50 protein-coding genes, 2 tRNA genes and 1 pseudogene (1 of these 53 only partly in view) are annotated in these 52338 nt (G+C 67.9%); 31 read left to right on the top strand and 22 right to left on the bottom strand.

All coding sequences use genetic code 11. The annotated features are described in order from the left end of the window. Positions 1–179: 179 nt before the first annotated feature. A complete protein-coding gene (locus ARTB_RS14135) occupies positions 180–725 on the top strand; it encodes an acyl-CoA thioesterase (protein ID WP_028276979.1) in 546 nt (181 codons plus the stop codon). A 78-nt stretch (positions 726–803) separates the two neighbouring features. Beyond that, on the top strand, positions 804–1217 hold the full coding sequence (gene trxA, locus ARTB_RS14130) for a thioredoxin (protein WP_018773584.1): 414 nt from the start codon (positions 804–806) through the stop codon (positions 1215–1217). 107 nt (positions 1218–1324) lie between these two features. Here trxA and ARTB_RS14125 read toward each other — a convergent pair whose 3' ends face one another. After that, positions 1325–1603 carry a putative quinol monooxygenase gene (locus tag ARTB_RS14125; RefSeq protein WP_243181142.1) on the bottom strand — a complete coding sequence of 93 codons (279 nt, stop codon included), beginning with the start codon at positions 1601–1603 and terminating at the stop codon, positions 1325–1327. 111 nt (positions 1604–1714) lie between these two features. Here ARTB_RS14125 and ARTB_RS14120 point away from each other — a divergent pair, with 111 nt between their 5' ends. Beyond that, positions 1715–3403 carry an AMP-binding protein gene (locus tag ARTB_RS14120; protein ID WP_243181141.1) on the top strand — a complete coding sequence of 563 codons (1689 nt, stop codon included), beginning with the start codon at positions 1715–1717 and terminating at the stop codon, positions 3401–3403. A gap of 22 nt (positions 3404–3425) precedes the next feature. Here ARTB_RS14120 and ARTB_RS14115 read toward each other — a convergent pair whose 3' ends face one another. Continuing rightward, complete coding sequence (locus ARTB_RS14115) at positions 3426–4406, bottom strand: DNA-3-methyladenine glycosylase family protein (protein WP_243181140.1); 981 nt, start codon at positions 4404–4406, stop codon at positions 3426–3428. A 165-nt stretch (positions 4407–4571) separates the two neighbouring features. Between ARTB_RS14115 and ARTB_RS14110 the strand changes: the two genes are divergently transcribed. Continuing rightward, a complete protein-coding gene (locus ARTB_RS14110; protein ID WP_243181139.1) occupies positions 4572–5000 on the top strand; it encodes a VOC family protein in 429 nt (142 codons plus the stop codon). A 34-nt stretch (positions 5001–5034) separates the two neighbouring features. Here the strand turns inward: ARTB_RS14110 and ARTB_RS14105 are convergent, their stop codons facing one another. Next, the gene (locus ARTB_RS14105) at positions 5035–6228 is read right to left on the bottom strand and encodes an SLC13 family permease (protein WP_243181138.1); all 1194 of its coding nucleotides are present in this window, start codon (positions 6226–6228) and stop codon (positions 5035–5037) included. Between the two features lie 92 nt (positions 6229–6320). Between ARTB_RS14105 and ARTB_RS14100 the strand changes: the two genes are divergently transcribed. The 6 genes from ARTB_RS14100 (at position 6321) to ARTB_RS14075 (ending at position 13203) form a co-directional block, all read left to right on the top strand. Next, on the top strand, positions 6321–7706 hold the full coding sequence (locus ARTB_RS14100) for a cystathionine beta-synthase (protein ID WP_243181137.1): 1386 nt from the start codon (positions 6321–6323) through the stop codon (positions 7704–7706). A 17-nt stretch (positions 7707–7723) separates the two neighbouring features. Further along, positions 7724–8932, top strand: a complete 1209-nt coding sequence (locus ARTB_RS14095; RefSeq protein ID WP_243181136.1) for a cystathionine gamma-synthase — start codon at positions 7724–7726, stop codon at positions 8930–8932. A gap of 95 nt (positions 8933–9027) precedes the next feature. Further along, positions 9028–9549: a winged helix-turn-helix transcriptional regulator gene (locus ARTB_RS14090; protein ID WP_243181135.1), complete on the top strand. Its 522-nt coding sequence runs from the start codon at positions 9028–9030 to the stop codon at positions 9547–9549. After that, positions 9546–10907, top strand: coding sequence for an MFS transporter (locus ARTB_RS14085; protein ID WP_243181134.1), 1362 nt, complete (start codon positions 9546–9548; stop codon positions 10905–10907). Before ARTB_RS14090 ends, ARTB_RS14085 begins: the two co-directional genes overlap by 4 nt. Positions 10908–11015: 108 nt before the next feature. Continuing rightward, positions 11016–12374, top strand: coding sequence for a glycosyltransferase 87 family protein (locus ARTB_RS14080; RefSeq protein WP_243181133.1), 1359 nt, complete (start codon positions 11016–11018; stop codon positions 12372–12374). Between the two features lie 67 nt (positions 12375–12441). Further along, positions 12442–13203 (top strand): SDR family oxidoreductase, encoded by a 762-nt coding sequence (locus ARTB_RS14075; protein WP_243181132.1) that lies wholly within the window; start codon positions 12442–12444, stop codon positions 13201–13203. Positions 13204–13293: 90 nt separating this feature from the next. On the opposite strand, the gene ARTB_RS14070 is transcribed toward ARTB_RS14075, so the two are convergent. The 5 genes from ARTB_RS14070 to ARTB_RS14050 form a co-directional block, all read right to left on the bottom strand. Next, entirely contained in the window at positions 13294–13776 is a 483-nt protein-coding gene (locus ARTB_RS14070) for a hypothetical protein (protein ID WP_243181131.1), read from the bottom strand. A 292-nt stretch (positions 13777–14068) separates the two neighbouring features. Continuing rightward, the gene (locus ARTB_RS14065) at positions 14069–15277 is read right to left on the bottom strand and encodes an acyl-CoA dehydrogenase family protein (RefSeq protein ID WP_243181130.1); all 1209 of its coding nucleotides are present in this window, start codon (positions 15275–15277) and stop codon (positions 14069–14071) included. A gap of 9 nt (positions 15278–15286) precedes the next feature. Next, positions 15287–16822, bottom strand: coding sequence for an APC family permease (locus ARTB_RS14060; RefSeq protein WP_243181129.1), 1536 nt, complete (start codon positions 16820–16822; stop codon positions 15287–15289). Continuing rightward, positions 16819–18030 carry a glutathionylspermidine synthase family protein gene (locus ARTB_RS14055; RefSeq protein WP_243181128.1) on the bottom strand — a complete coding sequence of 404 codons (1212 nt, stop codon included), beginning with the start codon at positions 18028–18030 and terminating at the stop codon, positions 16819–16821. The genes ARTB_RS14060 and ARTB_RS14055 overlap by 4 nt, the downstream gene beginning before the upstream one ends. Positions 18031–18032: 2 nt before the next feature. Then, positions 18033–18629, bottom strand: a complete 597-nt coding sequence (locus ARTB_RS14050) for a Tat pathway signal protein (RefSeq protein WP_243181127.1) — start codon at positions 18627–18629, stop codon at positions 18033–18035. Positions 18630–18816: 187 nt separating this feature from the next. Here ARTB_RS14050 and ARTB_RS14045 point away from each other — a divergent pair, with 187 nt between their 5' ends. From ARTB_RS14045 to ARTB_RS14020, 6 genes are all read left to right on the top strand, one after another. Then, complete coding sequence (locus tag ARTB_RS14045) at positions 18817–19470, top strand: MOSC domain-containing protein (RefSeq protein ID WP_243181126.1); 654 nt, start codon at positions 18817–18819, stop codon at positions 19468–19470. Between the two features lie 390 nt (positions 19471–19860). Then, positions 19861–21999, top strand: coding sequence for a DEAD/DEAH box helicase (locus ARTB_RS14040; protein WP_243181125.1), 2139 nt, complete (start codon positions 19861–19863; stop codon positions 21997–21999). A gap of 234 nt (positions 22000–22233) precedes the next feature. After that, a tRNA-Thr gene (locus ARTB_RS14035) sits at positions 22234–22305 on the top strand. Between the two features lie 62 nt (positions 22306–22367). Further along, positions 22368–22441, top strand: a tRNA-Met gene (locus ARTB_RS14030). A gap of 357 nt (positions 22442–22798) precedes the next feature. Continuing rightward, positions 22799–22996 (top strand): hypothetical protein, encoded by a 198-nt coding sequence (locus tag ARTB_RS14025; protein ID WP_243181124.1) that lies wholly within the window; start codon positions 22799–22801, stop codon positions 22994–22996. Further along, entirely contained in the window at positions 22993–24105 is a 1113-nt protein-coding gene (locus tag ARTB_RS14020) for an LPO_1073/Vpar_1526 family protein (RefSeq protein ID WP_243181123.1), read from the top strand. Before ARTB_RS14025 ends, ARTB_RS14020 begins: the two co-directional genes overlap by 4 nt. A 124-nt stretch (positions 24106–24229) precedes the next feature. On the opposite strand, the gene ARTB_RS14015 is transcribed toward ARTB_RS14020, so the two are convergent. Continuing rightward, positions 24230–24787 carry a recombinase family protein gene (locus tag ARTB_RS14015; protein ID WP_243181122.1) on the bottom strand — a complete coding sequence of 186 codons (558 nt, stop codon included), beginning with the start codon at positions 24785–24787 and terminating at the stop codon, positions 24230–24232. 195 nt (positions 24788–24982) lie between these two features. On the opposite strand from ARTB_RS14015, the gene ARTB_RS14010 reads away from it, so the two are divergent. Beyond that, positions 24983–25228, top strand: coding sequence for a hypothetical protein (locus tag ARTB_RS14010; protein WP_243181121.1), 246 nt, complete (start codon positions 24983–24985; stop codon positions 25226–25228). 1084 nt (positions 25229–26312) lie between these two features. Further along, entirely contained in the window at positions 26313–26585 is a 273-nt protein-coding gene (locus ARTB_RS14005; protein ID WP_243181120.1) for a hypothetical protein, read from the top strand. A 548-nt stretch (positions 26586–27133) separates the two neighbouring features. Here the strand turns inward: ARTB_RS14005 and ARTB_RS14000 are convergent. After that, entirely contained in the window at positions 27134–27355 is a 222-nt protein-coding gene (locus ARTB_RS14000; protein ID WP_243181119.1) for a hypothetical protein, read from the bottom strand. A 570-nt stretch (positions 27356–27925) separates the two neighbouring features. Here ARTB_RS14000 and yidC point away from each other — a divergent pair. The 3 genes and pseudogenes from yidC to ARTB_RS13985 all read left to right on the top strand — a co-directional run. Continuing rightward, a pseudogene (yidC, locus tag ARTB_RS13995) lies at positions 27926–28694 on the top strand (membrane protein insertase YidC); the annotation flags it as partial. Positions 28695–28714: 20 nt separating this feature from the next. Then, a complete protein-coding gene (locus ARTB_RS13990) occupies positions 28715–29374 on the top strand; it encodes an NAD(P)H-binding protein (protein ID WP_028276505.1) in 660 nt (219 codons plus the stop codon). 84 nt (positions 29375–29458) lie between these two features. Continuing rightward, the gene (locus ARTB_RS13985) at positions 29459–31030 is read left to right on the top strand and encodes a Na+/H+ antiporter (protein WP_028276506.1); all 1572 of its coding nucleotides are present in this window, start codon (positions 29459–29461) and stop codon (positions 31028–31030) included. A 15-nt stretch (positions 31031–31045) separates the two neighbouring features. On the opposite strand, the gene ARTB_RS13980 is transcribed toward ARTB_RS13985, so the two are convergent. Next, the gene (locus tag ARTB_RS13980; RefSeq protein WP_243181118.1) at positions 31046–32224 is read right to left on the bottom strand and encodes an ROK family transcriptional regulator; all 1179 of its coding nucleotides are present in this window, start codon (positions 32222–32224) and stop codon (positions 31046–31048) included. A 103-nt stretch (positions 32225–32327) separates the two neighbouring features. On the opposite strand from ARTB_RS13980, the gene ARTB_RS13975 reads away from it, so the two are divergent. From ARTB_RS13975 to ARTB_RS13955, 5 genes are all read left to right on the top strand, one after another. Then, a complete protein-coding gene (locus tag ARTB_RS13975) occupies positions 32328–34034 on the top strand; it encodes a glycoside hydrolase family 13 protein (protein WP_243181117.1) in 1707 nt (568 codons plus the stop codon). Then, positions 34031–35023 carry an aldo/keto reductase gene (locus ARTB_RS13970; RefSeq protein ID WP_308197244.1) on the top strand — a complete coding sequence of 331 codons (993 nt, stop codon included), beginning with the start codon at positions 34031–34033 and terminating at the stop codon, positions 35021–35023. The genes ARTB_RS13975 and ARTB_RS13970 overlap by 4 nt, the downstream gene beginning before the upstream one ends. Positions 35024–35184: 161 nt before the next feature. Further along, positions 35185–36048 (top strand): HpcH/HpaI aldolase/citrate lyase family protein, encoded by an 864-nt coding sequence (locus ARTB_RS13965; RefSeq protein ID WP_028276509.1) that lies wholly within the window; start codon positions 35185–35187, stop codon positions 36046–36048. A 25-nt stretch (positions 36049–36073) separates the two neighbouring features. Then, complete coding sequence (locus ARTB_RS13960; protein WP_243181116.1) at positions 36074–37018, top strand: DUF2797 domain-containing protein; 945 nt, start codon at positions 36074–36076, stop codon at positions 37016–37018. 129 nt (positions 37019–37147) lie between these two features. Continuing rightward, complete coding sequence (locus ARTB_RS13955) at positions 37148–37372, top strand: DUF3188 domain-containing protein (protein WP_028276510.1); 225 nt, start codon at positions 37148–37150, stop codon at positions 37370–37372. Here ARTB_RS13955 and ARTB_RS13950 read toward each other — a convergent pair. Continuing rightward, positions 37362–39059, bottom strand: a complete 1698-nt coding sequence (locus ARTB_RS13950; RefSeq protein ID WP_243181115.1) for a SulP family inorganic anion transporter — start codon at positions 39057–39059, stop codon at positions 37362–37364. The genes ARTB_RS13955 and ARTB_RS13950 overlap by 11 nt on opposite strands. Beyond that, positions 39056–39469 carry an ArsR/SmtB family transcription factor gene (locus tag ARTB_RS13945; RefSeq protein ID WP_243181114.1) on the bottom strand — a complete coding sequence of 138 codons (414 nt, stop codon included), beginning with the start codon at positions 39467–39469 and terminating at the stop codon, positions 39056–39058. The genes ARTB_RS13950 and ARTB_RS13945 overlap by 4 nt, the downstream gene beginning before the upstream one ends. A 218-nt stretch (positions 39470–39687) precedes the next feature. Between ARTB_RS13945 and ARTB_RS13940 the strand changes: the two genes are divergently transcribed. Genes ARTB_RS13940 through ARTB_RS13925 form a run of 4 tightly spaced genes read left to right on the top strand, consistent with a single transcriptional unit; the run spans position 39688 to position 43083 of the window. After that, positions 39688–40179 carry an FAS1-like dehydratase domain-containing protein gene (locus ARTB_RS13940; protein ID WP_243181113.1) on the top strand — a complete coding sequence of 164 codons (492 nt, stop codon included), beginning with the start codon at positions 39688–39690 and terminating at the stop codon, positions 40177–40179. A 2-nt stretch (positions 40180–40181) separates the two neighbouring features. Continuing rightward, on the top strand, positions 40182–40619 hold the full coding sequence (locus ARTB_RS13935; RefSeq protein ID WP_243181112.1) for a MaoC family dehydratase: 438 nt from the start codon (positions 40182–40184) through the stop codon (positions 40617–40619). Between the two features lie 14 nt (positions 40620–40633). Beyond that, on the top strand, positions 40634–41959 hold the full coding sequence (locus ARTB_RS13930; RefSeq protein ID WP_243181111.1) for an MFS transporter: 1326 nt from the start codon (positions 40634–40636) through the stop codon (positions 41957–41959). A gap of 56 nt (positions 41960–42015) precedes the next feature. After that, a complete protein-coding gene (locus ARTB_RS13925) occupies positions 42016–43083 on the top strand; it encodes a UDP-N-acetylmuramate dehydrogenase (RefSeq protein ID WP_243181110.1) in 1068 nt (355 codons plus the stop codon). Between the two features lie 76 nt (positions 43084–43159). Here the strand turns inward: ARTB_RS13925 and ARTB_RS13920 are convergent, their stop codons facing one another. Further along, positions 43160–43708, bottom strand: coding sequence for a hypothetical protein (locus ARTB_RS13920; RefSeq protein WP_243181109.1), 549 nt, complete (start codon positions 43706–43708; stop codon positions 43160–43162). A gap of 89 nt (positions 43709–43797) precedes the next feature. Between ARTB_RS13920 and ARTB_RS13915 the strand changes: the two genes are divergently transcribed. Further along, positions 43798–44904 (top strand): winged helix DNA-binding domain-containing protein, encoded by a 1107-nt coding sequence (locus ARTB_RS13915; protein WP_243181108.1) that lies wholly within the window; start codon positions 43798–43800, stop codon positions 44902–44904. Positions 44905–44985: 81 nt separating this feature from the next. Here the strand turns inward: ARTB_RS13915 and asd are convergent, their stop codons facing one another. The 8 genes from asd to ARTB_RS13875 form a co-directional block, all read right to left on the bottom strand. Then, positions 44986–46128, bottom strand: coding sequence for an aspartate-semialdehyde dehydrogenase (gene asd / locus ARTB_RS13910; RefSeq protein ID WP_043435910.1), 1143 nt, complete (start codon positions 46126–46128; stop codon positions 44986–44988). A 45-nt stretch (positions 46129–46173) separates the two neighbouring features. Further along, the gene (locus ARTB_RS13905) at positions 46174–46401 is read right to left on the bottom strand and encodes an NF038396 family protein (RefSeq protein ID WP_028276519.1); all 228 of its coding nucleotides are present in this window, start codon (positions 46399–46401) and stop codon (positions 46174–46176) included. Beyond that, positions 46401–46994, bottom strand: a complete 594-nt coding sequence (locus ARTB_RS13900) for a dihydrofolate reductase (RefSeq protein WP_243181107.1) — start codon at positions 46992–46994, stop codon at positions 46401–46403. The genes ARTB_RS13905 and ARTB_RS13900 overlap by 1 nt, the downstream gene beginning before the upstream one ends. After that, positions 46991–47794 (bottom strand): thymidylate synthase, encoded by an 804-nt coding sequence (locus ARTB_RS13895; RefSeq protein WP_243181106.1) that lies wholly within the window; start codon positions 47792–47794, stop codon positions 46991–46993. Before ARTB_RS13895 ends, ARTB_RS13900 begins: the two co-directional genes overlap by 4 nt. A 33-nt stretch (positions 47795–47827) precedes the next feature. Further along, entirely contained in the window at positions 47828–48229 is a 402-nt protein-coding gene (locus ARTB_RS13890) for a GntR family transcriptional regulator (RefSeq protein ID WP_243181105.1), read from the bottom strand. Beyond that, positions 48226–49872 (bottom strand): hypothetical protein, encoded by a 1647-nt coding sequence (locus tag ARTB_RS13885; protein WP_243181104.1) that lies wholly within the window; start codon positions 49870–49872, stop codon positions 48226–48228. The genes ARTB_RS13890 and ARTB_RS13885 overlap by 4 nt, the downstream gene beginning before the upstream one ends. 78 nt (positions 49873–49950) lie before the next feature. Further along, complete coding sequence (locus ARTB_RS13880; RefSeq protein WP_243181103.1) at positions 49951–50928, bottom strand: NUDIX hydrolase; 978 nt, start codon at positions 50926–50928, stop codon at positions 49951–49953. Positions 50929–50939: 11 nt separating this feature from the next. Beyond that, positions 50940–52338 carry the 3' portion of an RNA degradosome polyphosphate kinase gene (locus ARTB_RS13875; protein WP_028276525.1) on the bottom strand. Its footprint extends 866 nt past the window's final position, so only the last 1399 of its 2265 coding nucleotides appear in the window; its start codon lies off the right edge, out of view; the stop codon is at positions 50940–50942.

Raw genomic sequence — 52338 nt, 5'->3', positions numbered from 1 at the left:
CTTGGAATCACGCCGGGCCAGCCAACCAAACCGCCACCCCACAGACACGTCAGAACGCCCGGCCAAACATGCGGCGCGCACTGTCATGCCCGGAGCATGCACTTGACACGACCTATAGCCAGCTAGGTTCCGGCACCCACCCCTTGGCACACTTGTTACCCGCGGGTAACATATGACTCATGCATCTCCTGTTCCGGACTCTCCTGCTGCTGTTCACGTCCTCACGCCGCTCACCGCTGAGCATCTGGGACAACTCCTCGCTGCCGCTGCGGGTCCTGCCCACGGACATCGACATCGCCCTCCACGTCAACAACGGCATGTACTTCTCACTCATGGACCTCGGGCGCTTCGATCTCATGGCCCGCAGCGGCACCTGGAAGAAGATGCGCCGCCGGGGCTGGACCCCGGTCGCGGCGGGGGAGACCATCGCGTTCCGCCGTTCGCTGCAGCTCTGGCAGCAGTACACGATCGAATCCCGGATCATCGGCCTGGACTCGAAAGCCATCTACTTCGAGCAGCGGATGGTGGTGGACGGCGAAGTGTACGCGCGGGCCTATATCGCCACCCGGCTTCTGAGCAAGGGCAAGCCCGTCAGCCAGGAGGAGATCATCCGCGAGTTCGGCGCCCCGCCGGCGGATCTGGAGCTGCCCGGGTGGATCCACGAATGGCGCGAAACCAACGCCCTGCCCGGCGCCAGGCGTCCGGCCCCGCACGCCTGGGCGTGACCTGCCTACAGCCCCGCCCGGATGTGCCAACAGCGAAATGCCGGGGACAATCCGCGCCCGCTCCCGTACCGTTGACTCATGGCTACCGTAGACATCACAGGTGAACAGTTCGCATCGACAGTCGAGGATAACGACATTGTCCTCGTCGATTTCTGGGCCGAATGGTGCGGCCCGTGCAAGCAGTTCGGCCCCACGTACTCGGCGATCTCAGAGAAGCACCCGGATGTCGTCTTCTCCAAGGTCGACACCGAAGCCGAGCAGCAGCTCGCCGCCGAGGCCGGCATCACGTCGATTCCCACGCTGATGGCCTTCCGCGAAAAGGTCCTGGTGTTCTCGCAGCCTGGCGCACTGAACGCGCAGCAGCTCGAGCAGGTGGTCGACGCCGTCAAGGCCCTGGACATGGAAGAAGTCCACGCCCACGTGGCCCGGTCCCAGGCCGAGGCCGCCGCGGCTGCGGCCAAGCAGGACGGCACCCAGATCCCGGAGGCCTGAACCTCCACGGCTTAATCCCAGGCTTAACCAACGCGGGGTCACTCCGCGCCCATAAATCCCTCAGGGATGGGCGCGGAGTGGCCCCGCGTTGTGGTTGGAAGCGTGGGTTAGAGCCTTTCGAGCTTGACCGGCTCGGCCAGCAGCGCGCTGAGGGATTCGTTGAGGTCCTGGACGGCCGTGCCCTTGGAGTGCTTGTCCAGGTCCGCCTGGCTGGCCCACCGTTCGGTCAGGACGAGCTTGTCCTCGCTGGCCTCGGTGAGCTCGTAGCGGATGCAGCCGGGCTCGTTGACCACCTCGTCGATCGCGATGTCCAGGGCGAGCTTCACGCGGAAGAATTCGCCGTCGTTGGGGATGAAAATGGCCTGAAGGTCAACGGGTGCACTCATGGCAATCACCCTACCGGGCTGCCGGGCAGGCGCCGGAACATGACCCAAGATTTCATAGGACTTCCAAGCTTTGCTCTTCTTTTGCCTCCGCACTGTTGGTAGCGTCACACCATGCTTGCTTACACAGCCGGGGACACTGACGTCCCGCTGCTCGAGGAAACCATTGGTGCGAACTTCGAACGGATCGCGGCGCGGTTCCCGTACCACGATGCCCTGATCGAGGCGGCCGCGGTACCCGGCGAAGAGGCCCGGCGGTGGAGTTACACCAAGTTGAACGACGACGTCGACCGGCTGGCACGTGCGCTCCTCGCCCTGGGCGTCGCGAAGGGCGAGCGGATCGGCATCTGGAGCCCCAACTGCGCCGAGTGGACCATCCTGCAGTACGCCACCGCGAAGGTCGGGGCGATCCTGGTCAACGTCAACCCCGCCTACCGCAGCCATGAGCTCGAGTTTGTGGTCACCCAGAACGGCATGCGCATGCTGGTCAGCGCGCCGGCGGACCGGAACAGCGACTACACAGCGATGGCGCGGCAGGCGCTGGCGGCGTGCCCGGGCCTGCGCGAGCTGGTCTTCCTCCCGGACGCCGGCCTGGACGGGCTGACCGCCGGCGAACCCGGCACTGAGGCGGAGCGCACCTATGCCGAGCTGCTCAAGCGGGCCGACGACGTCGGACACTCCGAGCTGAAAGCGCGCATGGCGGTACTGGATGCGCAGGATCCCGTCAATCTGCAGTACACCTCCGGCACCACGGGGTTCCCGAAGGGCGCCACGCTGACGCACCACAATATCCTTAACAACGGCTTTTCGATCGGCGAGCAGCTGGGCTACACGGAACACGACCGCGTGGTGATCCCGGTGCCCTTCTATCACTGCTTCGGCATGGTGATCGGGAACCTCGCGGCGCTCAGCCACGGGGCCGCCACCATCATCCCCGGCCGGTCGTTCTCGCCGGCCGGGGCGCTGGAAGCTGTGCAGGACTTCGGCGGAACCTCGCTGTACGGCGTGCCGACCATGTTCATCGCCGAGCTCGCCTTGCCGGACTTCGCCTCCTACGACCTCTCCACACTGCGCACGGGCGTCATGGCCGGCTCGCTGTGTCCCATCGAGGTGATGAACCGGGTCATCACGGAAATGAACATGAAAGACGTCGCCATTTGCTACGGCATGACGGAGACCTCGCCGGTGTCCACGATGACCCGGAGCGTGGACACCATGGCCCAGCGCACCGAGACCGTGGGCCGGACCATGCCGAACCTGGAGAGCCGGATCGTGGACCCGGTCACGGGAGAGGTGCTGGAGCGCGGCGGGATCGGGGAACTCTGCACGCGCGGCTACGCGGTGATGCGCGGGTACTGGAACCAGCCTGACAAGACCGCCGAGGCGATCGACGCCGACGCCTGGATGCACACCGGGGACCTCGCCCGGATGGACGCGGACGGGTACATCGTGATCGAGGGCCGGATCAAGGACATGGTGATCCGCGGCGGCGAGAACGTCTATCCGCGCGAAATCGAGGAATTCCTCTACACCCACCCGGACATCCAGGACGTGCAGGTGATCGGTGTCCCGGACACGAAGTACGGCGAGGAACTGATGGCCTGCGTCATTTTGAAGCCGGGGGCCGCGCCGATGGACGCCGCCAGCCTGGCCGAGTTCTGCCGCGGCAAGCTGGCACATTACAAGATCCCGCGCTACGTGGATGTCCGGGAGAGCTTCCCGATGACCGTCTCCGGCAAGATCCGCAAGGTTGACATGCGCCAGGAGGCCGCGGCCCGGCTGGGCCTCCAGACCGGCGGCTGACAGCAACGCGTTGCTCCTGAGGTCAGTGGTCGCGGTGGTCCTGGATGGTCATGCGCGGGCCAAATGTCGGTTTCCGGAAGCCGCTGAGCCCGATCATCCGGACCACCCGCTGCCGGTGCCCCGCCCATGGAGCCAGCAGCCTGAGCATGCCGGCGTCGTCTGTCCGGCGGCCGGTCAGGGCGGCGCCCACGTAGGCCGCAAGGTGGTAGTCGCCGACCGAGATTGAATCCGGGCAGCCGTGCGTGCGCTGCACCACCTCCGCCGCCGTCCAGACCCCGATTCCGGGCAGGGTCTGCAGCTTGGCCGCCGCCTCCGCGGCGGGGAGGGCGGCGAGCCGTTCCAGCGCGGCGGCCGAGCGCAGCGCCCGCATGACGGTTCCCGACCGCTGCGGGCCCACGCCGGCCTTGTGCCATTCCCAGGACGGGATGTGCAGCCACTGCGCGGCCGTCGGCTGGACCAGCAGATTGGCGGGCGCGACGGTGCCGGCGCCCGGCGCCGCCGTCCCGAAGCGGTACATCAGGTAGCGGTATCCGCGGCGGGCCTCGATAACGGTGACCTTCTGCTCCAGGATGGTCGGCACGAGTGAATCGATCATCCTGCCGGTTGCAGGCAGCCGGATCGCGAGGTTCCGGCGTCGGGCTTCAACCACCATGCGCGGGAGGGTGGCGTGGAATGCGGGCTCGTCGAAGCCGGACCAGTCGTCGTCGCTCCCGAGCATGCGCGGGACGGAATCGACGGCGTCCCCCGCTCCGGGACCCCAGGCCTGCGCGTCCACGGCAGGGTCAGCCCGCGTCCCGGCCGTTGCCAGGCGCAGCGTGGCCGGACCGCGGGGCGTCGTGAACGCGAACCAGATCCCGTCCGGGGCGGTGCGGATGGACGGGTCGCCGTGGCCGCGCAGCAGCGTGCCGATGGTTTGCATCAAGTCGAACGGGCCGCCCGGGTGCCACCGCAATGAGGCGTCCGCCGCGGCGGCAATGCCTGCGGGGGCGTCTGCGAGGCTCATTCGAACATGTTCCCACGGCCCGCTGACAGCAGCGTCATCCGCGGCAACGGTGCAGGGGCCGTACGGCCCTTAACCTCCCGCGCTGCCGGGGCTAAAATCCGGCTAGTGGCGTGGTGTGTCCGCGCCCGCTTCTTGGCACCGAATCCTTGTTCTTAGGAGAGTGTGATGGCTGGTGGAGTGGTTCATTTCGAAATCCCCGCAGAAGACGAGGGCCGCGCACGGGAGTTCTACAGTTCGGCGTTCGGCTGGGAGGTAAGCCAGGTGCCGGAGATGAGCTACACCATGATCAAGACGACGCCGACGGATGCCAACGGCATGCCCTCCGTACCGGGCTCCATCAACGGCGGCATGTTCCGCCGCGAAGGCGACCTCACATCCCCGGTGGTCACTGTGGATGTCGATGACATCGACGCGGCGTTGGCGAAGATCAATGCCCTGGGCGGCAGCACCGTCTTACCGCGCGAGGCAATCGGCACCATGGGCTGGGCCGCCTACTTCCGGGACACTGAGGGCAATGTGGTCGGCCTCTGGCAGAACGCCCCGCGTGAGGGCGGCGCCGGGGCAGCGAACGCCGGGAATGACATCGGCGCCTGACGCGCCGGGCACGCCGGCCCGCAGTGCATCCACCTCACTGCATCCCGGTGGTGAGCCACAGCGCCACGACCGCCAACGGGACGGTGAGGACGACGGCGGCCACGCCGGCGAGGGCGAAGCCTCCCCAGCGGATCTCCACGTTCAGGGAGCGGAGCCGCTCGTGCCACAGCAGCGTGGCCAGGGACGCCCAGGGGGTCACCAGAGGCCCCAGGTTCACGCCGATCAGCAGGGCCGCCAGCCGGGCCGGGGAGCCGCCCACCGGTTCCAGGGCAAGATAGGCGGGGAGGTTGTTGACCGCGTTGGCTGCCCCGGCGCCCAGGCCGGCGAGCTGCAGGAGCGACGGTAGGCCCTCGCCCGTGCCGGCGATCCCGGTCAGGAACTGGGTGAGCCCGTTGGCGTGCATGGTCTCCACCACCATGAACAGTCCGGACGTGAGCATCAGCGGGCGCCAGGGAATCATGGACCAGCGCAGGACGGAGCGCCGCCGCCAGAGGAAGAGCAGGAGCAGCGCCGCAGCCGCCGCGAGTGCCGGGATCTGCACCGGAACCCCGGAGACAAGCGCCGGGAGGAGGACCAGCATGACCCCCGACGCCGAGTAGAGCAGGACCCGGTCCCGGACCTTATGGACGGGCTGGGGGCCGTACGTGCCGCGCAGGTCCTTCCGGAACGCCAGCCACAGGAGCACCAGCGGCACGAGGATGCCCACCAGGGCCGGGGCCCACACGAGCGAAGCGAACGCGGCGGGGCTGAGGTTGAGCCGCTCCTGCGCGAGCAGGTTGGTCAGGTTGGAGACCGGCAGCAGCAGCGAGGCCGTATTCGCCAGCCACACGGTGGTCAGCGCGAACGGGAGCGGCGGAATGCGGGCGTGAATGGCCAGCAGCACGACGACGGGAGTCACCAGCACCGCCGTCGTATCCAGGGACAGGAACACCGTGGAAACGGTGGCGAGGGCGATGGCGAGGAACCACAGCAAGAGGACCCGGCCGCGGCCCAGGGCGGCCAGCCGCTCCGTGACGACGCGGAAGAGCCCGGCCTCATCCACCAGCTCGGTGACGAGGGACATCGCCACCACAAACGCCAGTATCGGCACGGTGCGTGCTGCCAGCGCCTGGAAGGCGGGGACCGGCAGCAGTCCGGACGCCAGCGCCGCGCACCCGGCCAGCAGCATGCCCGCGGGCAGCGCGTAGCTCCTGAACTTCTTCAGCCGGGCGATCCTCTTCACCGCCATATCCTCGCACCTTTCAGAGCAGTGGCAGTGCCGTGGCAGCGCCGTGGCCGCGCCGACGTGCCCGCCGCGCCGGAGACGGTAACTTTGTACCTATGAAGTACGCCCCGTCCGTCCTGGACCTCATTGGCCATACGCCGCTCGTCAAACTCAACCACGTGACCGATGGCATCGCAGCCACGGTCCTGGTGAAGCTCGAATACCTGAACCCCGGCGGTTCGATCAAGGACCGCATTGCGGTCAAGATGATCGAGGAGGCCGAACGAACGGGCCAGCTCCTGCCCGGCGGCACGATCGTGGAGCCCACCTCGGGCAACACCGGCGTCGGTTTGGCGCTCGTGGCGCAGCAGAAGGGCTACCGCTGCATCTTCGTCGTGCCGGACAAGGTCGGCGAGGACAAGCGGGCCGTGCTCCAGGCCTACGGCGCGGAAGTGGTGGTCACGCCCACCGCCGTCCCGCCGGACAGCCCGCAAAGCTACTACGGCGTCTCCGACCGGCTCGTCACCGAAATCCCCGGCGCCTACAAGCCGGACCAGTTCTCCAACCCCGCCGCCCCGGCCAGCCACTATGAGACCACGGGCCCTGAGATCTGGCACGACACCGACGGACGCATCACCCACTGCGTGATCGGCGCCGGGACCGGCGGCACGATCACCGGCACCGGCCGGTACCTCAAGGAAGTCTCCGCCGGGCGGCCCGGGGCCGAGGGCGGCGTCGTGAAGATCATCGGCGCGGATCCCGCCGGCTCGGTGTACTCCGGCGGCACGGGACGCCCGTACTTTGTCGAGGGCGTCGGGGAGGACATGTGGCCGGCCAACTACGACAAGTCGGTCCCGGACGACGTCATTGCCGTCAGCGACGCCGACTCCTTCGCGATGACGCGCCGGCTGGCGCGCGAGGAAGGCCTGCTGGTGGGCGGCTCCTCGGGCATGGCCGTCGTGGCCGCCATGGAAGTCGCCAAGGACCTCCCGGCCGACGCCGTCGTCGTGGTCATCCTGCCGGACTCCGGCCGCGGCTACCTGGCCAAGATCTTCAACGACCAGTGGATGCGCTCCTACGGCTTCCTGGCCGGCGGGGACGAGGCGTCGGTAGGCGAGATCCTCAAGGCCAAGACCGGTGAACTCCCGGACCTCGTCCACATCCACCCGAACGAGTCCGTCCGCGACGTCATCAACATCATGAACGAGTACGGCGTCTCGCACATCCCCGTACTGTCCCAGGAACCGCCCGTCGTCATGGGCGAGGTGCTGGGCGCCGTGGATGAACGCACCCTCACGGCCAAGCTCTTCCGCGGCGAGGCCAAGCTCTCGGACAAAATCTCCGAACACATGGAGGCCCGGCTTCCCGTGATCGGCTCGCTCGAATCGATCTCGACCGCCCGCGAACTCCTCTCCGACGCCGACACCCTCATGGTGACGTTTGTCGGCGCCCCGGTGGGAATCCTGACCCGCCACGACCTCCTCGCGTACCTCAGCAACTGACCAGTTCAAGGAGTCCCATGTCTGTGCCTGAAAACCCGTCCTCGAATAACCAGGGTTTCAACACCCGCGCCATCCACGCCGGCCAGGCGTTTGAGCCCCGCACCGGGGCGGTGGTGCCCCCCGTGCACTTCTCCTCGACCTATGCCCAGGACGGCATCGGCGGGCTGCGGGCCGGTTACGAATACGGCCGGGGCACCAACCCGACGCGTGACTCGCTGCAGGAGCAGCTGGCGGCCCTGGAAGGCGGGAGCGCCGCTTTCTCCTTTGGCTCCGGCCTGGCCGCCGAGGACTCGATGATCCGCGCCCTCACCCGCCCCGGTGACCACATTGTGCTTGGCAACGACGCCTACGGCGGCACGTACCGGCTGATCAGCCGGGTCCTGGGGGAGTGGGGCATCGGCAACACCCCGGTGGACATGTCCGACCTCCACGCCGTCGCTGCCGCCGTCGCCGCCGGCGGCACGGCCGACGGTGGAGGCAAGACCCGCCTGGTGTGGGTGGAGACGCCGTCGAACCCGATGATGAAGATCACCGACATCGAGGCGCTCGCCAAGGTGGCGCACGACGCCGGCGCGCTCCTCGTGGTGGACAACACCTTCGCCTCCCCGTACCTGCAGACCCCGCTGGCCCTCGGCGCCGATGTGGTGGTGCATTCCACCACCAAGTACATCGGCGGGCACTCCGACGTCGTCGGCGGCGCGATCGTGGTCAACGACCCGGACCTCGCCGAGAAGATCGGCTTCGTCCAGTTTGCCGTCGGCGCCGTGTCCGGGCCGATGGACGCCTTCCTCACCACCCGCGGGCTCAAGACCCTCGGGGTGCGCATGGACCGGCACAGCGACAATGCCCAGGCCGTGGCCGAATGGCTGCTGGAGCGCCCCGAAGTGGAGGCCGTGCTCTACCCGGGCCTGCCCACCCACCCCGGCCACGAGCTGGCCAAAAAGCAGATGAAGAAGTTCGGCGGCATGATCTCCGTGCAGTTCAAGGGCGGCGAGGCCGCGGCCCGCAAGGTGGCCGAATCGACCTCCGTGTTCACCCTGGCGGAGTCCCTGGGCGGGATCGAATCGCTCATGAACTACCCGTCCGAAATGACGCACGCCTCGGTCAAGGGCACGGAACTGGCGGTCCCGGTCAACCTGATCCGGCTCTCGTGCGGCATCGAGGACGTGGAGGACCTGATCGCCGACCTCGACGCCGCGATTTCCTCCCTGGCCGCCGGCAGCTAGCTGCACCGTAGCTGCACCTGCAGCCGACCCCGGCGCCCGCGCCATTCCGTCGGGCCACCCTAGCTTTCTCTAAGAGAGTCAGCTAGGGTGGCCGCATGGCACTTCGATCCGACTGGTCCCAACGGACCTGCAGCATGGCCCGCGGCCTCGACATCCTGGGCGATCCCTGGAGCGTGCTCGTCCTGCGCGAGGTGTTCTTCGGCAACGGCCGCTTCGATGCCATGAAACAGCGGCTGGGAGCGGCCGATTCCGTGCTCACCAAGCGGCTCGCCGGGCTCGTCGCCGCCGGGCTCCTGGCTCGGAGGCCCTACGACGACGGCGGCCGCACCCGCCAGGAATACGTCCTCACCGCTATGGGCGAAGACGCCCTCCCCGTGCTCAACGCCGTCGTGATCTGGGCCGAAAAGCATCTCCCGGCGCCGTCCGGGCAGGCACACATGTTCGTCATCCACAGCGGCTGCGGGGAGCGGACCTCCTCGGCTGACACGTGCACGGCTTGCGGGGAACCGCTGACGGCCGCCAACACGAGCTGGCACAGCCTCTCCCGCACCGCGGACCCCGTGCCGCTGGCCTCGGCCGGCACCGGCACCCCTGTCCAGAACGGAACCGCCGCATGAATGCCCCCGAAACCACCGTGACCCCGGCGCCGGTCCGCCGCCGCATCCACCCGGCGTGGACCGTCGCCGCCGTGGCTTTCCTCGCGCTGGTCGGCGCGGCCGGGTTCCGGGCGGCCCCGGGTGTGCTGATGGTGCCGCTGCAGAACGAGTTCGGCTGGTCCACCACCGTGCTCTCCGCCGCGGTCAGCATCAACCTCGTGCTTTTCGGGCTCACGGCGCCGTTCGCGGCAGCGCTCATGGAACGCTTCGGCATCCGCGCAGTCACGGCCGTGGCCCTGGTGCTGATCGGCGCCGGGAGTGCACTGACGGTCCTCGTGACCCAGTCCTGGCAGATCCTGCTGACGTGGGGGCTGCTGATCGGGCTCGGCACCGGGTCCATGGCGCTGGTCTTCGCCGCGACCATCGCCAACACCTGGTTCGCCAAGAGCCGCGGCCTGGTCATCGGCATCCTCACTGCCGGCAGCGCCGCCGGACAGCTCGTGTTCCTGCCCTTCATCGCCGCCCTTGCCCAGGATCCGGGCTGGCGGCAGGCCTCGCTCCTGATCGGTGCCGGCGCGCTGGCCGTGGTGCCGCTCGTGCTGATGTTCCTGAAGAACTCACCGGCCGACGTCGGCGTGCTGCCCTACGGGGCGACGCCGCCGGCCCCCGGCCCGAACGCCGGCACGGAATCCAGCGGACCCGAACCGACAGGACCGGCCGCCGGGCAGGAAGTGCAGGAGTCCCGCCGGAACGCCGCGGTCCGTGCCCTGGAGGTCCTCAAACGGGCCAGCAAAGTGCGTACCTTCTGGGCCCTGGTGGCCGGCTTCGCGATCTGCGGCGCGACCACCAACGGGCTGATCGGCACCCACTTCATCCCCTCCGCCCACGACCACGGCATGCCCGAAACCACCGCGGCGGGCCTGCTCGCCGTCGTCGGCCTCTTCGACATCATCGGCACCATCGCCTCCGGGTGGCTCACGGACCGCTTCAACCCCCGGATCCTGCTCGCCGTGTATTACCAGTTCCGCGGGATCGGGCTGCTGGTCCTGCCGCTGCTGCTCAGCGCCACCGTCCAGCCCAGCATGATCGTGTTCGTGGTCATCTACGGCCTGGACTGGGTCGCCACGGTGCCGCCGACCGCCGCGATCTGCCGCCAGGTGTTCGGTGCCGACGGGAGCGTCGTGTTCGGCTGGGTGTTCGCGGCCCACCAGCTCGGCGCGGCCGCCGCGGCCCTGGCAGCCGGGGCGGTCCGGGACGCCACCGGCCAGTACACCTACGCCTGGTTCGCCGCCGCTGCCATGTGCACCATCGCCGCCGTCATCAGCGCCACCATCCGCAGGGACGCCCGGAAGCCGGAGTCCGTCCCGGTCCCGGCGTAGCTGTTCTGTAGACTGACCCGACAGCGAGGGCGCGTTTGCGCCGCCCTGGACGGAACCGATCAAACGGCCAGCGCCTACATCAGCAGCCCGATGGGGGAGTACATGTCAGTGCCCGTTTCAGACCGCAGCCCGGCGCGGTATTCACCCGTCCCGCACCTGTTCCGGCTCTCCGTCATCCCGGCCATCGCCGCGGTGGCCTACTTCATCTGGATCTCGCTCGGAGTCTGGGGCAAGCACGGCCTGGACTTCAGCGTCTACTGGTACGGCGGCAAAATCCTCAACGACGCCGGCGCGGCACCCTCAGCCCTGTATGCGGGCAACGTGGACTGGGCCGGCGGACCGGCGCTGATGTTTACCTACCCGCCGTTCGCCGCCATCGTCTTCGGCCTCTTGGCCCGGCTGCCCCTGGCGGCGGCGCTGACCCTGTTCAACGCCGCCGGCGCCGGGGTGGCGATCCTGGCCGCGGTCCGAACGGTCCGGTACTGGAACGCGAAAACCTCCTGGCGCGACACCTTCCGGGCACCCGGCAACGGCTGGGCCGCCGCCGTCCTGGTCCTGGCCGTGCTGAACCTGGGTCCCTGGCGCGAGACCCTGGTGTTCGGCCAAATCAACGCCCTGCTGATGGGCCTGATCGCCGTGGACCTGTTGGCCCGCAACCGGCGCTGGGCCCGCGGTTTCCCCGGCAGCGGCTTCCTGGTGGGCGTCGCCGCCGGCATCAAGCTGACGCCCCTGGTGTTCGGGCTCTACTTTCTGGTCCGCAAGGACTGGCGCGGACTGGGCAACATGGCCGCCGGCTTCACCGCCACCGTGGCGGCCGGCTGGCTGCTCCGGCCCGCCGAATCCCTGCAGTTCTGGCTCCAGATGCTGCCCGACACCTCCCGGATGGGGGGAGCAGGCTATGTGGACAACCTGTCCATTAAGGGCGCCCTGCTCCACTTCGGGGTCCCGGAAGCGCACGTCACCGTGCCGTGGCTGCTGCTGAGCCTGGCGGTTGTGGCCGTGGGCGCCGCAGTGATCAAGGCCGCCAGCGATCAGGGTGCCCGCGTCGTGGCCGTATCGGCGACCGCGCTCACCATGCTGCTGATCAGCCCGGTCTCGTGGTCCCACCACTGGGTGTGGGTCGCGGCGGTCTTTCCGGCTTTCGCCTGGACCCTGCGGGAAGCTCCGCGCCGGTATGTCGGGATGCGCTGGACCATGGGCGGCGTGCTGGGCCTGTCGATCCTCGTATTCCTGTTCTCGCCCAAGACCATCGGTACGGCCCTCGGCGCCGAAAACCTCGACATCCAGACGCCCGGGGTGTGGATCATGGCCTCCAGCGCCGGCGTCTTCTGCGCCCTGGCCCTGCTGGTGTGCTGGCTCGTTGCCCTGCGGCGGGATCCGCTGGGGCCGGAGCCGGACCTTGCCCCCGAGCCGGTTGCCGAGCGGGACGTCCGGGCCGCCGTCTCCACTGCCTCAGCCTCCTTGTAGGCACCGCTCGTAGCAGGCCGCGCACTCATTAGGCGCCGCGGCGGCCGCCCCCGCTAGGCTGTTCGGCATGAGCTCACCCGACGGACGAAAGACGGCCCTTGTCACCGGGGTCGGCCGGCTCGCCGGAATCGCCGCAGGCATCTCACGCCGCCTCGCTGCGGACGGCTGGGACCTCGTGCTGACGTACTGGCAGGACTACGACGCCCGGATGCCGTGGGGAGTCCAGCCGGACGACGTCGAACGCCTCACCGCCGAGCTCCAGGCGATCGGCGCTGCCGTTGTGGCGCTGCCGGCGGATTTCCAGGACCCGGACGCCGTGGACCGGCTGATGTCCGCCGCCGCGGCGGAGGCCGGAACCCTGCAGGGCCTGGTGCTCAGCCACGCAGAATCCGTGGACTCCTCCATCCTGGACACGTCCCTGGAGAGCTTCGAGAGGCACTTTGCGGTCAACACCCGGGCCAGCTGGCAGTTGATTGCCGCTTTCGCCCGGCAGGCCGGTCCCGACGGCGGCGCCATTGTGGCCCTGACCAGCGACCATACCGCTTTCAACCTGCCCTACGGGGCATCAAAGGGCGCCCTGGACCGGATCGTGATCGCCGCCGCCCGCGAACTCGGCCCGCTCGGGATCAGCGCCAACGTACTGAACCCGGGGCCGGTGGATACCGGCTGGATGGATGAGCCGCTCCGTGACGAACTGGCCCGCCGGCACCCCGGCGGCAGGCTGGGCACACCGGCGGACGTGGCCGGCACCGTCGCGTTCCTGCTCTCGCCCGAGGGCCGCTGGATGTCCGGGCAGCTGGTCAAGGCCGACGGCGGATTCTCCGCCTGAGCCGCCGGGACCCCGGTGACACTCTGATTCATGGAGCGTGTGTGGTCTTTGGGCAGCGTCCGGTGGTGGCCGGACCCGGTCAGCCGGCGCTCAGCCGGCGGTCAGCAGGGCGAGGGCTGTTGCCAGTTCGGTGGCGGCGCCTTGGAGGAGGCAGGCCGTCTCCCGTGCCCGGGTCTTGCGTCCGGACTGGAGGTCGGCATCGATGAGGTCGGCGATGAGTTCGAGCCGGCACGCACCGGCCTTGGACGCGGACCAGGACAGGCTTTGGGCGGCCAGGCGCGCGCCCTCCCAGTCCCCGCCGGCCAGGGCCTGGTGAATCTTTTCGACCCGGTGGGGAAGCATGAGCTGGAAGGTGCTGACGAAGTCGTGGAACTTCCACGATTGGACCGTCCCCATGCTCTCCTGAAGCCGGTCGCGGTCCAGGACGAGTGCCACGCTGATGCGGGCCCGGTGCCGGTGGGGTCCCTGGTCGGAAGCGGAACTGTCCTGGCCGTCGCCGCCCGCGCCGGCAGTGGCGTGACGTGCCGGAAAGAAACGAAGTGTCCACGCGGCTGGCTTTGCGTTGAGACTCATGATGTCCCCCTTTACTTGGCAGCCCGTTCCGCCCGTCGGGCACGCAGGGTGCTCAGCTCCTGTGTCTGGGACGGGCGGGACGACATCGGTTCGACCGGCCAGAGAAGAAGTGCCGTGGGCTATTTGGCTGCCTCTGCTCCGGTGGCGATGGCACCACTGTACGAATGCGCCCCCGGGAGAACACGAGTGTTGGCTACCCGAAAACCCAGCAGTCACCACTTGCATCACTGGCCTCATCCGTATCGCGTGAGGAGCGGACACGGAAGCACTGCCGCGAAATACCCCGCGGCTCTCAGCGGAACGCGGGGAGACCCGTGATGTGCTGGCCCAGGATCAGGGTGTGGACCTCGTCCGTGCCCTCGTAGGTCCGGACGGATTCCAAGTTGGCGGCGTGCCGCAGCGGGGAATGGTCCAGCGTGATGCCGTTGCCGCCCAGAATCGTGCGCGCCTCCCGGGCAATGCTGAGCGCCTCCCGCACGTTGTTCAGCTTGCCGAGCGAGATCTGCTCCGGACGCAGCCTGCCGGCGTCCTTGAGCCGGCCCAGGTGCAGGGCCAGGAGCGTGCCCTTCTGGATCTCCAGGACCATGTTCACCAGCTTCTCCTGCGTCAGCTGGTACCCGGCCAGCGGCTTGCCGAACTGCAGCCGCTCCTGCGAGTAGGCCAGCGCGGCCTCATAGGAATCCCGCGCGGCGCCCATAGCTCCCCACGCGATCCCGTACCTGGCCTCGTTGAGGCAGGAGAAGGGACCCCTCAGCCCGCGCGCCGCGGGCAGCAGCGCCTCCGGGCCCAGCCGGACGGCGTCGAACGTGATGTCGCACTGGATGGAGGCGCGCATCGAGAGCTTCTGCCCGATCGGCGTCGCGGTGACGCCCGCGGTGCCGGCAGGGACGAGGAAGCCGCGCACGCCGTCGTCGGTCATGGCCCACACCACCAGCACGCCTGCCACGGAGGCGAGCCCGATCCAGCGTTTCGCGCCGTCCAGGATCCAGCCCGCGTCGTCGCCGGAGCCGTCGCGGCGGGCGAAAGTCTTCATCGAGGCAGGGTCCGAGCCGGCCGTGGGCTCGGTCAGGGCAAACGCGCCGATCAGTTCGCCGGCGGCCATCCGGGGGAGCCACTCCTGCTTTTGGTCCTCGGAGCCCCACTTGTGGATGGCCGTCATGGCGAGGGAGCCCTGCACGGAGACGAACGTGCGGACGCCCGAGTCGCCGGCCTCGAGTTCCATCGCCGCGAGGCCATATTCGACGGCGGAGCGGCCGGGGCAGCCGTAGCCCTCCAGGTGCATGCCGAGCACGCCGAGCTCGCCAAGTTCCGGGGCGAGCTCGAGGGGGAACACGGCGTCCTCGTACCAGCCGGCGATGCCCGGCCGGATCCGCTGGTTCGTGAAATCGCGGACGCGCTCGCGCACGGTGCGCTCCTCCGCGCTCAGCAGGGAATCGATGGCCAGGACATCGGAGACGTCGGAAAGGTTGGCCTCATAGTTCATGCCAGCTTCGTTGCTCATGCCAGCATCCTACGGCCGCACCTGCAGGGGCGCGCCGGCGGCGGGGTGGTGCTGCAGGAAGTAGCCCCGCGTGGACGGCGCGAAACGGCAGACGGCGGCCAGCGCCACGCCCAGCCCCAGGAGCAGCACGCCGCTGATGAAGGCCCCGCCGACGCCGAAGATCTGCGTATCGCCGTAGTCCGGATCCCACATCTGTACCGCCGAGACGAAGAATGCCGCAGTCAGCATAAGGGCGCCGAGCAGGGGCATGACGCCGCGGAACCAGAAGTTCCGCGCCGAGCTGCGCAGGGTCGCACGGAAGTACCAGACGCACGCGAAGCCGGTCAGGGTGTAGTAGAACGCGATGAACAAACTGATCGAACTGATGGAGTCGGCGAGCAGGTTCTCGCTCAGGAAACTCATCAGGACGTAATAGGCGACGGCCGCGGCACCCATGACCTGGGTGGAATACCCCGGCGTCTGGTTGCGCGGGTGGACCTCGCCGAACCTGCGCGGCACGGCTCCGTGCACGCCCATGGACAAGGTGCCGCGGGCCGTGGGAAGAATGGTGGTCTGGGTCGAGGACAGCACCGAGGCCAGGACGGCGACGACGATCAGCCAGCCCCAGGGGCCCAGCACCACGTCCTTCATGGCCAGGAAGACATCGTTCTGGTTGGCCTCGTTGCCCAGCCCAATCCCTTCCGTGCCCACCGTGGCATACATCATCACCAGCAGGGCCACAGAGACGTAGATCGCCACAAGGACAAGCGCGGAAATGACGGCGCCTCGGCCGGGCGTGGTGGCAGGGTTTTCGGTCTCCTCGTTCACCGCGAGGCAGGTGTCCCAGCCCCAGTAGATGAACAGGGCCAGCAGGGCTCCATGCACCACCGCGCCGGGATCGGCGAACGCACCGGCGGGGTTGAACCACTCAAGGTCGAAGGCTTGGCCAGGGGCCGCGCCGGGCACCGCGCCCGCGATCCGGAAGATGATTGCCATCGCGAAGATGCCCAGCGAGAGGTACTGCACGTAGGTCAGGACCCGCTGGACATGTTCCCCGAGGCGGATGCCGCGGTAGTTCACGAAGGTCATGAACACGATGAACAGCACACCGGTGGCGGTGACCACGAGGCTGTTCCCGGCCAGCGAACCGTCGCCGATCAGCAGCCACAGGTACTGCCCGGCGACCTGGGCGAGGTTGGCCAGGACCACGACGCCGGCCAGGGCCACGCCCCACCCGCCCAGCCAGCCGGCCCAGGGACCGAACGCCAGGCGGGCCCAGATGAAGGTGGTCCCGCAGTCCGGCATGGCGCTGTTGAGCTCACGGAAAGCGAAGGCGATGAAGAGCACGGGCACGAAGCCCAGCAGCAGGATCAACGGGGTGTAGTTGCCGTTCACCGCCACGATCAGTCCCAGGGTCGCCGCAAGCGAATAGACCGGCGCGGTGGAGGCCAGCCCCAACATGACGGAGTCTCCGAGATCCAGGATCCCGGCGCGCAGTCCCTTGGCCGGAACTGCCGCGGGACCCCCGGGGCCGCCGGCCGTCGTCGTCGTGGTTCCGGTGCTCATAGGGCAATACCTGCCTTGCTGGAGTGGGCCTGGTTCGAGGCCGGGGCGGGCGCGTCAATCGTGTTGGGCACGAAGCGGCAGAAGTAGTCGGTGATGGGCCCGTCCGACTCGCGGATGCCGCAGCCGACCGATTCGCCGTCGACCACCCAGAGGCCGAGCACGGGGCGGTTGCCGTCGAAATCGGGAAGGGCATGGAACTGCTGGTAACACCAGCCTTCCCGGCCATAGTCGCCGGGTTGTTCGAGATCGATGCCGGCGGCGTGGATCCTGATGTTGTCCCCTTCCCGGCCGTGCAGCGGCTTGGCCACCCACTCCGTGAGCGGCCCGGGACCGTCAAGATAAGCCGGAAGCAGGTTGGGGTGGTCCGGGTAGAGGTGCCAGAGCGCCGCGAGCAGGGCCTTGTTGGACAGGAGCATCTTCCAGGCCGGCTCCACCCAGCGCGGATTGTGGGCGCGCTGCAGCAGCCGCTGCCCGAACGGCTCCTTCATCATCAGTTCCCAGGGGTAGAGCTTGAACATGGTGCTGATCATGAAGTTGTCGAGGTCCACGAAGCGGTTGAGGTCCGGATCCCATCCGATGTCGGACATGTTGATGCCGATGGTGGTCCAGCCGGCCTGGCTCGCGACGTCCCGCATGTAGGCCGCCGTCATCCAGTCCTCGCCGGATTCTTCCGCCTCGGAGTGGGCGACGTGGAGGGTGCTCATGCCGGTGCGGTACTGCAGCCTCTTCCACTGTCGGATGAGCGCTTCATGGATGCCGTTCCACTGGTCCTTTTCGGGAAGGACGTCCTGCAGCCAGAACCACTGGGCGACGGCGGCCTCAATGAGTCCGGTAGGGGTGTCCGCGTTGTACTCCAGCATCTTGGCCGGGCCGCCCCGGCCGTCGTAGACGAAGTCGAAGCGGCCGTAGACGTCCACATCGCCGGCCTGCAGCGATGCAGCCGCCAGTTCCATGGCCTGCGGCCCGATCCCGATGTTGCCCATGGCCCCGGTGGCGAGGAACTTCGCGGCCTCGAGGCACATGCGGTGCATGTCCTCGGCGGCCTTTTCGAGGGTCTCCACTTCGTCCATGGTGAATTCGTAGTAGGCGCCTTCGTGCCAGTACTCGACGTTCGTGCCGTCGGGCAGGGCCGTGGTGGAGAAGACGAGGCCTTGTGCTTCAATCCGCTGTTTCCAGTCCGGCCGCGGCGCGGATCCCAGTCGTTTCATCCCTAGCCTCCCGTGCTTCCGCCCTTGGCGCTGCCGCCGAAGCCGCCCCTGCTGACCGTGCCGCCCTTGGCGCTGTACCCCGTGGACGCCTTGGCCCCGGTGGGAACTGTCCTGCTGTAGCTGGGGTAGCCCGACCGGTTCTGGCCCAACCCGGGCACGCTGGCGCCGCGGGAGTAGAAGTACCAGGCGTAGATGCCGGAGCTGCGGCCGTCCGTGCTGCTGTTGTTGCACCGGGCATCATCGACCCGCTCGCCGGTGTCGTCGTTGAAGCACACCTGGGCGTAGTCGGCCTCGTCCTCGTTGCTGGCCACCATGGCGGTGATCGTGCCGGCCAGGAGCGCCGTGACGCCCAGCCCGACGACGACGGTACGGCGCTGCGAACGCTTCTTCCGCGCCGCCGCGGCCGCCAGGCCGCGCTCGCGTTCCAGAGCGAAGGGGTCAACCACGGCGGGGGCAGTGGCGTCAGCCGGAAGTCCCGGCGGCGCGGGCTGGCCGGGCTGGTTCTGCAGCTCGGGCCGGAGCTCCGGCTGTGGAATCTGCCACGGAGGCTGCTTCCGGTCCTGCCGTGGACTGTCCGGGTGCTCGTCGTTTCGGCCCAAATCTGTCCCCTCACGTCTGGCCGCAGGGTATCCCGCGGAAGGCTTGCGTGCTTTTCCCGACGCCAGCCTAACCGGCCTCCGGATCCCGGGCGATGGAAAGGGCGTGACGTGTCTGCGGCGGGCGCGTGGGAAGCGTGCCGGCGCTGAGTCCGGGGCCGCGGGCACGCCGCAGGCCTACACTGGTGCCATGGAAACCGCATCCGTGCTTGCTGTCTGCAGGGTTCACCAGCTGCTCGATGATCCCGGCAGCGTCGGGGTCACCGCGATCGACAAGCGCCCCGTGGACGGACCGGTGAAAGTCCACAAACTTGGCCTGCGCGGTGATATCCAGGCGAGCAGGATCCACCACGGCGGCGAGGACCAGGCACTCTACGCGTACTCGCAGGGCGACGCCGACTACTGGGCCGGCGAACTCGACCGGGACATGCCAGCGGGCATCTTCGGCGAAAACCTGCGGATCACGGGCCTCAACGCCTCCAACGCCGTGATCGGCGAACGGTGGAAGGTCGGACTGGACGTCGAGGTGGAAGTCACCTCCCCGCGCATCCCCTGCGCCACCTTCCAGCGGCGGATGGGCGAGCCGCACTGGGTCCAGCGGTTCACCGAGGCCGGCAGGGTGGGCACCTACCTCCGCGTGGTCCGGACCGGCAGCATCGAGGCCGGAGACCACATCCACCGGCTCTTTGTCCCTGCCCACGGCGTGACAATCGCCAAGTGGTTCACCGATCCCACCCTGGAGGACATGGAGGCCCTGCGCGACGCCGACGCCGACGGCCAGATCCGCCTGCAGCCCGAGTACCACCAGAGGTTCGAACAGCTGCAGCGCCGTCTCGGGGTCTAGGCGTGGGGAGCCGGTGTGCGCAAGCTCACCAGCCCCCGTCGGCCCCTCAATTACCACTGTTCCGCTCCATGCCCTACACTTGAAATATCCCCCACTCCGGAAATCCCTTATTCCTGCCCAATTCTTGAGGCAGGACTGGCAAGTGTTGGGGCCCGCAAATGTGATGCGGGCATTTTCATAGGGAGAGCCGGCAAAAGAAAACGCTGTACAGACTGCTGGGATAGCAGCCAAGAGATGCAGCGGGAAGTCCTGCCACGGGATTGCGAAAGCGCCGGACTTCTATGTGACCCGCCGGTCAACCGTACGCCCGGCAATTCGTGTCACGCGTACTGCGGCTCCGCTCACCTCGGGTTGTGCCGCTTGGCCCCTATGGATGAGGAAATTTCACCTATGCCCGAAAATCAGAACAACTCCGTCGACACCGAACTCGCCACCGAGAACACCCAGGCCGACGTCGAGACTTCTGAAACGGCTGCCCCCGCAGCCGGCTCCGCCCCGGAATTCACCGAGGCTCCTGCAAACGTTGTAGCACCGGCCGCCGAAGCTACCGAAGCTGCCCCGCAGGCAGAGACCAAGACCGAGGCCACTTCCGCCCCGGCCAAGGACGAGGACGCCGAAGAAGAAGGCGTCAAGTTCGTAGACCTCGGCATCGATGGCCGTGTCCTGGCCGCTCTGCAGGACGTCGGCTACGAGAAGCCGTCCCCGATCCAGGCAGCAACCATCCCGCTGCTGCTCGAAGGCCGCGACGTCGTGGGCCTGGCCCAGACGGGTACCGGTAAGACTGCAGCATTCGCAGTACCGGCACTGTCCCGCCTGGCCGAGCTCCACGACCTCAACGGCCCGTCCCGCAAGACCCAGGCCCTGGTGCTGGCCCCCACCCGTGAGCTCGCGCTCCAGGTTGCCGAGGCCTTCACCTCCTACGCCAAGCACATCGACGACTTCACCGTCCTGCCGGTGTACGGCGGCTCCGCCTACGGCCCCCAGCTCGCCGGCCTGCGCCGCGGCGCCCAGGTTGTTGTCGGTACCCCCGGCCGCGTCATCGACCACATCGCCAAGGGTTCCCTGGACCTGTCCGAACTCCAGTACCTCGTGCTGGATGAGGCCGACGAGATGCTCCGCATGGGCTTCGCCGAAGACGTTGAGCAGATCTTCCAGCAGACCCCCGCGGGCCGCCAGGTTGCGCTGTTCTCCGCCACGATGCCGAGCCAGATCCGCCGGCTCTCCAAGCAGTACCTGAACAACCCGGCCGAGGTGCAGGTCAAGTCCAAGACCACCACGGGCGCCAACACCCGCCAGCGCTACCTGCAGGTCATGGGCCCGCACAAGCTCGATGCGCTGACCCGCATCCTCGAGGTCGAAGAGTTCGAGGGCGTCATCGCCTTCGTCCGCACCAAGATGGCTACCGAGGACCTCGCCGACAAGCTGCGCTCGCGCGGCTTCCAGGCTGCCGCCATCAACGGCGACATCCCGCAGCAGCAGCGTGAGCGCACGGTCGAGGCCCTGCGCGACGGCAAGATCGACATCCTGGTCGCCACCGACGTCGCCGCCCGCGGCCTGGACGTCGAGCGTGTCAGCCATGTGGTCAACTACGACATCCCGCACGACACCGAGTCCTACGTCCACCGCATCGGCCGCACCGGCCGTGCAGGCCGTTCCGGCGACGCGATCCTGTTCATGACCCCGCGCGAGAAGTACCTGCTGCGTTCCATCGAGAAGGCAACCCGCCAGCCGGTGGAGCAGATGCACCTGCCCACGGCCGAGACCGTCAACACGCTGCGCCTGGGCAAGTTCGCCGAGCGCATCACGGAGACCCTCGCGTCCGAGGACGTTGCAGCGTTCCGCGACCTGATCTCCTCCTACGAGGAAGAGCACAACGTGCCGGCCTCGGAAATCGCCGCCGCACTGGCCGTCATGGCCCAGGGCGGACAGCCGCTGCTGGTCAAGGAACTGCCGGCAGCGCCCGAGTTCCAGAAGCGCGAGCGCTCCAAGGACGGCTTCGGCTCCCGCGGCCCGACCCGCACCCTGACCGAGGGCAACGCCACCTACCGGATCGCCGTCGGACGCCGCCAGCGCGTCATGCCGGGTTCCATCGTTGGCGCCATTGCCAACGAAGGCGGCATCTCCTCGGCCCAGATCGGCGGCATCGACATCCGCTCGGACCACTCCCTCGTGGAGCTCCCGGCGGACCTGAGCGCCGATCAGCTCAAGGCGCTGTCCCGCACCCGGATCGGCGGCGAGCTGATCCACCTGGAGCTCGACAACGGCCGTAAGCCGGCCGGGGACCGCGGTTCCTACCAGGGCAACCGTGGCGGCGACCGCGGCGGAGACCGTGGCGGCTACTCCGGCGGCAGCGGCAACTTCAAGGGCAACGGCGGCTTCAAGCGCGAATTCCGCAAGGGCGACGGCGAGCGGTCCTCCGCTGACCGTGGCGGCCGCTCGTTCAGCGAGCGTTCCGAGCAGCGCACCTTCGGCGCGGACACCCGCAAACCCCGCACCGAAGGCGGCTTCAAGCCCCGCAACAAGTGGTAACCACTAGCACCCTCTGAGAACGGGCCGGCTCCCTGTGAGCCGGTCCGTTCTTGTTTAAGCTTCCGGCCCCGTGTTCGCTTCGTCACAGCGGCGGCCGCCGATTGGTCCCGGGAGCCGATTCGGGCCCCCAGGACCGCCCCGGGAGCCCGGATTTCCGCTGTTTCCGGCCGGTCCGGCGTCGTACGGCCGCCGATTTGTTGGTGGGCGAATCTTCCGGTAGAGTATTTACTCGTTGCCCCCCTAGCTCAGTGGTAGAGCGCGTTCTTGGTAAGAACGAGGTCACCGGATCGATTCCGGTGGGGGGCTCTGAATGAGGGCCTGTGTCAAGGCGGTTTTTGACCGGCTTAGCGCAGGTTTTCCTCATTTACGGCGGTGTAGCTCAGTTGGTTAGAGCGCACGACTCATAATCGTGAGGTCGGGAGATCGAGCCTCCCCACCGCTACAGACAAGACCCCCGGAATCATTGAGATTCCGGGGGTCTTTCTGTTTTCTCGCTTAGAGACGATCAGGGCCTGATCCTTCCCGTTCCCCCAAAATCCATCCTTTTCTCCGAATGGTGGATACAAAATGGATACAGTCCGCAATCGCGACGTGCGGCTGGAGCCCACACGAGGCTTTGTGGCCGTTTGCCGAACTGGTGGGGCACTTGCCGTCACGCTCATGCATCCCAAGGGCACTCAGACACGCCCAGTGCCCCAGGGTGGGCGGTATCTTCCAAGGCTGCGGTCGTGGCTTGCCCGCCCGTGAGGGCCGTGCAGTGGAGATACTCTATTCGGAACGGCTTACTAGGGGGGACACTATGGATGGATTTTTCGATGGGCTCGGTACCGAGCTGGTTATGCTCGTGATCGGCCTGCTTGTTGGGGGTGGGGCCGGTTCAGCGGTCACGTGGAGAATCACAACGAAGAAGCAATTGGTGCGGCAGAGCCAGAAGGCGGGAAATGACGCCACTCAGAACCAAGTTGGACATGACTACCTCCAGGAACGCGGCAAGTGACTCAGAGCCAGAAGGCGGGATCTGGATCCTCCCAGGTTCAAGTGCACGGCGACGTCATCAACCAAACTTTTCAACTGGGCCCGACGAAACAGGAAATGGAGGTAGCGCTGCGGGAGGAGGGTGACCGCATCTTAGACACCATCCGCAAGGAAGTGGCGGCGACGTATGTAGCTGAGGGTCAAGTGGTGGCACAGAGCCGAATCGGACTGTTCGACCAAAAGTTACTAGACGTGCTTGCGCACGAGGGAACCTTGGACGCGCTCAAAGACCCGGCGTTCCAAGTGCTTCTTAAGCGGGCACAGATCGGGGCCGCGTCAACAGAACGCGAGGCGGACTACGATCTCTTAGCCAACCTACTTGGTGAGCGGACTCGCGACGGCGACCGTAGGGCTCGGGCCAGCATCGCGAGAGCGGTCGACGTTGTTGACAGCCTTGATGATGCGGCCTTGCAAGGGCTTACGCTTCTGTTTTACTTGTGGGACCTGCAGCCCGGACAGGGGGACATCGAGACCGGACTTGATTTCTACAGTCGGGGCCTTGGGAAAATCGGCTTCGACATACTCCCGATGGGGGAGGGGTGGTTGGATCACATCGACATACTCGGCCTCGCTCGAATCGAACGCACGGGCTCACAAACGCTCAAGAACTTTCAAGAGAAGTTTGCGGCGGCGGTCCCCGGCTACACCTGCAGAGGTGTGGCGGAAGACCAAGCGTTGAATGTGGAGAAGAAGTTCTTGGACGAGGCCGGCGTTGAGTTCAAACTAGTGCCGCACTACCTCAAGCCGGGATACCTCAGGTTGCCATACGCCCGCATAGAGAGTCTTAAAGCAAACCTTGAAAGCCCTCCCCTCTCGTCGAAACAGCAACAGCGGGCCGTCGAAATTGCGATATCGGACACGGGGATAGATCAACACGATCCTGATGTGGTACCTCGGTTTGTCGAAGCCGTGGATGCTCGTCCCGAACTGGCCGCATGCGCGGCATGGTGGAACCAGATTCCCTACCCTCCAATCAGAACCTCGGCCGGTACGGCAGTTGGATACTCAAACGCGGCTCGGTTTATTAGCATGGCGGGTGTGCCACCTTTGCACGAATACCTACTCCGCTGATGTAAGCGACACACAAGCCAAAGGCCACGGTAACGCGAGACGCAAGTTGCCGGGGCCCTCATGATCTGCAATTTGTCACACGAAAGCCCCAGGGGTAACCCGGGGGCATTCTTCGACTCAATATTCACTTGGCGAGGTAGCGGTAGAGCGTGGCAACCGAGACGCCCACAGCGTCCGCTATTTCCTGGGGGCTCATGACCCCAGCGGCGTGCAGCTGCTTCGCCCTGTTGACCTTCGCGCTGTCCAGCAGTTTCGGCCGCCCCCCGTTGCGGCCGCGCGCACGCGCCGCAGCAAGCCCGATGTTCGTGCGCTCGCGGAGTAGGTCACGTTCGTATTCAGCGAACGCCCCGTAGATACCCAGCATGAGCTTCGCTTGGGCACTGTTGCCGTCCGTGCTAAGCATGGGGTTGTCCAGCACCCGAACCCCCACACCCTGTTCCGCCAGTTCTTGGAACAACTGCACGAGATTCCCGAGGGACCGCCCCAAGCGGTCCAGCTTGGCGACTACCAGCGTGTCGCCTTCCCGCAGGGAATCCAGACACTGGGTGAGGCCTGGACGCTCGGCCTTCGCCCCGCTGACGCCGTGGTCTTGGAACAGGTGGCGGGGGTCAGCTTTGACCCCGGCCGCTAACAGCGCATCGGGCTGCCCGTCTGTGTTTTGATCTGCCGTGCTGACTCGCATATATCCAACCAGTGCCATTCCCATTCCCCATTCTCAGTTACTCAACTCTTGAGCTTGTTATAAGAAGTAGTTTATGAGAAGGGTAATGATAAAGCAGTTCCCTTTAATTTCCGAGGGTCAGCCACCCATGGCTGGCCGCCATGCTGGCACTCAGCAAACGATCGTTTTTAAGAATCGGAATGGATAGGGTGAGCCATGAACACCCCGCAACGGCAACACATTGGCCTCCCCGCCCTGGTCGCCATGGTGGCGATGGTCGCCGTTTTCCTGATACCCGCGTGGATACCGGCACTGCGCACCGCACCGTGGGAGTGGATCGTCGTGGCCATTCAGGCCATCCTCACAGTGGCCCTGGTGGTGTATCTTGTCAGATTCGTGCGGAAGCAACGGGACGACTACTGGCGCGAACGAGGCAAAGACCCTAGGCATCCAGAGGCATGACCAGCTCTCCTCATAAGCCCATCGTTTCTGCGAACGACCGGCCAGTTCAGTGCGTACCTGTCGGTGTTACCGTGAGCCATGTTCAATAGCGACCGACCACGAACGGTAACCCGATGGCTGATTAAAGTCGCTGCCGGTGTCCTGCTTGGCCTCCTAGCCGGGGTGCTCATTAATTGGCAGTTCGCTCTAGGAATGGTTCTGATCTACTTCGTTGTCGCCTGGGCAGCAGAGCGGGGCCAGAAGCAAAAGAGGGAAACCGACGCGTACCGCGAGCAGTGGCTCGGCAAGCGGAAGAGCAACGGCGCGGAATAGCCGGATCCTTCCGCCTCGTCTTTCCATCGTTTTTGCAATATATCTATTGATCGTGCACCCACCTCCTTGGTCGAAACGGCGGGGAACCAGATCACGACTCAACTCTTGCGCCACTTCTTTAGCTTCTGTAGGCGATTGGGGGAGTCAGCCGTCGGTTCGCCATCAGGCTAGTCCGCTTCCGTGGCGTGCTTGCCGGGGTTGATCGGCTTGCCTCGGCTGGCTGCGCAGATCCGGGCTATTAGGTATTGTTCGGGCCGTCCAAGACCTCACCGCAGACAACTCTGCCTTGGTCGAGGTGACCGTTCTGGCCCAGATGCCGGTCGGCACTCAGGATGGCGCGCCCTTTCAACAGCACAAGGAAAAATGCAGAGACAATTCAACGCTATGTGAGAGAGTGATGCCATTACTCATTAGGGGCAATCGTGCGAAAAACACCGGTGTTCTTGTGGGTCTTCCTGCTGCTGTCTGTCCTCTGGTACTTCGCTGTCGGAACAATCGACTCAGTTCTCATGTCCCACAGATATTCCACGTTTTCGAACTTCTGCTACAGGAAGTTATTGCCGGCCGGGCTCATCCACGGCCCCGAGGGCTCGCCGTCGTTCCCTGGGGGCGCCTATAGCTTCGCCCCGTTGGGAGTCGAATGTGCCTTCGGAATGCGAGACGGGTCGGTGGTCAAGTCATTCCAGGTCCGGTATTTCCCGCTGGCTGCTGCTGCAATCCCTTTGCTGACCTCGCTGTCGTTCTTCGTTTTCATCCTGCTTCGTCGCCACTCATGGAGCGCCAGAAAATGATAAGTCTTAGCGCGTTCATTGGTATCGCCATCCTGACGATATTCGCGGGCCAGGCGGCCGCCGAGGCCACCGTTCATCAAGAGTCAGTCAAGAAAGAAATCGAAGCCATCGGGGCCACTGGCTCATCCCCGGCAGCCGTCGCCAAACTGATCGTCGACAGCAAGCTCAAGGACTTCGCACTCTCGAACTTCCCGAAGTGCATTGAAACAGGAACACTTGAAGCTCCAAATCAGACACGAATATCCGGTATCTGATCGAGCGACGGAGATTCCCCCGCGGATCCGGAAAGTCGCCATTTGGAGCTGCGATTTGACCGCCAATCCCGAACTGACGGTCACAGGGGACCACTCAAGTTAGCTCCGGGTGATGCCGCACCCGAGACCAGAAACTACCCAGCCGCCAGGAATGGTCCGGCTTACACCGGCAATCCAGTCACCACTGCGCGCCGTCCGTTCATCGATTGCTTTCCATCCATCGGTTGGAGCGCCGGAAGGCGCGTTTACCGACTTAGCCCACGTCACCGCGGCCGCTTCAGGGGTTGGCTCTCCGGGAACACTCGTGTCAACGTCAGCAACATAGGCGCCGTGACAAGGCGCGGCACTACCGCTTGGCACGGCGCCGGTGGAGGCCGGTTGCGCCGCACACGACGACAAAGTGAACAGGATGAGGGCCATTACTCCGGCTCTCCCGACGTTTTTCCTCATGGCCGCATCGTACGGCTGGAGGTCAGTCATGCCAACGGGCAGACGTATACCTTCCGTGGCGGGCAGATGCACCCAATACGATCGTTTTGATAGAGCCGCTAGTCGAACAAAATGTGGAGCACCACCATGAGGGCGCCGGCACCGAAGAGTAGCGAGCAGAACAGGATGCCTATGCCCTCCATGCCCTGGGCTTGCTCAGCCTTGTCCCTGACGGCAAGTACTTTGAACTTTTCCGTGATCAGGTACACCTGATACGCGGCTATGCGCCTACGGAAGACGAACCACGCCGACGCCACAAGCATGAACACGATGCCTTCCACGATTGCCTTGCCTCCACAATCCGCCGCTAGGGTGCCCTTGCCCCGAGCCTACTGGGCGGGGATCCAGTCCTCGGGTCCTTCACCTGACATTCTGTCCGGTTGCCCCCGTCCTCTCATGCCCCCCTCACAAAGGGGAGGGGGAGGGACCCGCGACAGCCCCGCCGCTGTCCCCGGTAGTGATAGCGCCTCCGACGTCGTACGGGATAGAAGCTGACAGGCCCGTCTGAGGTGGGTTTGGGCCAAAGTGGGACTGAGAGAGGGGGCGGTTGGTACCTCCCACCTCTACACGCTCAGGGAATCCTGTTTTCGGCCACGCTAGGGGATAGCTTGCGGCCCAAGTGGCGGCTGTAGCTCCGCCACGGCACCGGCTCGTCGGTGGGGAAGGTGGCGACTACGGGAATGCACTTCGCGCAGGGAGGATTAAAAAATCAACGGCGTCAGTGCAGTGCGGGCACGCCCGGACACCGGCTGAATCGTCTCCTGGTCAGCGGTGTGCCTTCCGCAACGCGAGCCCGTGACAAGCGGCTTGTTTCGCCGTAGCTTTGCAGCAACTGACGGTTGGGGATATCAGTGGACCTTCTTGGCACCATCATGGCCCCGTTCAAATGGCTGGTCTCAGCCATGATGGCGGGTTTCCATGACGGACTCAGCGCCATCGGCATGCCGGCGGCCAGCGGCTGGACCTGGACGCTGTCCATCATCGGGCTCGTGCTGGTGATCCGCGCCGCCCTGATCCCGGTGTTCCTCAAACAGGTCAACGTCCAGCAGCGCATGAGGCGGCTGCAGCCGGACCTGAAGAAGCTCCAGGACAAATACAAGGGCAAGACCGATCCGGTCTCCCGCCAGGCCATGGCGCAGGAACAGATGGCCCTCTACAAGGCGCACGGCACCAACCCGTTCTCCGCCTGCCTGCCCCTGCTGATCCAGATGCCCTTCTTCTTCGCGCTGTTCCAGATGCTGTCCGGCATCAGCCGGCCAGGGAGAAGCCGTCGGGGCCATGAGCCCCGAACAGGTCGCGCAGTTCGACGAGTCCACGATTTTCGGCGCCCCGCTCTCGGCCTCGCTGCTGCACGGCGGCGGCGGCAGTCAGCTCTCGGTGTGGATCCTCTCCATTGCGATGATCCTGGCCATGACGGCCTCGCAGCTCATCACGCAGCGGCAGATCATGGCCAGGAGCCTGTCCGGCGAGGCCGTGGCGACACCGCTCATGGGCCCGCAAAAGGTGCTGCTGTACAGCCTGCCGGTCGTCTTCGGTGTGGGCGGGATCGTGTTCCCCATCGGCGTCCTGATCTACTGGACCACCACCAACCTGTGGACCATGGGGCAGCAGTTCGCTGTCCGGTGGGACAGAATGGGACCATGACGCGCATCGCAATCATCGGCGGCCACGGCAAAGTGGCTTTGGAACTGTCCAGGATCCTCGCGGCGGAAGGGCACGGGGTCACCTCCTTTATCCGCAACCCGGACCATGCGGCCGACGTCGCGGCCACCGGCGCCACGCCGGCGCTGCTGGATGTGGAGAACGCGACGACGGCGCAGATCGCCGGAGCCCTCCACGGACACGACGCCCTGGTGTGGTCGGCCGGAGCCGGCGGCGGCAGCCCCGAACGGACCTACGCCGTGGACCGCGACGCCGCGATCCGTTCCATGGACGCAGCGGCGGAAGCGGGCGTCAGCAGGTACGTCATGGTGTCCTATTTCGGGGCCGGGCCGGACCACGGAGTCCCCGCGGACAACGGCTTCTTCGCCTACGCCGAAGCCAAGGCCGCGGCGGATGAGTACCTGCGCGGTTCAGGCCTTGACTGGACCGTCCTGGGCCCCGGAACGCTGACCGCGGGACCCGGCAACGGGATGATCGACGTCGCCCCCGCCGACACGTCCGACGGCACCGAAACCGCCCGGGCCAACGTCGCCCTGGTGGCGGCGGCGGTCCTCGGGCTGCCGGCCACGATCGGGCGTACCATCGAGTTCCGGGACGGCACGCTCCCGCTCGCGGCAGCGCTGGAACCGTTGGGCTAGCCCAGGACCCTTCCCGATAGGGTGGTGGGGGCGGTCCGCGCATCCACCCGGGATGGCCCGGCCGCCTCCGGGGGAAGCGGGCACATGGATCAGTTGGCACTCATCGTTGGACTTCTGCTGGCTACGGTGGGCGCTGTCGGTCTCGGAGAGAAGCTGAGGCTGCCCTACCCGGTGCTGATGCTGATCCTGGCCGTTGCCCTGACGTTCATCCCCGGCTTCCCGGAGATCCAGATCCCGCCCGAGCTGATCCTGCCCATTTTCCTGCCCCCGCTGCTCTTCGCGACAGCGCAGCGCAGTTCGTGGGCTGTTTTCCGGGTCCGCTGGCGCACGTTGCTGATGCTTGCCGTCGCGCTCGTGGTGGTCTCGACGGCGGTGGTCGCGGGCGCGGCCTGGCTCATGATCCCGGGCATCGGCATACCGGCCGCGATCGCCCTGGGCGCCATGGTGGCCCCGCCCGATCCCGTGGCCGTGGACTCCATCGCCAGCCGGGTCCACATGCCGCGGCGGCTCATCAACGTGCTCCAGAGCGAGGGCCTGTTCAACGACGCCGCCGCCATCGTCATCTTCCAGGCGGCTGTGGCCGCCGCCGTCGCCGGCACCAAGATTGCCTCCGACGTCGTCCTCCAGTTTGTCCTGGGAGCTGCGATCGCGGTGGTTGTGGGGATCGGCATGGGCTGGCTCACGAGCCTGATCACCCGCCTGGTGACCTCCATGGTGGCCCGGAGCGCCGTCACCCTGGTGGTGCCGTTTGCCGCCTACATCCTGGCCGAGGAGGTGCACGCCTCCGGGGTGATCGCCGTCGTCGTCACCGCGCTGGAAATGCAGCGGCACTCCCGGCCCGGGGACGCCGCGGAGAGGGTCACCCGCACCGCGTTCTGGGACGTCGTGGAACTGCTGGTCACCGGCCTGGCGTTCGGGCTGGTGGGGCTGGAAGTACGGCAGGTCATCCACGACGAAGGCAGCGGCGTTTTCGGCATGGTCGGGACGGCCGCGGTGGTGTGCGTCCTGGTGTTCGCCGCACGCTTCGCCTGGCTGGCCATGATGTCCGGCCTCTCCCGGGCGAGGAAGGATGTTCTGCGCCCTACTTCGGCCAAGGACGTTCTGATACTCACGTGGTGCGGCATGCGCGGCCTGGCCACCCTGGCGCTGGCCCTGGCTCTTCCGCTGACCGTTGCGGACGGCACGCCGTTCCCGGCCCGCAGCGAGCTGCTGGTGATCGCCTGCGCCGTGCTGCTGGCCACCCTGGTGCTGCCCGGGCTGACGCTGCCGTGGCTCATGCGGGTCCTGAAGGCGTCCGAGGACGGTTCCGAAGAACGCGACGCCGCCCGCGTGTTGGCGAGCCGGGCGCAACAGGCAGCGATCGCGGCCCTGAAGGACAATGAGCTCATGAAGGAGCTGCCGGCGGATAAGGTGGCGCTCGTGAAGGAGAAAATGACCCGGCTGCACGCCGAGTTGCTGGACGGGAGCCTGCGGAATGAAAGCGCGGGGGAGCAGCGCAAGCGTGGCCGGGAACTGGCGATTGCGGTGCAGACGATCGCCCTCGATGCGGCCCGCCGGGAAGTCGTAGCGGCCCGGAACGAGCCGGGCATGGACCCGGAAGTCGCGGACCGGGTGCTGCGGCAGCTGGACCTGCGCACCATGATCATGCCGGACTAGGGCAACGGACCAGGGTCAGCCCCGCGCGGGGAGGGCCAGCTCCAAGGCATTCGCCTCAACGTAGTCCAGGGCGTGCCGGACCGCGCCCGCCGTGACGATCGCGTCGCCCAGGGGTGAGACCGTCACCCGCGGAGGAGTCGCGGTGAAGCGGGGAAGCAGCGCTGTGATGCCCGGCAGCAGCGCCCCGGCGGACTCGGCGACGGCGCCGCCAATCACCACCTGCTCGGGGTTGATCAGGCTCGCGATCGAGGCGATGACCCGGGCCATGCGCTCCGAAATCCGGTCCAGGATGGCCAGGGCCGCGGGGTCTCCCGCGGCCGCGTCCGCGAAGACGCGCGGCGCACTGGCAGGGCCGCCCGCGGAGGGTCCGCCGCCGGCCGCCGACCACTGCCGCACCAGGGCCGCGATGCCGTCGCTGGAGCCAACACCTTCCACCATGTCCAGATAGCCCATCTCGCCGGCGGCCCCGCCGCGGCCGTGGAGCAGGCGGCCGGATTCCATCACGCCGGCGCCCAGGCGTTCGCCGGCCAGGAGCACCACCAGATCATCCACACCCACGCCGGACCCGCGCCAGCGCTCACCGAGCGCAGCCAGGTTGGCGTCGTTCTCCAGGAGCACGGTCCAGCCGTGCAGCTCCTTCAGCGCGGAGCGGAGCCCGACGTCGAACAGGCTCCAAAAACGCTGCGTCACCAGAACGTTGCCGTCGCGGTCCACCGGCGCTGCGATCCCGGCGCCGACGGCCAGGACCCTGCCCGGGTCCGCTCCCGCGGCTTCCAGCGCCTCGCAGCAGGCGAGATCGACGACGCCGATCCGCTCCTGCGCGGGGATGTCCGCCGCGCGGAAGCTCCCGCTGGAACGGCCGATCACCGTGCCGCGGAGGTCGGCCACGGCGGCGGTGGTGGTCGCGGCACCAATGTCCAGGCCCAGCACGAAGCCCGCTCCCCGGTTGAAGGCAAAGCGCCGGGCCGGCCGGCCCTTCCGCGGACTTGCCGGGTCTGCGGGCTGGTCCTGCTCCACGATCCAGCCCCGGCCGATCAGGTCCTCGCAGACGGCAATCACCGAGGCCCGGGTCAGCCCGGTCAGGGCCATCAACTCGGTTCCGGTGGCAACATCGGCGCCGCGGATGTGGCGCAGCACGGCCTGGGCGTTGACGCGGCGCAGCAGCTGCGGCGTGGCGGCGGCTGCGTGCGGCATCACTTCTTGACCTCTTCTGTCCCCGGACCCATAATTGTTCAGGCAATATATTTAGCTTGTATCTAAATTACCAGAAGCCCTCCCAGACCCGAAGGAATCTCCTTTGACCAACACCGCCACGCTGGCAACCCTGTCCGGTTCCGACCTCGCCGCCGACCCCAACTGGTGGCGCCAGGCATCGGTGTACCAGATCTACCCGCGGAGCTTTTCGGACTCCAACGGTGACGGCCTGGGCGACATCAAGGGCATCACCGCCAAGGTCCCGTACCTGAAGGACCTCGGGATCGACGCCGTCTGGCTCTCCCCGTTCTACCCCTCGGCCCTCGCCGACGGAGGCTACGACGTCGACGACTACCGCGACGTGGACCCCAAGCTCGGCACCCTGGCGGACTTCGACGAGATGTCCGCCGCGCTGCACGCCGCCGGCATCAAGCTCATCGCCGACATCGTCCCCAACCACTCCTCGAACCGGCACGAGTGGTTCCAGGAGGCCCTGGCCTCCCCGCGCGGCTCCGCGGCCCGCGACCGCTACATCTTCCGCGACGGTCTCGGCGAAAACGGCGAGCTCGCGCCGTCGGACTGGGAATCCGTCTTCGGCGGCCCCGCCTGGGAGCGCATCACCGAGCCCGACGGCACGCCCGGCCAGTGGTACATGCACATCTTCGCCAGGGAACAGCCGGACCTGAACTGGGCCAACCGGGAAATCCGCGACGACTTCCTCAAGACGCTCCGCTTCTGGTCCGACCGCGGCGTGGACGGCTTCCGCGTCGACGTCGCCCACGCGCTGACCAAGGACCTCACCGAGCCGCTGATCTCCAAGGTGGAGCTCAGCGCCGCCAACACCGGAACGGACGGCTTCCCGGACGGCTCGCACCCGTTCTGGGACCGCGATGAAGTCCACGAGATCTACGCCGAATGGCGCGAGGTGTTCAACGAGTACAACCCGCCGCGCACCGCCGTGGCCGAGGCCTGGGTGCACGCCACCCGCCGCGCCCGTTACGCCAGCCCGGAGGGCCTGGGCCAGGCGTTCAACTTCGACCTCCTGCAGGCCGACTTCGACGCCGGCGAGTTCCGCGAAATCATCGCCCGGAACCTCGCCGAGGCCACCGAGTCCGGTGCCTCCTCCACCTGGGTTTTCTCCAACCACGACGTCGTCCGCCACGCCACCCGCTACGGCCTGCCCCAGGGCGGCGGCAAGCACGCCCAGGGCCAGGACGGCAAGGGCTGGCTGCTGGCCGGCGCCCCCGTCGAGGAGCTCGACGTCGAACTCGGCCTGCGCCGGGCCCGCGCCGCGACCTTGCTGATGCTGGCCCTGCCGGGTTCGGCCTACCTGTACCAGGGCGAGGAACTGGGCCTGCAGGAAGTCGCGGGGATCCCCGACGCAGAGCGCCAGGACCCCACCTTCTTCCGGAACAAGGGCGTGGAGATCGGCCGCGACGGCTGCCGCGTGCCCCTGCCCTGGGCCCCGGAGGGCACTTCGTTCGGCTTTGGCGCCGGCGGGGCACACCTCCCGCAGCCGGCATGGTTCAGCCGCTACGCGGTGGCAGCCCAGGACGGCGTGGAAGGCTCCACCCTCGAGCTCTACCGCAAGGCCCTGAAGCTGCGCCGCGAACTCCAGACCTCGGAGGAACTGCAGTGGCAGGAATCCGGCAGCGCCGACGTCCTGCGCTTCAGCCGTCCCGGCGGCTGGCAGACGGTGACCAACTTCGGCGACGCGCCGGTTGACCTGCCGGCCGGCGAGGTGCTGGTCAGCAGCGGCCCGCTGGATGGCGGGCAGCTGCCGGCCAACACCACCGTCTGGCTGCGGTGAGTCCCGCACCGCAGGCTTCGCCCGGCACGCCCGCCGGCGGCAACCTCCCCCAGGAACTCGTCTACGGCTGCATGGGCCTGGGCGGCGACTGGTCGGCCGAGCCGTACTCGTCCGCACACGTGGACGAGGCGGCCGCGGCCGTCGAGGCCGCCCTGAACGCGGGCATCACACTCTTCGACCACGCGGACATCTACACCAACGGCAAGGCCGAAGCCGTGTTCGGCGAAGTCCTGGCCCGCACCCCCGGGCTGCGGGAGAAAATCCGGCTGCAGACCAAGTGCGGCATCCGGCTCAACGAGCAGGGCCTGGAGGCCTACTACGACCTCAGCCGGGACGGCATCCTGGCGCGGGTCAACGAAAGCCTGGCCCGGCTCCGGACGGACTACGTCGACGTGCTCATGCTGCACCGCCCGGATCCCCTGATGGATCCGGCGGAGGTGGCCTCCGCCGTCGGGCAGCTCATGGCCGAAGGCAAGGTGCGGGCCGTGGGCGTGTCCAACATGTCGGGCCCGCAGATCGAGATGCTGCAGGACCGGCTCGAGGTTCCCGTGGTGGGCAACCAGCTCGAAATGAGCCTGCTGAAACGGGCATGGCTGGAAAGCACGGTGCTGGTCAACCATGCCGAGGGCACGGACTACAGCTTCCCGCACGGAACCGTGGAGCACTGCGTCCGGAACGGCATCCGGCTGCAGGCGTACGGGTCGCTGGCCCGCGGCCTCTACACCGGGGCGCCGGCGGCCGCGCGGACGCCGGCCGAGGAGGCTGCCACCTCCCTCGTGGCCGCCCTGGCCGCCGAGAAGGGAACCACGGGGGAAGCGATCGTGCTCGGCTGGCTCATGAGGCACCCTGCCGGGATTGCGCCCGTGATCGGCACCGCGAACCCGGACCGGATCCTCGCCTGCGCCGGCGCCCCCGAGGCCGCCGCGGCGATGACGCGCGCCGAGTGGTACGGGCTCTGGGTCGCGGCCCGGGGAAGCAACATCCCCTAGCCGGTCCGCCCACCCAACTGGCCGGCCGCCTGGTCGTTTTGAGCCTGGAAACGGCTTCTGCTGCCGGCCAGCTGGGCAGGGATGTGATTTTGGTCGTAATGGTCGCCGCTGAAGGCCGGATCGCTTAGCGGCAAGTGCCCCCGGGCGACTAGCGTAGATGCATGACCTCTACCACCACCGCCGAATCACTTCGGCCCCAACGCAACATCCCGGCCGACATCGCCCGCTCCTGGCTGCTGGTTAACGCGATGAAGACCGACCTCTTCGACCAGTCCGCCGTCTCCCGGGCCGATGCGATCATCCTCGACATCGAAGACGCGGTGGACCCCTCGCAGAAGGACGCCGCCCGCGCCAACGTCGTGAACTGGCTGACCGCCGGCGGCAGCGCATGGGTCCGGATCAACGACGCCACCAGCCCGTTCTGGGCCGACGACCTCGCCGGCCTGCGCGGCACCCCCGGCCTGCTGGGCATCATGCTGGCCAAAACCGAATCGGCCGACCAGGTCACGGAGAGCTTCCACCGGATGGACGGCAAGACCCCGGTGATCCCCCTGGTCGAGTCCGCCGTCGGCATCGAGGAAGCCAACAACATCGCCAAGGCCCAGGGCGCCTTCCGCCTGGCCTTCGGCTCGGGCGACTTCCGCCGCGACACCGGCATGGCGGCCACCGCGGAAGCCATGGCCTACCCCCGCGCCAAGCTCGTTGTGGCCAGCCGCGTGGGCAACCTGCCCGGCCCCATCGACGGCCCCACCGTCGGGACGAACCACCCGATTCTGCGCGAACAGACCGGCATCACGGTGATGATGGGGATGACCGGGAAGCTCTGCCTCGCCATCGACCAGACCCCGGTCATCAACGAGGTCATCAGCCCCACCCCGTCCGACGTCGCCTGGGCCACGGACTTCATGGCCGACTTCGAAGCCAGCGGCCGCGTCATCCGGGACGGCTCCGACCTGCCGCGCCTGGGCCGGGCCGAGAAGATCATGAAGCTCGCCGTGGCCTTTGGCGTGCAGCCGGCCCTGTAGCCACATCACCACCGCAGGAGACCCCGTGACCGATACCCGCTATCTGGTGCACGGGGTCTTTTGGGATGGTCCGGTGCCGGGGTCCGCCGCAGCGTCCGGCGGCAGGCCACCGGCGATGCGCCTGCAGGGCCCTGGCGGCGCCTTCACCGCACTGACGCTCGACGCCGGCACCCGCCTCGGTTTCCGGCTCGCCGCCGCGGGCAAGCACTGCCTCGGGCACCACCAGGTGCACGGACCTGCGGACCGGGACCACGTCCTGTGCCCGGACCGGGCTCCCGCCGCCAGGGGCAGCCAGTGCGAGCGGTGCTTCGTGCTGGACGACTCCCGGCTGATCCATGACTTCCACCGCGGCGGCCGGGTCCCGCCGGGCCTGCGCGCGTACCTGATGCAGCCGCACTGGCTCTACGTCGCCACCTTCGCCAACGGGGCCAGCAAGGTCGGCACCGCGTCCCACCCGCGCAAATGGAACCGGCTCGCCGAGCAGGGCGCCGTCGTCGCCCGGTACGTCGCCCGTGCCGAGGACGGCCGCGTGGTCCGCCTCCTTGAGGACATGATCACGCGCGAGGCCGGGCTGCCGCAGCAGGTCCGCGCTGCCGCCAAGGCCGCTGCGCTGCTCGCCCCGGCAGCCGCCGTCGACCTCGACGCCCTGAACGGACGGCTGGCAGGGGAGGCCCGGACCCTGCTCGCCGGTGCCGGCGGGGAGGGCTTCGCGGTGGTGGATGAACGGTGGGCCCGGCCGGAGCTCTCCGCGAAGGCCTGCGCCCCGGCTGCCCGGCACGCCTATCCGCACGACCTCGCGGCCGGAGCGCACGGGTTCCGGATCGACGCGCTGAGCGGCAGCATTGCCCTCGCGGCGCTGGATGGCAGCGGACTGGAATTCGTGGTGAACCTGGGCCAGCTCAAGGCCCGGGTGATCGAACTCGGTGACCACGGCTCGGACGTCCCGGCCGTGCAGGAAGCCTTGTTCTGACGCTGGATTTGCCCCGCGACGCGCAAATTACCGGACGCGCCCGTATTCCCGCGCCGGCAGGCAATGTGAGTGTCGCCAGGAATTTTTGCGGCTCGCGGCGTCGTCCGCCCGCCCCGGTAGACTGGCACGGTGCTGAATGAATTTTGGGCCACCGCGTCAACCACCTACAAGGTGCTCGTCTTCAGCGCCATGGGCCTGATCGCCCTCGGCATCATCCTCAGCGTGGTGGGCAACAGCACCGGCAACCAGCCCCTTGCCCTCGCCTCACTGGCAGTGATCGGACTCGGCCTGATCCTGCACATTGCCGGGCTTGTGGTCCGCGGCCAGGCGATCCGGAAAAACCTCAAGCGCTAGCGGCCGCGTTCCGCACCACATGGCTCCGGGCATGCTCCACCGCGTCCGGGAGGGATGTGAACAGGTGCTTGTGATGCCGCAGTGAGCGGATGACCCCCACATTGGTCACGAGCTCCAGATGCTGCGGCTGGACCCCCTTCAGCAGGACCGTGACCCCGCGCAGCTCCAGCGCGGAGACCACCTCAACGAGCATGTGGGCGCCCGTGGCGTCCAGCATCCGCAGCTGGGAGAGCCGGATGACGGCCACCTGGATGTCCCGGACCTGGCTGATCTCCTGCAGGACCCGCTCCGCTGCACCGAAAAACATGGCCCCGTCGAGCCGGAAGATGGCGATGTGCTCGTCGCCCGGAACCGGCGGCCCCGGGATGTCCTCGCGCCGGACCCCGCTCAGCGAAGCGAATGTCCGCAGCGTGAACACGGCGGCCGCGGCGAGTCCGATCTGGATGGCCACAATGAGGTCGAAGGCGACGGTAATGAGGGCGGTGACCACGAACACCGCGGCGTCGGCCCGGGTGGAGCGCAAAATCGCCGTGACGGTGTGCCGCGAGACCATGCGGACGGCCGTGACCATGAGGATGCCGGCCAGCGCCGCCAGCGGGATCCTGCCGACGAGCCCCGCCGCCAGGTAGATGATGGCCAGCAGCACCAGGGCGTGCACCACCGCGGAGAGCCGGGTCTTGGCCCCGGAACGGACGTTCACGGCGGTCCGGGCGATCGCGCCCGTCGCGGGCATGCCGCCGAAGAATCCGGCAGCGATCGAGGCCAGCCCCTGGCCGGTGAGCTCCCGGTCCGGGCTGTACGCGCCGGACGGACGGCCGTCGGGGCCGACCATGCCGGCGGCCACCCGGGCCGAGAGCAGGGATTCGATGGCGGCGAGCGTCGCGATGGACACGGCCGGCATCAGCAGGCCTCCCAGCGCGGCCGGATCGACAGAGGGCATCGAGGGCGCCGGCAGGGAGTGCGGAAGCGCGCCGATCCGCGGTATGTCCAGCGCCAGCATCTCCGACGCCGCGGTGGTGAGCAGCACTGCGATCAGGCTCGCGGGCAGGGCCTTGTTCAGCCTGGGCAGCAGGTACATCACGGCCGCGACGCATGCCACCACCGCGAGCGTTTCCAGCACGGTCGGCATCGTGGCCTGCGACGCGCTCTCGACGGCGGCCAGGAGGGTGTTGTGGCCCGGCGTTCCCTCGGTGCCCGTGGCCAAGGGAACCTGCTGGAGGAAAATGATGGCGGCGATGCCGAGTGTGAAACCCTCCACGACCGGCCACGGGATGAACGCGACGGCCCGGCCCAGCCCGCTGGCGCCCAGGACCACGACCAGCAGCCCGGCCAATACAGAGACCAGGGCAATGCTGCCGACGCCGTGGACGGCGACCACCGGGGCCAGGACCACCACCATGGCGCCGGTCGGGCCGGAGACCTGGACGTTGGATCCGCCCATGACGGCGGCGACAAGTCCTGCCACCACTGCGGTGATGAGTCCGGCCTCCGCCCCGACCCCGGAACTGACCCCGAAGGCCAGGGCCAGGGGGAGCGCCACAATGCCCACCGTGATGCCGGCGAACAGGTCCGTCTTCCAGGCGGACCTCAAGAGCTCGTAGTCGCGGCGGGACGGCACAAACCGGGCGAAGCGTCCCCGTGCCGTGGCAGATGTCGTCGCCGGGTCTGCTGCCTGGGCCGCGCTCACGTTGCCGTGGCGTCGAGGCGGCCGGTACTGTCGCCGTCGCCCGCGCGGTCGAGGTGGCCTGCCGGCAGCTCCTGCGCTATCCGGAGCTGTTCGCTGGAACCGGCCAGGGTGTCCAGCAGGAAGACCCGGGCAATCGCGAGCAGCTCCTTGATCTTGGGATGAGTCAGCCGGTAGGTCACGACATTCGCCGTCCGGACCGACGTCACCACACCGTGCCGGCGCAGCGTGCCCAGATGCTGGGACAGGTGCGAGGGCTCCAGCCCCGTCTCGGCGAGCAGGTAACTGACCGGCGCCGTATTGTCCGGCGCGGCCGCCAGAAGCTCGAGGATCCGGATTCGGGCCGGGTGCGCCAGGGCTTTGAACAGGTTGGCCTTGATTTCATACAGGGGGGTCTGCGCGGCGGAGATCATGGCGGGGAAACACTTTCTCGCATCCGTTCGCGGCGCGGTGCGGCGGCGCCCTCGGCGATTCGGATTGATGGATTGATGTTTTCATCATATCGCGCCGGTCAAGACCCGCCGGAGCGCCGGTCAAGACCCGCCGGAGCGCCCGTCTGTGCCCGTCCGGTTCCCGGCGCGCACCCTGTCACGAAGCCGGACGGCTCCGGGCGTGGCGATAGGCTGGAACCATGACTATCAATCCGGACCTGCAGGGGCGCAGCTACCCTGCCGCAGAGGTGTATGACGTCGGCCGCGAGAAGATCCGCGAGTTCGCGCGCGCGGTCAAGGCCACCCACCCTGCCCACTTCGATGTTGCCGCCGCCGAGGCGCTGGGTCACAGGGACCTCGTGGCGCCGCCGACCTTCGCCATTATCGTCGCGCAGCGCGCCGACGCGCAGCTGATCGAGGATCCGGAATCCGGGATCGACTTCTCCCGCGTGGTCCACGCCGACCAGCGGTTCACGCACCACCGCCCGATCGTCGCGGGGGACCGGTTGGTCGCCGAACTGCACGTCGACGGCGTCCGCGCCATGGGCGGCGGAGCCATGATCACCACCCGCTCGGAAATCTTCGCCCTGGCCCCCGGCGATGCCACCGGTGTCGCCGGCGATGCCACCGGTGTCCGGGAGCCGGTCGCTACCACCACCTCGTCCATCCTGGTCCGCGGAGAGGGACAGTAGCCATGAGCATCGACATCGCAGCACTCACGGTCGGCCAGGACATTGGCAGCCGCAGCATTACCGTCACCCGCACCGACCTCGTCAAGTACGCCGGCGCATCCGGTGACTTCAACCCGATCCACTGGAACGAGGCCTTCGCCACCGGCGTCGGCCTGCCGGGCGTGATCGCGCACGGCATGTTCACCATGGGTGCGGCCGTCCAGCTCGTGACCGACTGGGCCGGCGATCCCGCCGCCGTCGTCGACTTCCAGACCCGCTTTACCAAGCCGGTTCCCGTCGCCGACACGACGGGGACACCGGAGTCCGGCGCCGTGATCGAGATCAGCGGGGCCATCGGGGCCCTCGACGCCGACGCCGGCACCGCCCGCGTCGACCTCACGGTCGTCTCGGCCGCCCAGAAGGTCCTCGTCAAGGCCCAGGCCGTCGTCAGGGTGGCCTAGCCCATGGCGTTGCTGTGAATCTGGCTGCTGTGACCAAGGAAGTCTTCGTCCCGCCCGCCGAGATCACGCACTGGCGAAACGCCGTGGTGGTGGCCTACGCCGCGAGCGGAATCGCATTCTCCACCTGGGTGTCCCGGCTGCCGGCCATCCGCGACGGCCTGGACCTGACTCCCGGCACCATCGGACTGCTCCTGCTCTGCATGACGGCGGGATCCTTCCTGTCCGTGTCCGCCTCGGGCCTGATTGTTCTTCGCCTTGGCTCCAAGCGCACCATCCGGATCGGCAGCATCATGGTCGGATTCGGGCTGGCGCTGGCAGGCTTCGGCACCTCGGTGCTCGCCAGCCCGGTGGCGGTTGCCGCGGGTCTGGCAATCATCGGGCTGGGCACCGCCAGCTGGAACACCGCGTCCAACGTCGAAGGGGCGGCGGTGGAACGCGCCGTCCGGCGGCACATCATGCCCCGGCTGCACGGCTCCTTCAGCCTGGGCACTGTGGCGGGCGCCGGGCTGGGCGCCTGGGCTGCCGCCGCCGGGATCCCGGTCTTCCTGCACCTGGCAGTGGTGGGCCTGCTGGTGGCCGGCTCGGTGACCACCGCGGCGGCCTGGTTCCGGGCGGACATCACGCCCCTCGAGGCGGAGCAGCCCTTCAAAGCGTCCGGGACAGATACCTTCGAGGATCCTTCCACCGGGCCCATCCCGATCGTCCGGCAGACCGACGCGGTCCCGGAGCCGCCCTTGGACAACAAACGCCTCATCGCCCAGGCCTGGCGTGACAGGCGCACCCTGCTGCTGGGCGTGCTGGTCCTCGGGCTGGCCCTGGCCGAAGGAGCGGCGGGGGACTGGGTGGCGCTGGCGCTGGCCGACGGCCACGGCCAGACCGACGCCGCCGGAGCCGCCGGGTACGGGCTGTTCGTCACCTTCATGACCATCGGCCGCTTCGCCGGCACCCTGGTCCTGGACCGCTTCGGCCGGGTCCCGGTGATGCGCTGGTGCGCCGCGCTGGCGGTTCTGGGCCTCGGCCTGTTCGTCTTCGCACCGGCACCGTGGCTGGCCTACGTGGCCCTGGCCATCTGGGGACTCGGCGCGTCCCTGGGCTTCCCGGTCGGCATGTCCGCCGCGGCCGACGATCCCGTCAAGGCCGCCGCGCGGGTGTCCGTGGTGTCCACGATCGGCTACGGAGCGTTCCTGTGCGGGCCGCCGCTGCTGGGTCTGCTGGCCGAGCACGTCGGCATTCTCCACTCGCTGCTGGCCGTCATGGTGATGCTGATCGTCAGTTTCCTGCTCTCCCCGGTGACCCGCAAACTCCCCGCGCCCGCGCCCTTGCCGGGACAGAACAGCTAGCCAGGTGCGGCCGGCACCGGCTTAGGCGGGCTGATGATCCCGGCTAGGCTGGTCAGGTGACCCAGATCCAGCTCTCCGCCCTGACCACCTCCGCCGTCGGCGGCCCCGCCGGCAGCTACATCGAGGCCCGCACCGAGGCCGCGATCATCGACGCCGTGCGCACCGCGGACGCCGCCGGCCAGTCCCTGCTGATCATCGGCGGCGGCTCCAACCTGTTGGTGTCCGACGCCGGGTTCCCCGGCACGGTGCTGAAGATCGCCTCCGAGGGGTTCACCGTCGACGCCGAGGACTCCTGCGGCGGCGTGGCGGTGGTGGTCCAGGCCGGCCACAACTGGGACGCCTTCGTTGAACACGCCGTGAAGCATGCCTGGTCCGGCGTCGAAGCGCTCTCCGGAATCCCCGGTGCCACGGGCGCCACCCCCGTGCAGAACGTCGGCGCCTACGGGGCCGACGTCTCCCAGACGATCGCCGTCGTGCGCACCTGGGACCGGGAACGCAACGCGGTGAAGACCTTCACGAATTCCGAACTCAAGTTCGGCTACCGGGACTCCATCCTGAAGCAGACCACCGTCAACGGCTCACCGCGCTATGTGGTGCTCACCGTGGAATTCCAGCTCCCGCTCGGCCGGAAGAGCGCCCCGGTCCGCTACGCCGAACTCGCCCGGGTGCTCGGCGTCGAGCAGGGCCAGCGGGCCTACTCCACCGACGTCCGGCGCGAGGTGCTGCGGCTCCGGGCGTCCAAGGGCATGGTCTGGGACGCGGACGACCGTGACACCTACTCCACGGGATCCTTTTTCACGAACCCGATCGTGACCGAGGACGTCGCGGCACGGCTGCCGCAGGAGGCCCCGCGGTACCCCGCCGGTGCGGACGGGCTGACCAAGCTCTCGGCGGCGTGGCTCATCGACCAGGCCGGGTTCGCCAAGGGCTTCGGCCTGGACCCGCACAGCGTCTCGGGCGGCCGGGCCTCGCTGTCCACCAAGCACACCCTCGCCATCACTAACAGGGGAGGGGCGAGCGCGGCGGACATGCTGGCCGTCGCGCGCGAGGTCCGCCACGGCGTCGCCGAACGTTTCGGCATTGAACTGCACCCGGAGCCGCTGCTGATTGGCGTCGATCTCTAGGGAAGGTCCGGCCCCGGGAAAAGGGCCGCCGCCCGGGCAAGGCCGGGCAGCGCCGGCAGGGCGTCCCGCGCCCCGGCTACGGTTCCGTGTGGCGGGGTGCCACCTTGCTGAAAAGCATGAATGTGAAACCCGAGGCCGCGGCCCCGAGCAGGAAGACCTGGCAGAACGCCACGGACTGGACGCTGGGCCCGCTTTGCAGCACCAGTCCGGCGCACGCAAACGCCACGGCGCCGGCGAGGAACGCCAGGGAGCCGAGCAGGAAGGCCTGCACGGTGGCCGGAAATTCGCCGCCATAGTCGAGCTGGAGCTCCCGGCCCTGCGGGGCGATGCTTCCGTGCTTCATGGCCGCCTGCACCCGTGCCTGAGACCGTGCCTGAGACCGTGACTGAGACCGTGACCGTGCCCGCGGCTGCAACGCCGCGGCCGTGACGAAGCTGGCCACGGACACCGCCATGGACAAGGCGGCCACCAGCTGCAGGGTGCTCATCATGGGCGAGAGCCGGGTACCGCTGGCGATGGCGACGGCGAGCCCGGCAGCCATGCCGGCGGCGCTGGACGCCCAGCCCAGCAGGGCCAGCTTCCGGCACAGGGGCCGCAGCAGCGGCCACACCTCACTCATAGTCATGATTCAAGGGTAGGGAAGCCTGCTGGATGGCGGCTGGGAACAGCCGGGCAACAACCCGACAGGCAACACAGGCGGCTTACCATGGTTCCATGGCAGCAGTGACGGGCATCCGCCGGCTTGGCCCCGGAATCATCGGCAGGCTGCGGCTGGCCGCCCAGGGACTGCTGGGACCGGGGTTTCAGTCCGTCCCCGACGCCGTCCGCGGCATGACGGCGATGCAGGCCCAGGACCTGCAGGCCGTGCTCTGGGCCGTCGGCCAGCGCGTGCCGGGTTCCCGCGCCGAAGACGTCCGCGGGGCGCTGGACCGGGCGGAGATCGTCCGTTCCTGGCCAATGCGCGGTACTTTGCACGTGCTGGCACCCGAGGACTTGAAATGGATGCTGGCCATCACCTCCGACCGGCTGATCCAGGGCCTGGCCCGGCGCCACCGGGAGCTCGAGATCACGGCAGGGGACATCGACGCCGCCGCGGCAACTGCCCTGCAGCTGGTCTCTGGAGGAGCTGCCAGCCGGGCGGAGCTGTTCCAGGCCTTCGAACGGGCGGGTCAGTCCACGGCGGGCCAGCGCGGCATTCATCTGCTCGGGATCCTGTGCCAGCGGGGGTTGCTGGTGCAGGGGCCGCTGGCCGGCAACCAGCAGCTGGTCGTGGCCTTTGGCGACTGGATCACCGAGTCGCGGACCCTGGACCGTTCCGACGGCATCGCCGAGTGGCTGCTGCGCTACTTTCGCAGTCACGGCCCCGCCACGGAACGTGATTTTGCCTGGTGGGCCGGCATTCCGCTGACGGAAACCCGGGCGGCCCTGGCCCGGGTGTCGGACCAGCTGGCGGAGCTGGAGTTTGAGGGGACCAGCTACTGGCTCTCTGCAGAGACAGCCGCGCTGCTCGACGACGGCGTCCCCGGTCAGCGCACGGTGCTGGCGCTGCCGGGGTTCGATGAATTCCTGCTCGGCTACGCGGACCGGTCCCTCGTGCTGCCGCCGGAGCATGCCGACAAGATCGTCCCCGGCGGCAACGGCGTGTTCAAGAAGACCATTGTGGCCGGCGGCGGCGTGATCGGCACCTGGGCCGGGCCGCCGGGCCGCAGGGGAGCCGGCGTCGTGCCCGAACCCTTCGACCCTGTTAACGGGCTGCGGCCCGCCGCCCAAAAGTCTTTTGGGCTGCAGGCCGCGAAATACCGCAGATTCCTTGGCGCCTGAACAGGTGCCGGAACAGGTGCCTGAACTTCCGCCTGAAGGGGTGTCTGAACGTCCGCCTGTATGCGTGTCCCGGACGGGCTCCTAGAGGTTTCCGGTGGCGATGCGGAGCATGCGCCGCAGCGGCTCCGCGGCGCCCCACAGCAGCTGGTCGCCCACCGTGAACGCGCTGATGTACTGCGGACCCATCTCAAGCTTGCGGATCCGGCCCACCGGAATGTCCAGGGTGCCGGAGGCCGCCACGGGCGTGAGCTCGGCCATCGAGGCTTCCTTGGTGTTTGGCACCACGCGGGCCCACTGGTTGTCCGCGTCCACGAGCTTCTCGATCTCGGCGACCGGGAGGTCCTCGCGCAGCTTCAGGGTCAGGGCCTGGGAGTGGGAGCGCATCGCACCGATCCGGATGCACAGGCCGTCCATGACGACGCGGTTGGCGGCGGAGGTGCCAAGGATCTTGTTCGTCTCCACTCCGGCCTTCCATTCCTCCTTGGACTGGCCGTTGCCGAGGTCCGCGTCGATCCAGGGGATCAGGGAACCGGCCAGCGGAACGCCGAACTGTGTGGCGTCGATGCCGGCGCGCTGGTGTGCCAGGACCTTGCGGTCGATTTCGAGGATCGCCGACGCCGGGTCGTCCAGTTCGGTGCTGACCTCGGCGTTGAGGCTGCCGAACTGGTTCAGCAGTTCACGCATGTGGCGTGCCCCGCCGCCGGAGGCCGCCTGGTACGTCATGGAGGTGCCCCATTCGACCAGGTCGTTCTTGAAGAGCCCGCCCAGGCCCATCAGCATGCAGGACACGGTGCAGTTGCCGCCGACGTAGTCCTTCACCCCGCCGGAGAGGCCGGCGTCGATGACGTCCCGGTTGATGGGGTCCAGCACGATGATGGAATCCTCATTCATGCGCAGCGTGGAGGCGGCATCGATCCAGAGGCCGTCCCAGCCTCGGCTGCGGAGCTCGCCGTGGACCTGCTTGGTGTAGTCCCCGCCCTGGGCGGTGACAATAATGGGCAGCTTCGCCAGCGTCTCGAGGTCGAACGCGTCCTCAAGCTTGCCGGCGGCGCCCGCAGCGGCGCCGGCCAGGGCCGGGGCGGCACCGCCCGCGTTCGAGGTGGAGAAGAAGACCGGGTTGATGTTGGCGAAGTCGCCCTCGTCCTGCATGCGCTGCATGAGGACGGAACCGACCATGCCACGCCAACCAACCAGGCCGACGGACGGGGTAGCTGCTGTAGTCATGGGCCCAGTTTAGACTTCGCGGCCCGCCCGGCGCAGTCGGTTACGTCACGCGTTATAGTCGCCGCGGGGCTCTTCCAGCAGTGCCGCCTTGCGCCGGCGCAGCGCGAAAACCGCCCCGAACGTGAAGACCTGGGTCACCACCACCAGCACGATCGCCCCGAGGATCTTGTTGCCGCCCAGGATCATGGTCAGCCCCACGACCGCGGAGAGCAGTGCGAGCAGGGGCAGGAGCATGTACCCCAGGACAAAGAGTGTTTCTGGCTTCCTCAGCATTACTTGGCCTCCGTCCGGCGCCACAGCGTGATCCGGTAGCGGGTGCCGTTGGCGGAGGTCAGCCAGCCGTTGGCCGGGAGGCTGGCCGAGACGGTCCAGTCGTAGCCGAGTTCCGGAGCGAAGGTGTCCCCTTCGGCGCTGGTGTCGATGGTGGTGACGACGGCGACGTCGGCAAGGTCCAGAGACTGGGCAAAGATTTCGCCGCCGCCGATGATCCACACGGTCTCATGGCCGGCCACGAACTGGGATTCAAGCAAGGCGTCATCGAGCGACGCCACCGCGACGGCGCCTTCCGCGCCGGGGGTGTCCCGCCAGGCGGCCTGGCGGGTGATGACGATGTTCGTCCGGTCGGGCAGGGGGCGGTACTTGTCCGGGAATGATTCCCAGGTCTTGCGTCCCATGATGACCGGGTGGCCGGTGGTGAGGCGGCTGAAGTGCGACATGTCTTCGGGCAGGTGCCACGGCATGTCGCCGGCCTTGCCGATCACCCCGGTGCTGGTCTGGGCCCAGACGAGCCCGAGGCCAGTGGTGGACGCTCGGAGTTGCTCCGTGAAATCGCCGGGCTGCACGCCCGCGGTGTTGTCGTTGCTCATACGGCTATCGGGGCCTTAATCGTCGGGTGGTGCTGGTAGCCGACCACCTCGAAGTCCTCGAGGGTGTAGTCGAAGATGGAGTCCGGCTTGCGGGTGATGTTCAGCTGGGGGTAGTCGTAGGGCTCGCGGGCGAGCTGCTTGAGGACCTGGTCCATGTGGTTGTCGTAGATGTGGACATCCCCGCCGGTCCAGACGAATTCGCCCGGTTCCAGGCCGGTCTGCTGCGCGATCATGCGTGTCAGCAAGGCGTAGGACGCGATGTTGAAGGGCACGCCCAGGAAGGTGTCCGCCGACCGCTGGTACAGCTGGCACGAAAGCTTGCCGTCCGCCACGTAGAACTGGAAGAACGCGTGGCATGGGGGCAGGGCCATGTCCTTGAGTTCGGAGACGTTCCAGGCCGAGACGATGTGCCGGCGCGAATCCGGGTTGGACTTCAGGTTCTTGATGAGTTCGGCGATCTGGTCGATGTGGCCGCCGTCGGGCGTGGGCCAGGAACGCCACTGGACCCCGTAAACGGGACCGAGTTCGCCGTCGGCGTCGGCCCATTCGTCCCAGATGGTGACGCCCTGGTCCTGCATCCATTTGACGTTCGTGTCGCCGCGGAGGAACCAGAGCAGCTCCACCGCCACGGACTTGAAATGCACCCGCTTGGTGGTGATCAGCGGGAAGCTCTTGCTCAGGTCGAAGCGGAGCTGGCGGCCAAAAACACTCAGGGTGCCGGTGCCGGTGCGGTCCGATTTGTGCGTGCCGTGCTCGAGGACGTCGCGCAGGAGGTCTTCATAGGGCGTAGGGATGCTCACCGTTCCAGTCTACTGAGAACTCGCCGGCTCTCCTTATTTGTGTGACCCGCCCTGCCTCGCCCGCAGGATCGCCAGCAGTGCCGCGTCGTCGAGCCCGGCTGTGCGGCCTTCCGTAATGCAGCGGTCGACGGCGGCGATCACCTCCACCGGGACCGTGCCCGGGGGAGGTGCGGGCGGGGGCAGGATCGGCTGGCTGCCGGCGACCACCGTGCCGTTGCGCCGCCGGGTTTCGACCAGTCCGGCCAGTTCGAGTTCCTTGTAGGCCCGCGCGACTGTCCCGGCAGCGAGGCCCAAGTCCGACGCGAGGCTGCGGACGGTTGGCAGCCGGGTTCCCGCTGCAAGCGTCCCGAGGCTGATGAGGGAGGCGATCTGCGTCCGGATCTGCTCGAAGGGGGGAACCGGCGAACGCAGGTTGATGGCGATGCCCGCCGTCACGCGGCGACTTCCTTCCGCGGCAGGGGAGCCGGGGTCTTCCGGGCCAGGCCGCCCACGGGGACGACGGCGATGAGCACGGCACTGGCGGCCAGGACAGCGCCGGCCAGGGTCGCGGGCCACCACGATCCGGCGGCCGGATCGACGGCGTCGCCGAACGCGTCCGACCCGAACACCGCCGCCCAGGCGTTGGTCTGGGTCAGCAGCAGGACACCGGCCTGGGCCGTGAGGGTTGCGGCGACGGTCCGCACGATGCGGTGGACAGTGATGGCGCGCAGCGCGGCGTCCAGACCGCGCGGGGCGTCGCGGATGCCCTGGCGGGACCGGGCCCGGAGGAACGCCGGCAGGGCGGCAACGCAGGTCCCGGCCGTGAGTAGCGCAACCGGAACCCAGCCGGAATCTTCGGCCAGCAGGGCCCGCCCCGCGGTGGTGACGGCGAGGGCTGCCAGGAAGACCAGCAGCGCCAGGACCGCCGTGGTCAGCAGGGCGGCGTTGACCGGCTGCCGGGGCCAGGTGCGCGGCGCCTCGGGCGATCCGTAGTTGCGCTGCAGGACCAGCTCGCCTCCGGCGATGACCAGTAGGACGCAGATGCCCATCAGGGCCACGAGTCCCGCAAGTCCGTAGCCGGCGGCCGCCATGATCACGGGGGCGAGGAAGGCTCCGGCGACCAGCGGCACGGCGGCCGCGAGGCCCAGGAGCGCTCCAAGTGAGGAGACCAGCCTGGCGGCCGGGTGCTGGCGGCCGGTGGCGATCCCTGATTCCGGCCGGTTCCGGACGCCCAGCCCGGCGGAAGCAAGCCGAGGCGGCCGCCACCACCACATCACGAGCAGGACCACGGTCGCCGCGAGGCCGGCGAAGTTCGTCCACGATCCCGTTTGCTGGGCCGGATCGGGACGGGCCGCGAAGTTCCCCGCGATGACTGCCAAGCCGGCAGCCACTGTGGACACTGTGCGCAGCAGCCGGTTCATCGCGATGGTCCGCAGTACAGCGTTGTCCGCCGCGTCAAGGGACTCCAGCTGTCGGCGGCGGCCGATCAGCCACAAAACCAGCCACGTGCCGACGGCCAGCACCAGCAGGGCGCCGCCGAGCCAGGCGGCCACCTCCGGTCCGGGGATACGGCCGTCGCCGCCGCTGTTGTAGTAGCCGTACGCGCCGTCGCTGACCGTAGTGGGAGCCACGGCCGCGAACCCGGGCAGCGTGGCAGTCCGGGCGATGGCCGCGGCAGCCGAGACGAAGATCGCAGCCGTGGTCAATGCCAGCCTGCGGGGCAGGAAGTCTTTGATGCGCCGCACGGACAGCACGGCCTGCCGCCGCATTCGCCGCGGACCCGGGTAGCTGACCTGTCCCAGGGCATGCACGCCCAGGCAGCCCAGGACGGGCCATGCCAGCGCCGGGATGATCGAGTCGGCGCCCACCACGGCGGACGCTGACGGATTGGCCGGGATGATGCCCAGGGTCATGGCGCCCTGGAGTGAGCTCGCGAGCCAGCCGATCACACCTACCCACAGCCCGTGCTCCGACACTGTCTGCGGCGACGTTCCGGTCCCGGGAGCCCAGATCACCCACCGCAGAACGGCATACACCAGCAGGGCGGCGATCGCCGGGCCGAGCAACAGCATCGGCGGCACGTTCAACAGGACCGGCACGGAATCCCCCAAGATTCAGCAGTAATGTATCAAGCTATTGATACAAACTAGGCTTGGGGGCCCCCGGGGTCAAGGACCTCAGTCGTCGAACGGCTTGAACCGCTCCACCGCGACCACTTTTTTCTTGCTGCCGCGGGCGACGTGGCAGACCACGATCTCGCCCGGCGCCAGGAACGGGTCCGAGGACGGCAGCAGGTCCCGCAGCCGGGAGTTCATGTGCTTCGCGAGTTGCTTCAGGACCGTGGGCAGGGCCGGACGGTGCGTACACAGCGCCACGGCCCGCTGCTTGTCGAACAATCCCTCGACGACGGCTGCCGTCTTGTGCGGGCTGCGGCTGTGCCGGTGCTCGGTGAGGGCCTCGTTGAGCTTGACCTTGGCGTCGGCCGCCTTGGCGTAGGGTGCGATGGTGGCCACGCACCGCAGCCACGGGCTTGAAACGATCCGCGCGGGCTTCCACGCCTGCAGGAGCCGCCCCACCGACTGCGCCTGCCGCATGCCGGTGGCGGCCAGCGGACGGTCGCCCTCGGCCTTGGACCAGGACGAGCGGGGCTTGGCCTTCGCGTGGCGCACGATCAGCAGCGGCCAGGTCGCCAGCTCCCCGCGGTCGTGGGCGTTCACCAGGTGCTGCAGCGGCTCGATGTCGCTCGGGTTGCTCAGGAGGCGGGCGGCCTTCTCGGGCGGGCACCACATGACGCTGTCGACTTCCGTGCCGTCCGGGATCAAGGCGGCGCCGTCGACGTCGACGGCCCAGTAGTGGACCACCTTCAGCCCGGCCGCCACATGGTAGTGGATGGGCGGGAGCGGGATCCCCAGGGGGGCGGTGAGCCCGATCTCCTCCTCCACCTCGCGCACGGCGCACTCCGGGATGGTCTCGCCGGCGTCGATTTTGCCCTTCGGCCAGGACCAGTCGTCATACCGCGGACGGTGGATCAGCAGGACCTCGAGCTGGTCCTTGTTTACCGAATTGAGGCGCCACGGGATGGCGCCCGCCGCCGTGACGGAAACCTCTTCACCGGGTTGGTCAGCCTGGTCCGCAACCAGTGCATCGCTGCTCACACTCACGATCCCTACCGCAGGCTGGTCGAGCGCTGGCGCGAGCGGGAGGCGAGCAGCCAGGACTGCACGTCCTTGAGGTCCTGGCCGTCTTCCGCCAGGTGGTGGCGGGTCCATTCACCCTGCTTGTCCAAATGCCAACTCGCCGTTTCGGGCACCATGTAGCGGTTGAGCAAGTCCAGGACATAGCTCGTGTCGTCGCCGCTCGTCAGCTGCACGAGGGCTTCAACCCGGCGGTCGAGGTTGCGGTGCATCATGTCGGCCGAGCCGATGTAAACCACCGGGTCGCCGGCATTGGCGAACGCGAAGACGCGGGAGTGTTCCAGGAAGCGGCCCAGCACGGAGCGGACCGTGATGTTCTCGCTCAGGCCGGGAACGCCGGGCCGCAGGGAGCAGATGCCGCGGACAATGACATCCACCTGCACTCCGGCCTGGGACGCGCGGTACAGGGAATCGATGATGGCTTCGTCCACCATCGAATTGACCTTGATCTGGACGCGGGCGGGGATGCCGGCCCGGGCGTTCCTGATCTCGGTTTCGATCCTGTCGATCAGCCCGGAACGGACCGAGCGCGGCGCCACGAGCAGCCTCTTGAACGTGGACTTCGGCGCGTAGCCGGAGAGCTGGTTGAACAGCTTCGAAAGGTCTTCGCCGACCTGTTCGTTCGCCGTCAGCAGGCCCAGATCCTCGTAGTAGCGGGCCGTGCGGGGGTGGTAGTTGCCAGTGCCGATGTGGCAGTAGCGGCGCAGGCCGTCCACTTCCTGGCGGACCACGAGGGAGAGCTTGCAGTGGGTCTTGAGCCCCACGATGCCGTACACCACATGGACGCCTGCCTGTTCCAGTTTCCGGGCCCAGGAGATGTTCGCCTGCTCGTCAAAGCGCGCCTTGATCTCCACGAGCGCCAGGACCTGCTTGCCGGCCTCGGCGGCGTCAATCAGGGCATCGACAATCGGGGAGTCACCGGACGTGCGGTACAGGGTCTGTTTGATGGCCTGGACTTTGGGGTCCGCGGCTGCCTGTTCCAGGAACGCCTGGACCGACGTGGAGAAGGAGTCATACGGGTGGTGCAGGAGGATGTCCCGTCGCCGCATGGCGGCAAAGACGTTGGCCGCCTTGGACGTTTCCGATTCGTTGAGGTAGCGCGAGGTGTGCGGGACGTGCTTGGGGTAGTGCAGGTCCGCCCGGTCGATCCCTGCAATCACCGAGAGTCCGCGCAGGTCCAGCGGCGCCGGCACGGAGTAGACCTCGGATTCCTCGACGCCGAGCTCGCGGATCAGCAGGGCACGGATGTTCGGGTTGATGTCATTGGTGACCTCAAGGCGGACGGGCGGGCCGAACCGGCGGCGCAGGAGTTCCTTCTCCAAGGCCTGCAGCAGGTTTTCGGCGTCGTCCTCTTCGACCTCGACGTCCTCG

This window comes from Arthrobacter humicola (genome assembly GCF_022803015.1).
GTDB lineage: Bacteria > Actinomycetota > Actinomycetes > Actinomycetales > Micrococcaceae > Arthrobacter > Arthrobacter humicola_A.
Note: the sequence above shows the minus strand (reverse complement) of the source record. Positions and strands in the feature narration are given on the sequence as shown.

Coding starts and splice junctions, on each gene's coding strand:
- ARTB_RS14040 (WP_243181125.1), top strand. CDS start 19,861: ATGCCCGAAAATCAGAACAACTCCGTCGACACCGAACTCGCCACCGAG.
- ARTB_RS14065 (WP_243181130.1), bottom strand. CDS start 15,277: ATGAGCAACGAAGCTGGCATGAACTATGAGGCCAACCTTTCCGACGTC.
- ARTB_RS13905 (WP_028276519.1), bottom strand. CDS start 46,401: ATGCTGAGGAAGCCAGAAACACTCTTTGTCCTGGGGTACATGCTCCTG.
- ARTB_RS13985 (WP_028276506.1), top strand. CDS start 29,459: ATGGATCAGTTGGCACTCATCGTTGGACTTCTGCTGGCTACGGTGGGC.
- ARTB_RS14085 (WP_243181134.1), top strand. CDS start 9,546: ATGAATGCCCCCGAAACCACCGTGACCCCGGCGCCGGTCCGCCGCCGC.
- ARTB_RS14060 (WP_243181129.1), bottom strand. CDS start 16,822: ATGAGCACCGGAACCACGACGACGACGGCCGGCGGCCCCGGGGGTCCC.
- ARTB_RS13935 (WP_243181112.1), top strand. CDS start 40,182: ATGAGCATCGACATCGCAGCACTCACGGTCGGCCAGGACATTGGCAGC.
- asd (WP_043435910.1), bottom strand. CDS start 46,128: ATGACTACAGCAGCTACCCCGTCCGTCGGCCTGGTTGGTTGGCGTGGC.
- ARTB_RS14055 (WP_243181128.1), bottom strand. CDS start 18,030: ATGAAACGACTGGGATCCGCGCCGCGGCCGGACTGGAAACAGCGGATT.
- ARTB_RS13900 (WP_243181107.1), bottom strand. CDS start 46,994: ATGAGCAACGACAACACCGCGGGCGTGCAGCCCGGCGATTTCACGGAG.
- ARTB_RS14075 (WP_243181132.1), top strand. CDS start 12,442: ATGAGCTCACCCGACGGACGAAAGACGGCCCTTGTCACCGGGGTCGGC.
- ARTB_RS14095 (WP_243181136.1), top strand. CDS start 7,724: ATGTCTGTGCCTGAAAACCCGTCCTCGAATAACCAGGGTTTCAACACC.
- ARTB_RS14105 (WP_243181138.1), bottom strand. CDS start 6,228: ATGGCGGTGAAGAGGATCGCCCGGCTGAAGAAGTTCAGGAGCTACGCG.
- ARTB_RS14110 (WP_243181139.1), top strand. CDS start 4,572: ATGGCTGGTGGAGTGGTTCATTTCGAAATCCCCGCAGAAGACGAGGGC.
- ARTB_RS14025 (WP_243181124.1), top strand. CDS start 22,799: ATGGATGGATTTTTCGATGGGCTCGGTACCGAGCTGGTTATGCTCGTG.
- ARTB_RS14115 (WP_243181140.1), bottom strand. CDS start 4,406: ATGAGCCTCGCAGACGCCCCCGCAGGCATTGCCGCCGCGGCGGACGCC.
- ARTB_RS14135 (WP_028276979.1), top strand. CDS start 180: ATGCATCTCCTGTTCCGGACTCTCCTGCTGCTGTTCACGTCCTCACGC.
- ARTB_RS14070 (WP_243181131.1), bottom strand. CDS start 13,776: ATGAGTCTCAACGCAAAGCCAGCCGCGTGGACACTTCGTTTCTTTCCG.
- ARTB_RS13920 (WP_243181109.1), bottom strand. CDS start 43,708: ATGACTATGAGTGAGGTGTGGCCGCTGCTGCGGCCCCTGTGCCGGAAG.
- ARTB_RS13980 (WP_243181118.1), bottom strand. CDS start 32,224: ATGCCGCACGCAGCCGCCGCCACGCCGCAGCTGCTGCGCCGCGTCAAC.
- ARTB_RS13945 (WP_243181114.1), bottom strand. CDS start 39,469: ATGATCTCCGCCGCGCAGACCCCCCTGTATGAAATCAAGGCCAACCTG.
- ARTB_RS14125 (WP_243181142.1), bottom strand. CDS start 1,603: ATGAGTGCACCCGTTGACCTTCAGGCCATTTTCATCCCCAACGACGGC.
- ARTB_RS14015 (WP_243181122.1), bottom strand. CDS start 24,787: ATGCGAGTCAGCACGGCAGATCAAAACACAGACGGGCAGCCCGATGCG.
- ARTB_RS14120 (WP_243181141.1), top strand. CDS start 1,715: ATGCTTGCTTACACAGCCGGGGACACTGACGTCCCGCTGCTCGAGGAA.
- ARTB_RS14100 (WP_243181137.1), top strand. CDS start 6,321: ATGAAGTACGCCCCGTCCGTCCTGGACCTCATTGGCCATACGCCGCTC.
- ARTB_RS14090 (WP_243181135.1), top strand. CDS start 9,028: ATGGCACTTCGATCCGACTGGTCCCAACGGACCTGCAGCATGGCCCGC.
- ARTB_RS14005 (WP_243181120.1), top strand. CDS start 26,313: ATGGAGCGCCAGAAAATGATAAGTCTTAGCGCGTTCATTGGTATCGCC.
- ARTB_RS14010 (WP_243181121.1), top strand. CDS start 24,983: ATGAACACCCCGCAACGGCAACACATTGGCCTCCCCGCCCTGGTCGCC.
- ARTB_RS13940 (WP_243181113.1), top strand. CDS start 39,688: ATGACTATCAATCCGGACCTGCAGGGGCGCAGCTACCCTGCCGCAGAG.
- ARTB_RS13990 (WP_028276505.1), top strand. CDS start 28,715: ATGACGCGCATCGCAATCATCGGCGGCCACGGCAAAGTGGCTTTGGAA.
- ARTB_RS14045 (WP_243181126.1), top strand. CDS start 18,817: ATGGAAACCGCATCCGTGCTTGCTGTCTGCAGGGTTCACCAGCTGCTC.
- ARTB_RS13965 (WP_028276509.1), top strand. CDS start 35,185: ATGACCTCTACCACCACCGCCGAATCACTTCGGCCCCAACGCAACATC.
- ARTB_RS13915 (WP_243181108.1), top strand. CDS start 43,798: ATGGCAGCAGTGACGGGCATCCGCCGGCTTGGCCCCGGAATCATCGGC.
- trxA (WP_018773584.1), top strand. CDS start 804: ATGGCTACCGTAGACATCACAGGTGAACAGTTCGCATCGACAGTCGAG.